46 protein-coding genes, 1 tRNA gene, 11 pseudogenes and 1 riboswitch are annotated in these 57,671 nt (G+C 49.3%); of the genes and pseudogenes, 17 read left to right on the top strand and 41 right to left on the bottom strand.

What is annotated here, in order from left to right:
* Positions 1–70: 70 nt before the first annotated feature.
* The 4 genes from CS022_RS14355 to CS022_RS14340 all read right to left on the bottom strand — a co-directional run bounded on the left by CS022_RS14355 (position 71) and on the right by CS022_RS14340 (position 3,089).
* Positions 71–565 carry a DUF2489 domain-containing protein gene (locus CS022_RS14355; protein WP_129122869.1) on the bottom strand — a complete coding sequence of 165 codons (495 nt, stop codon included), beginning with the start codon at positions 563–565 and terminating at the stop codon, positions 71–73.
* Between the two features lie 3 nt (positions 566–568).
* Positions 569–1,114: a Der GTPase-activating protein YihI gene (gene yihI, locus CS022_RS14350; RefSeq protein WP_129122868.1), complete on the bottom strand. Its 546-nt coding sequence runs from the start codon at positions 1,112–1,114 to the stop codon at positions 569–571.
* Positions 1,111–1,755: a class I SAM-dependent methyltransferase gene (locus tag CS022_RS14345; protein ID WP_129122867.1), complete on the bottom strand. Its 645-nt coding sequence runs from the start codon at positions 1,753–1,755 to the stop codon at positions 1,111–1,113. The genes yihI and CS022_RS14345 overlap by 4 nt, the downstream gene beginning before the upstream one ends.
* A gap of 716 nt (positions 1,756–2,471) precedes the next feature.
* Positions 2,472–3,089: a c-type cytochrome gene (locus tag CS022_RS14340; RefSeq protein ID WP_129122866.1), complete on the bottom strand. Its 618-nt coding sequence runs from the start codon at positions 3,087–3,089 to the stop codon at positions 2,472–2,474.
* A 149-nt stretch (positions 3,090–3,238) separates the two neighbouring features.
* Here CS022_RS14340 and yihA point away from each other — a divergent pair, with 149 nt between their 5' ends.
* Positions 3,239–3,913, top strand: a complete 675-nt coding sequence (yihA, locus tag CS022_RS14335) for a ribosome biogenesis GTP-binding protein YihA/YsxC (protein WP_129122865.1) — start codon at positions 3,239–3,241, stop codon at positions 3,911–3,913.
* A gap of 524 nt (positions 3,914–4,437) precedes the next feature.
* Here yihA and CS022_RS28415 read toward each other — a convergent pair.
* Entirely contained in the window at positions 4,438–4,485 is a 48-nt protein-coding gene (locus CS022_RS28415; protein ID WP_438616993.1) for a hypothetical protein, read from the bottom strand.
* A gap of 132 nt (positions 4,486–4,617) precedes the next feature.
* Positions 4,618–7,397 (bottom strand): annotated as a pseudogene (polA, locus tag CS022_RS14330) (DNA polymerase I).
* A gap of 427 nt (positions 7,398–7,824) precedes the next feature.
* On the opposite strand from polA, the gene elbB reads away from it, so the two are divergent.
* Complete coding sequence (gene elbB / locus CS022_RS14325; protein WP_129122864.1) at positions 7,825–8,475, top strand: isoprenoid biosynthesis glyoxalase ElbB; 651 nt, start codon at positions 7,825–7,827, stop codon at positions 8,473–8,475.
* A gap of 224 nt (positions 8,476–8,699) precedes the next feature.
* On the opposite strand, the gene CS022_RS14320 is transcribed toward elbB, so the two are convergent.
* From CS022_RS14320 to recQ, 4 genes are all read right to left on the bottom strand, one after another.
* Positions 8,700–9,131: a GNAT family N-acetyltransferase gene (locus CS022_RS14320; protein WP_129122863.1), complete on the bottom strand. Its 432-nt coding sequence runs from the start codon at positions 9,129–9,131 to the stop codon at positions 8,700–8,702.
* 142 nt (positions 9,132–9,273) lie between these two features.
* Positions 9,274–9,936 carry a 7-cyano-7-deazaguanine/7-aminomethyl-7-deazaguanine transporter gene (locus CS022_RS14315; protein ID WP_129122862.1) on the bottom strand — a complete coding sequence of 221 codons (663 nt, stop codon included), beginning with the start codon at positions 9,934–9,936 and terminating at the stop codon, positions 9,274–9,276.
* 106 nt (positions 9,937–10,042) lie between these two features.
* On the bottom strand, positions 10,043–10,363 hold the full coding sequence (locus tag CS022_RS14310) for a DUF3630 family protein (protein WP_129122861.1): 321 nt from the start codon (positions 10,361–10,363) through the stop codon (positions 10,043–10,045).
* Positions 10,356–12,197 (bottom strand): ATP-dependent DNA helicase RecQ, encoded by a 1,842-nt coding sequence (recQ, locus tag CS022_RS14305; protein ID WP_129122860.1) that lies wholly within the window; start codon positions 12,195–12,197, stop codon positions 10,356–10,358. Before recQ ends, CS022_RS14310 begins: the two co-directional genes overlap by 8 nt.
* A gap of 278 nt (positions 12,198–12,475) precedes the next feature.
* Here recQ and rarD point away from each other — a divergent pair, with 278 nt between their 5' ends.
* The gene (rarD, locus tag CS022_RS14300; protein WP_129122859.1) at positions 12,476–13,387 is read left to right on the top strand and encodes an EamA family transporter RarD; all 912 of its coding nucleotides are present in this window, start codon (positions 12,476–12,478) and stop codon (positions 13,385–13,387) included.
* 122 nt (positions 13,388–13,509) lie between these two features.
* Positions 13,510–15,275, top strand: a pseudogene (ggt, locus tag CS022_RS14295) (gamma-glutamyltransferase).
* A 79-nt stretch (positions 15,276–15,354) separates the two neighbouring features.
* On the opposite strand, the pseudogene uvrD reads toward ggt, so the two are convergent.
* Positions 15,355–17,531, bottom strand: a pseudogene (uvrD, locus tag CS022_RS14290) (DNA helicase II).
* 243 nt (positions 17,532–17,774) lie between these two features.
* Between uvrD and CS022_RS14285 the strand changes: the two are divergent.
* From CS022_RS14285 to CS022_RS14270, 4 genes are read left to right on the top strand one after another with little or no spacing between them, the layout of a single operon-like run.
* Positions 17,775–18,035, top strand: coding sequence for a BufA1 family periplasmic bufferin-type metallophore (locus CS022_RS14285; RefSeq protein WP_129122858.1), 261 nt, complete (start codon positions 17,775–17,777; stop codon positions 18,033–18,035).
* 31 nt (positions 18,036–18,066) lie between these two features.
* Positions 18,067–18,930, top strand: coding sequence for an MNIO family bufferin maturase (gene bufB, locus CS022_RS14280; protein ID WP_129122857.1), 864 nt, complete (start codon positions 18,067–18,069; stop codon positions 18,928–18,930).
* Complete coding sequence (locus CS022_RS14275) at positions 18,927–19,667, top strand: HvfC/BufC N-terminal domain-containing protein (protein WP_161569643.1); 741 nt, start codon at positions 18,927–18,929, stop codon at positions 19,665–19,667. The genes bufB and CS022_RS14275 overlap by 4 nt, the downstream gene beginning before the upstream one ends.
* Positions 19,668–19,695: 28 nt before the next feature.
* A complete protein-coding gene (locus CS022_RS14270) occupies positions 19,696–20,133 on the top strand; it encodes a DoxX family protein (protein WP_129122855.1) in 438 nt (145 codons plus the stop codon).
* Positions 20,134–20,162: 29 nt separating this feature from the next.
* Here CS022_RS14270 and yigB read toward each other — a convergent pair whose 3' ends face one another.
* From yigB to lptM, 6 genes are read right to left on the bottom strand one after another with little or no spacing between them, the layout of a single operon-like run.
* Entirely contained in the window at positions 20,163–20,888 is a 726-nt protein-coding gene (yigB, locus tag CS022_RS14265; RefSeq protein ID WP_129122854.1) for a 5-amino-6-(5-phospho-D-ribitylamino)uracil phosphatase YigB, read from the bottom strand.
* Positions 20,885–21,805, bottom strand: a complete 921-nt coding sequence (xerC, locus tag CS022_RS14260; RefSeq protein WP_129122853.1) for a tyrosine recombinase XerC — start codon at positions 21,803–21,805, stop codon at positions 20,885–20,887. Before xerC ends, yigB begins: the two co-directional genes overlap by 4 nt.
* Complete coding sequence (locus CS022_RS14255) at positions 21,802–22,473, bottom strand: DUF484 family protein (protein ID WP_129122852.1); 672 nt, start codon at positions 22,471–22,473, stop codon at positions 21,802–21,804. Before CS022_RS14255 ends, xerC begins: the two co-directional genes overlap by 4 nt.
* A complete protein-coding gene (gene dapF / locus CS022_RS14250; RefSeq protein WP_129122851.1) occupies positions 22,470–23,300 on the bottom strand; it encodes a diaminopimelate epimerase in 831 nt (276 codons plus the stop codon). Before dapF ends, CS022_RS14255 begins: the two co-directional genes overlap by 4 nt.
* An 8-nt stretch (positions 23,301–23,308) precedes the next feature.
* Positions 23,309–24,562, bottom strand: coding sequence for a diaminopimelate decarboxylase (gene lysA, locus CS022_RS14245; RefSeq protein ID WP_129122850.1), 1,254 nt, complete (start codon positions 24,560–24,562; stop codon positions 23,309–23,311).
* A 26-nt stretch (positions 24,563–24,588) separates the two neighbouring features.
* Positions 24,589–24,753 (bottom strand): LPS translocon maturation chaperone LptM, encoded by a 165-nt coding sequence (lptM, locus tag CS022_RS14240; RefSeq protein ID WP_129122849.1) that lies wholly within the window; start codon positions 24,751–24,753, stop codon positions 24,589–24,591.
* 76 nt (positions 24,754–24,829) lie between these two features.
* Between lptM and cyaY the strand changes: the two genes are divergently transcribed.
* On the top strand, positions 24,830–25,141 hold the full coding sequence (gene cyaY, locus CS022_RS14235; protein ID WP_129122848.1) for an iron donor protein CyaY: 312 nt from the start codon (positions 24,830–24,832) through the stop codon (positions 25,139–25,141).
* A gap of 5 nt (positions 25,142–25,146) precedes the next feature.
* On the opposite strand, the gene CS022_RS14230 is transcribed toward cyaY, so the two are convergent.
* On the bottom strand, positions 25,147–27,729 hold the full coding sequence (locus CS022_RS14230; RefSeq protein WP_129122847.1) for a class I adenylate cyclase: 2,583 nt from the start codon (positions 27,727–27,729) through the stop codon (positions 25,147–25,149).
* 373 nt (positions 27,730–28,102) lie between these two features.
* On the opposite strand from CS022_RS14230, the pseudogene hemC reads away from it, so the two are divergent.
* The 4 genes and pseudogenes from hemC to CS022_RS14210 all read left to right on the top strand — a co-directional run bounded on the left by hemC (position 28,103) and on the right by CS022_RS14210 (position 32,167).
* A pseudogene (gene hemC / locus CS022_RS14225) lies at positions 28,103–29,036 on the top strand (hydroxymethylbilane synthase).
* Positions 29,033–29,803: a uroporphyrinogen-III synthase gene (locus CS022_RS14220; RefSeq protein ID WP_129122846.1), complete on the top strand. Its 771-nt coding sequence runs from the start codon at positions 29,033–29,035 to the stop codon at positions 29,801–29,803. Before hemC ends, CS022_RS14220 begins: the two are co-directional and overlap by 4 nt.
* A complete protein-coding gene (locus CS022_RS14215; RefSeq protein ID WP_129122845.1) occupies positions 29,790–30,980 on the top strand; it encodes a uroporphyrinogen-III C-methyltransferase in 1,191 nt (396 codons plus the stop codon). The genes CS022_RS14220 and CS022_RS14215 overlap by 14 nt, the downstream gene beginning before the upstream one ends.
* On the top strand, positions 30,977–32,167 hold the full coding sequence (locus CS022_RS14210) for a heme biosynthesis HemY N-terminal domain-containing protein (RefSeq protein ID WP_129122844.1): 1,191 nt from the start codon (positions 30,977–30,979) through the stop codon (positions 32,165–32,167). The genes CS022_RS14215 and CS022_RS14210 overlap by 4 nt, the downstream gene beginning before the upstream one ends.
* Before the next feature lie 493 nt (positions 32,168–32,660).
* Here CS022_RS14210 and CS022_RS14205 read toward each other — a convergent pair.
* The 4 genes and pseudogenes from CS022_RS14205 to CS022_RS14190 form a co-directional block, all read right to left on the bottom strand.
* Positions 32,661–33,415 (bottom strand): annotated as a pseudogene (locus CS022_RS14205) (class I SAM-dependent methyltransferase).
* 101 nt (positions 33,416–33,516) lie between these two features.
* Complete coding sequence (locus tag CS022_RS14200) at positions 33,517–35,664, bottom strand: putative bifunctional diguanylate cyclase/phosphodiesterase (RefSeq protein WP_235869514.1); 2,148 nt, start codon at positions 35,662–35,664, stop codon at positions 33,517–33,519.
* Entirely contained in the window at positions 35,652–36,095 is a 444-nt protein-coding gene (locus tag CS022_RS14195; RefSeq protein ID WP_129122842.1) for a hypothetical protein, read from the bottom strand. The genes CS022_RS14200 and CS022_RS14195 overlap by 13 nt, the downstream gene beginning before the upstream one ends.
* 5 nt (positions 36,096–36,100) lie before the next feature.
* The gene (locus CS022_RS14190; RefSeq protein ID WP_129122841.1) at positions 36,101–36,655 is read right to left on the bottom strand and encodes a type 1 periplasmic-binding domain-containing protein; all 555 of its coding nucleotides are present in this window, start codon (positions 36,653–36,655) and stop codon (positions 36,101–36,103) included.
* A gap of 143 nt (positions 36,656–36,798) precedes the next feature.
* Here CS022_RS14190 and asnC point away from each other — a divergent pair, with 143 nt between their 5' ends.
* Positions 36,799–37,260 (top strand): transcriptional regulator AsnC, encoded by a 462-nt coding sequence (asnC, locus tag CS022_RS14185; protein ID WP_129122840.1) that lies wholly within the window; start codon positions 36,799–36,801, stop codon positions 37,258–37,260.
* A 47-nt stretch (positions 37,261–37,307) separates the two neighbouring features.
* Here the strand turns inward: asnC and hemB are convergent, their stop codons facing one another.
* The 9 genes from hemB to rmuC all read right to left on the bottom strand — a co-directional run bounded on the left by hemB (position 37,308) and on the right by rmuC (position 45,384).
* A complete protein-coding gene (gene hemB / locus CS022_RS14180) occupies positions 37,308–38,345 on the bottom strand; it encodes a porphobilinogen synthase (RefSeq protein WP_129122839.1) in 1,038 nt (345 codons plus the stop codon).
* 48 nt (positions 38,346–38,393) lie between these two features.
* Entirely contained in the window at positions 38,394–39,173 is a 780-nt protein-coding gene (gene tatD / locus CS022_RS14175; protein WP_129122838.1) for a 3'-5' ssDNA/RNA exonuclease TatD, read from the bottom strand.
* A 96-nt stretch (positions 39,174–39,269) separates the two neighbouring features.
* Positions 39,270–40,025, bottom strand: coding sequence for a twin-arginine translocase subunit TatC (gene tatC / locus CS022_RS14170; protein ID WP_129122837.1), 756 nt, complete (start codon positions 40,023–40,025; stop codon positions 39,270–39,272).
* Between the two features lie 42 nt (positions 40,026–40,067).
* Complete coding sequence (tatB, locus tag CS022_RS14165; protein ID WP_129122836.1) at positions 40,068–40,403, bottom strand: Sec-independent protein translocase protein TatB; 336 nt, start codon at positions 40,401–40,403, stop codon at positions 40,068–40,070.
* Between the two features lie 3 nt (positions 40,404–40,406).
* Entirely contained in the window at positions 40,407–40,646 is a 240-nt protein-coding gene (tatA, locus tag CS022_RS14160; protein WP_129122835.1) for a Sec-independent protein translocase subunit TatA, read from the bottom strand.
* Between the two features lie 99 nt (positions 40,647–40,745).
* Positions 40,746–42,380, bottom strand: coding sequence for a ubiquinone biosynthesis regulatory protein kinase UbiB (ubiB, locus tag CS022_RS14155; protein WP_129122834.1), 1,635 nt, complete (start codon positions 42,378–42,380; stop codon positions 40,746–40,748).
* Complete coding sequence (locus tag CS022_RS14150) at positions 42,377–42,991, bottom strand: ubiquinone biosynthesis accessory factor UbiJ (RefSeq protein ID WP_129122833.1); 615 nt, start codon at positions 42,989–42,991, stop codon at positions 42,377–42,379. Before CS022_RS14150 ends, ubiB begins: the two co-directional genes overlap by 4 nt.
* 9 nt (positions 42,992–43,000) lie before the next feature.
* The gene (ubiE, locus tag CS022_RS14145) at positions 43,001–43,780 is read right to left on the bottom strand and encodes a bifunctional demethylmenaquinone methyltransferase/2-methoxy-6-polyprenyl-1,4-benzoquinol methylase UbiE (RefSeq protein WP_129122832.1); all 780 of its coding nucleotides are present in this window, start codon (positions 43,778–43,780) and stop codon (positions 43,001–43,003) included.
* Between the two features lie 110 nt (positions 43,781–43,890).
* Positions 43,891–45,384: a DNA recombination protein RmuC gene (rmuC, locus tag CS022_RS14140; RefSeq protein WP_129122831.1), complete on the bottom strand. Its 1,494-nt coding sequence runs from the start codon at positions 45,382–45,384 to the stop codon at positions 43,891–43,893.
* Positions 45,385–45,516: 132 nt separating this feature from the next.
* Here rmuC and CS022_RS14135 point away from each other — a divergent pair.
* Positions 45,517–46,394: pseudogene (locus tag CS022_RS14135) on the top strand (DMT family transporter).
* A 7-nt stretch (positions 46,395–46,401) separates the two neighbouring features.
* Here CS022_RS14135 and tsrA read toward each other — a convergent pair.
* A complete protein-coding gene (gene tsrA, locus CS022_RS14130; protein WP_129122830.1) occupies positions 46,402–46,692 on the bottom strand; it encodes an H-NS-like global regulator TsrA in 291 nt (96 codons plus the stop codon).
* A gap of 212 nt (positions 46,693–46,904) precedes the next feature.
* Positions 46,905–48,058, bottom strand: a pseudogene (locus tag CS022_RS14125) (multidrug effflux MFS transporter).
* 143 nt (positions 48,059–48,201) lie between these two features.
* On the opposite strand from CS022_RS14125, the pseudogene CS022_RS14120 reads away from it, so the two are divergent.
* Positions 48,202–49,169 (top strand): annotated as a pseudogene (locus CS022_RS14120) (LysR family transcriptional regulator).
* A 94-nt stretch (positions 49,170–49,263) separates the two neighbouring features.
* Positions 49,264–51,044: pseudogene (locus CS022_RS14115) on the top strand (aminopeptidase P family protein).
* A 78-nt stretch (positions 51,045–51,122) separates the two neighbouring features.
* Here the strand turns inward: CS022_RS14115 and thiH are convergent.
* The 8 genes and pseudogenes from thiH to CS022_RS14075 form a co-directional block, all read right to left on the bottom strand.
* A pseudogene (thiH, locus tag CS022_RS14110) lies at positions 51,123–52,232 on the bottom strand (2-iminoacetate synthase ThiH).
* The gene (locus CS022_RS14105) at positions 52,229–53,008 is read right to left on the bottom strand and encodes a thiazole synthase (protein ID WP_129122829.1); all 780 of its coding nucleotides are present in this window, start codon (positions 53,006–53,008) and stop codon (positions 52,229–52,231) included. Before CS022_RS14105 ends, thiH begins: the two are co-directional and overlap by 4 nt.
* A gap of 1 nt (position 53,009) precedes the next feature.
* Positions 53,010–53,213, bottom strand: coding sequence for a sulfur carrier protein ThiS (gene thiS, locus CS022_RS14100; protein ID WP_235869513.1), 204 nt, complete (start codon positions 53,211–53,213; stop codon positions 53,010–53,012).
* Positions 53,210–53,980, bottom strand: a complete 771-nt coding sequence (locus CS022_RS14095; RefSeq protein WP_129122828.1) for a HesA/MoeB/ThiF family protein — start codon at positions 53,978–53,980, stop codon at positions 53,210–53,212. The genes thiS and CS022_RS14095 overlap by 4 nt, the downstream gene beginning before the upstream one ends.
* A pseudogene (thiE, locus tag CS022_RS14090) lies at positions 53,964–54,616 on the bottom strand (thiamine phosphate synthase). Before thiE ends, CS022_RS14095 begins: the two are co-directional and overlap by 17 nt.
* Before the next feature lie 10 nt (positions 54,617–54,626).
* Positions 54,627–56,540: a phosphomethylpyrimidine synthase ThiC gene (gene thiC / locus CS022_RS14085; RefSeq protein WP_129122827.1), complete on the bottom strand. Its 1,914-nt coding sequence runs from the start codon at positions 56,538–56,540 to the stop codon at positions 54,627–54,629.
* Positions 56,541–56,635: 95 nt separating this feature from the next.
* A riboswitch (TPP riboswitch) is annotated at positions 56,636–56,734 on the bottom strand.
* 49 nt (positions 56,735–56,783) lie between these two features.
* The gene (gene crcB, locus CS022_RS14080) at positions 56,784–57,170 is read right to left on the bottom strand and encodes a fluoride efflux transporter CrcB (RefSeq protein WP_129122826.1); all 387 of its coding nucleotides are present in this window, start codon (positions 57,168–57,170) and stop codon (positions 56,784–56,786) included.
* A 213-nt stretch (positions 57,171–57,383) separates the two neighbouring features.
* Positions 57,384–57,460: transfer RNA gene (locus CS022_RS14075), tRNA-Trp, on the bottom strand.
* Between the last annotated feature and the right edge of the window lie 211 nt (positions 57,461–57,671).

Genomic DNA, 57,671 nt, shown 5'->3' with positions numbered 1-57,671 from the left:
GTGATGCAATGGCAGGCTGGGATGCACTGCCATTAACAGACTCACCCGGTGATGCGGGTGACGAAAGGACTCAGCTCGCCAGTGGGCGAACGGGCATCATTTTGGCACCGGTAAACGCCAGAATTTCTTCCAGCTCGGTGTGAATAGCAACTTGTAGGCGGGACTCAGCTTTCATTCGTGTGAGGTCGAAACGCATGCGCTCACGCTTTTGCAGTGACTTTCTTGCGTCTCCACGAGGCATGTCTTTTACCACGTCGTACAACTCGTACAGAGCCGGATATTGAGTGGGAAACTCAATCCGTTTTTCGCCCTGCAGATGATCCATGATCATGTATAAACGAATAGCTGCTTCTGATAAATCACACTGCTCTTGCAGTGTCGCCATCGCAATTACGTCAACACTCTCAATGATCTTATCATTCCGTTTGGTGATTGCCTGTTCCATCAGGGCCTGCTGTTGCTGCTTCTGTAGTCTCACTTTCGACAGCAGCCAACCCGCATACACTGACAAACTGAGGATGATTCCCCCGCCTGCCAAGATCAACGTTAAACGTAATGTATCCAAGTGTTACTCCTGATCCATGTCCAGGTTTTCAAATGCCGCTAAGAGGTCATCGTCGCTACGCTTAGATGGTTTAGCGGGTTGTTTTTCATCTTCTAGCTCGTCATCGTCGAGCAGGCCTAACTGACTCATCAGCGCTTCAATACGATCGAGTTTTTCATCAACGTATGACTGAAGACCAGCCCCAAGGCTTTCACCATTTTCAATACGGTCGAGCAACACATTCAGTTGTGCATCATTTTCGAGCATCTCTAATTCTTGCTCAGCACTCAAGCGACGGGCTTTTTTCGCCTGCGCTGATTTAGGGTGTGGCTTTTGCTCGACAATCAATGGAATGGCTTTTTTGCTACCATGACGAGGGTCTTTTTGTGCCGCTGCTTTTCTGGCTGCGGCGGCTTTTGCGTCTGAATGACGAGAGCCAGCCTTCAAGCCTTTACGCTTTTTCAGCTTCTTCTGCAGACGCCCTTCATTATCAGACTGGCTAGGCGTACGATCATCGTATTGCGCTGGTCCTTCTGAACCAGCTTTCCGACTTCTTTTCTTGCGGGTCATGCGGTTTTCTTCCTCAGTAAAATGACATCGTTACCAACAAAGTCCACGTCAAGACCATCACGGTCTGCCAGAAAACGGAAAGTTTCGCGACTGAAAAAGCTCACGTGGGTTGGGTCGTTTTTATAATGCCAACGGCTGAATGCCTCAGCATCTTTCACCAGTTTAGTCATCAGTGCAAGCCAGCCACCCGGCTTTATTAAACTGATTAACTGCCCCCATTCCCTTTTAGGGTAGTGAAAATGTTCGATAGCCTCTGTACAGGTAACAAAATCATAGGTTTTGTTCAGTGCAGCTCCGTCAGGCACAAAAAAAGGATCGTACAGCGCAACACTGTGTCCTTTGTCTTCCAGCATCAATGACAGAGTCGGCCCCGGACCACAGCCAAAATCCAGCCCTGATTGCGCACTCGGCATACATTTATGCAATGGCTCAGCAATCCGGCTCAAAAATTGGCGATAACCTACATCATCTGGGCTGTTTTCATGTTGTTGATATATCGCTTTTTCTTCGTCGGCTGACAAAAAGGAAGCAGGGTCAACAAATACCAGAAAACAGTGGCCACAACGAAAATAACGTCTGCGCTTATCCTGGTGGAAATCGGCAAAGTTATCAGAGGCACACAATGGGCAGGTATGGGACATATGGGTCCAGTATCAAACGGAATGGCGGAAATGTATCAGAAACCCCAATAAGAAAAAAGCGACAGGCCTAAACCTGTCGCTGTAAATGTGTTCAATATGATGAACGTATTCTTGAGCCATTAATCCCTAATGGTTGTCCACTTCCCGGTGGTCGAACATCCGTATTTTTTGTCGCTTCCAGCTATGTTCGTTATTTTTTCATCATCCTGATGCGTTTTTAGCGTCCTAGTGTCTCATCCTGAGCGCGTCGCCATCCTAAGCGGTACTCCATTTCTCTCGCTCCGTGAGAGGTCATCCCTAAAACATGTCGTCCTCGACACGCTGTCTCCCTGACAGTCAGAAATGATTAACCATTTCGTGCATCCTTGCTACGTCCTGCTATTTTTTGAGCTGCTCTGCTCTGCCGTACTTGGCTGTCCTGTTCCTTGTCGTTATCCCTGTCGACGAAGATAATTTTACGTATTTTGATGTGTCAAAAAAGGTAGCCAATTCAATCATTGGTAACCAGATTATGAAAATAAAAACTAAAGCATTGATTTATAGAAATTTAAAATAAAGAAAGAGATGAACTTTAAGCCAAAAATACAGGCATGAATAGTCAATGTCTCACAAAGCTTGCTGACGGTTTGGAAGGTCCATTCACCGCGCAAAGGGAAAGCGGAAATACGGGCATTAAAAAAGGCAGCAAACGCCGCCTTTTTTCTGGTAGTTAGCGGTTAGTGAAGACCGCCGAGGTATTGTGAAACAGCAAGAATTTCCGCATCAGACAACTTTGCAGAGACAGCACGCATCATTCCGTTAAGGTCGTTGTTGCGTTGACCAGACCGGAACATCTCAAGCTGGCCTTTCAGATAATCAGCATGTTGACCTGAGATTTTAGGGAAGCCGGACGAAACCGTACCATTACCCCGAGGCCCATGGCATGCAATACACGCAGCAACGCCGCGATCTGGCAGTCCAGCATTATAAATTTGCTTGCCCAGTGCAATGGCTGCTTCTGGCGTTGTACCCGGTGTCGCATCCTGAGACGCGTAGTACGCAGCCAGATCCGCCATGTCTTTCTCAGACAATGGCATCACCATTCCCCCCATCACGGCGTTGTTACGCCCAGATTGGCCCTGAGAGGTCATCGCAAGTTTAAATTCTTTCAGTTGTTTAAGCAGGTAATTAGGATGTTGGCCTGCCAGTTTAGGGTTAGCCGGTACAGCACTGTTACCGTCAGCACCATGGCAAGCCGCGCATGTCGCTGATATTGCCTTCCCTTTTTCTGCATCACCGTCGGCCACGGCCGAAAAGCTCGCAAAAAGAGTGAGGAGTAGCACTATTTTCTTCATGACATTCCATTTATTGTTTTTAAGCTTCCAGTGCCGCGATAATTGCACCGCCGTGGTACAATGACCGGGCAAAAAACGAGCACATTTATTTTACACAAAATCACATAAAAGTAACTATTCGGCAACATTAAGTCGAGACGGAGTTAACAGTGAATCCCTCACTCAACTATCGAAATACACACTTCATCACAAGTGCCCCAGATATCAGACATTTACCGGACGATACAGGTATAGAAATTGCGTTTGCTGGGCGCTCCAATGCTGGAAAGTCTAGCTCACTAAATAGACTATGTGATCAAAAAAGCCTTGCCAAAACCAGTAAAACACCGGGTCGCACACAGTTAATCAACCTATTTCAGGTTGATGAGGGATGCCATATTGTCGATTTGCCCGGCTATGGCTTCGCGCAAGTCCCGTTGGAATTGAAACAAAAATGGCAAAAATCTCTGGGTGAATACCTGCAAAAGCGCGAGCAACTGAAAGGCTTAGTTGTTTTGATGGATATCCGCCATCCGATGAAAGATCTTGATCAACAGCTTATTTATTGGGCGGTTGAGAGCCAATTGCCAGTTATGGTGCTGCTGACAAAAGCGGATAAATTGAAAAGTGGAGCGAGAAAAGCGCAGCTTCTAAAGATTCAGGAAGCGTCTCTGGCTTTTTGCGGTGATGTCCAAGTCGAACTGTTTTCATCGTTGAAAGGTTTCGGCGTCGATAAACTTCGTCGTAAGCTCGATGACTGGTTTTTATCATTTAGTGAAGAAACAATTGATGAAGACCAAGAAGCGCTTCTGGACAGCGAAACTGACAGCAACCCTACCGAGTAGCACTCTCATTACCCACCCGTTTTCAGCGGGTGGTGTTTTCCATACAACTTCGCCGCTAATCTCCCCCGTCCCTTCTTGTTCAACATTCCGACAACACACTGATACTCTAATCCCGTTGACATGCCAGCCCTACTCAGTCAGTCCACAAAAAGATATTTATCATTGAATATTAAGTCTGATAATAGAGAAAATTTAAAACAAGATAAGAGGAATTTTATTACAGAAATAAAAAAGCCGATCGAAAAGAGTGATCGGCTGAAACTTCGTCAAAAACTGTTGGAAGTGATGCACCAACAGCATGAACACATCAAGAACAAGAAGTTAATTTCATTATAACTATACTTCCTCATAATTAAAGTAATTACTCTAAAAATGATATGAATCGCATGTAAGCCTGTGTTTACAGTAAAACAACATGATGTTTTACAGTGGGTTTGGAGCTTTTTAGCCGGGGAAGTATGAAAAGTGTACAAGTGACAGATAAAAAAACGCCCCGGTCTCAAATGAAGACCGAGGCAGCTGAATCAGCCAAATCCAATAACGTGAAACAAAAGGTCTGAAAGATAGAACATCTTACCTCTGTACCCTACGCCGATTAATGTATCGCACTTGGCTGATTAAATAAAGCACAAACTGAAAGTTTATTTCAAAAATAATCTAATCGCGATAGTACTTATTTTTTATCGAAATTTAAGTGACTGATCTCAATGGGCCTTATCCCAGCAGTCTCCAGAGCCTGACTCGGCAATCAGTGGCACCGCCAGATCAGCGGCTGACTCCATTAATCGGCAAATTTCATCGTCGACACGTTGTAAATCTTCGTTGTTTACTTCCAGAACCAGTTCATCGTGTACCTGCATGATCAAAGTGGCAGTCTCTTCAGGTTGCTGTTGCAGCCAGTTATCCACCAAAATCATTGCGCGCTTAATAATATCGGCGGCAGTGCCTTGCATTGGGGCATTGATCGCAGCACGTTCAGCGGCTTTTCGGCGCATACCGTTGCGAGATTTGATTTCCGGTAAGTGCAATCGACGGCCAAAAATGGTCTCAACATAGCCCTGCTCTGCTGCTGTCAGGCGCGTACTTTCCATATATTGTCTGACACCCGGGTAGCGCTCGAAATACAGGTCCATATACTGCTGGGCTTCTGCACGAGGAATACCAAGCTGTTTTGCCAACCCAAATGCACTCATACCGTAAATCAAACCAAAGTTGATGGCTTTGGCGCGACGGCGCATTTCTGCGGTCACGTCATCCAGGCTTACGCACATGACCTCTGCGGCGGTGGCAGTGTGAATATCCTTACCATCACGGAAGGCAGTAAGCAGCGCCTTATCGCCAGACAAGTGTGCCATGATACGAAGCTCAATCTGAGAATAGTCGACAGCCAAAATTGCACGACCTTCAGGAGCAACGAATGCCTGACGAATACGACGCCCTTCTTCATTTCGTACTGGAATATTCTGCAAGTTCGGATCGGTTGACGACAGACGGCCTGTCGCAGTAACCGCCTGATGATAAGAGGTGTGCACTCTACCGAGCGAGGGTTAACCATCTTGGGCAGTTTCTCAGTGTAAGTAGATTTCAGCTTCGCCAAACCACGGTATTCGAGAATAAGCTTCGGCAGCGGGTAATCCAGAGCCAGCTCTTGCAGGACCTCCTCATTGGTTGATGGCGTACCCGATGGTGTCTTTTTAATGACGGGTAATCCCATTTTCTCGAACAATATTGCCTGCAACTGTTTTGGTGAACTCAGATTGAACTCTTCACCGGCAATTTCATATACTTTCTTTTCTATCTCATCGAGTCTGATCGCCAGCTCTGATGACTGAGCAGACAGCATCATACTGTCAATAAGTACGCCGTTTCGCTCCATTCTGGAAAGAACGGGAACCAAAGGCATTTCATATTGCTCAAAAATGGTTTTCAGCGCGTCATCGGATTCGACTTTGTCTTTGAGGTAGTTGTGCAGGCGCAGGGTGATATCGGCATCTTCCGCAGCATATGGCGACGCCTGCTCAAGCTGAATTTGGTTAAACGTCAGCTGCTTTTTACCTTTACCTGCAATCTCTTCAAAGCTGATACAAGTGTGGTTCAGATAACGAAGCGCAAGGCTGTCCATATCATGACGGCCCGCCACACTGTTAAAGACATAAGATTCAAGCATGGTGTCGTAAGCAATGCCGCGCATCGCGATATTATAACGAGCCAGCACACTCGCATCGTACTTGAGGTTCTGGCCCACTTTGGCAGACGCAGGGTCTTCCAGCCACTCTTTCATTTGTTCAATGACCCAATCACGCTCTAACTGTTCTGGCGCGTCTAGGTAGTCGTGCGCAACAGGCACATAAGCCGCTTCGCCTTCAGCGACGGCAAATGAAACACCGACAAGGTTGGCTTCCATGTAATCAAGATTGTCGGTCTCAGTATCAAAAGCAACAACGTCCGTAGCGCGTAATTTATCCATCCAACGCTGAAAGTCGCTTTCAGTCAGAATAGTCTCGTAGTTGCTGCGATCGACGCTTGCGTGAGCAGGTTCCGCTTCATCAGACGCTTCATTACCAGACGCCTTGCTCGCACTGTCTCCGGTTGGCATCGCCACGCCATCTTTTGCTTCCGCCAACCAGCGGCGGAACTGCAGGTGGGTGTACATCTCAACCAGCTTGTCTGTATCAGGCTCACCATTCACCAGTTCATTGGGTTTAAACGGAAGTTCGACATCAAGCTTGATGGTTGCTAGTTCGTAAGAAAGCAACGCATTCTCTCTGTTCTCAGTAAGCTTCTTGGCCATGGTTTTCGAACCACGGAAACCAAGATCAGCAATTTTATCAAGGTTGTCATAAAGATCGTTAAGGCCACCTATACCCGCAATAAGGGCTGTCGCGGTCTTGTCTCCGACACCTGGTACACCGGGAATATTATCGACCTTGTCTCCCATCAAAGCGAGGTAGTCGATAATATGTTCGGGTCCAAAACCGTACTTATCGTGGACGGCTTGGGGGTCCATCACCACATTGGTCATGGTATTAATGAGTGTGACATTCTCATCCACCAGCTGCGCCATATCTTTATCACCGGTACTGATCAATACCGGGATACCGGCTGCAGATCCCTGCACAGCCAATGTACCAATCACATCATCGGCTTCCACGCCATCGATGACTAACATTGGGAAGCCCATGGCTTTGATGATGGTGTGCAATGGTTCTATCTGGCAACGCAGATCATCCGGCATTGGCGGGCGATGTGCTTTGTATTCGGCATACATGTCGTCACGGAACGTTTTACCCTTAGCATCAAATATCACTGCAACAGGTGAAGACGGAAATTGCTTTACCAGACTGCGCAACATATTAACAACACCATAAACAGCGCCCGTAGGCTCACCCTGAGCGTTGGTAAAGTTAGGTGCAGCATGGTAAGCGCGATATAGGTAAGAGGAGCCGTCAACAAGGATCAACGGATTTTCAGGAATAGTCGCCATAATATAGTCAGATAGCCGGGAAATTTAATGAGAAAGGTAGGATGCCACGACTCATGTTTTCTGTTAACCCTGCTTTTCACATATTGCGTCTTCATCTGTGGATAAGTTTGTTGGTATTTATTTTTTCACAATCAGATCAATCGTGTGTGAAACTTACTTACAGATTTTAAAATCATTAAAATTAGTTACTTATATCTATTCAATCGATCGTTCTCAGGATCGGTCGGGGATCATGCATTGTGGAAAAATAAATACCGTATGAAAGACTGGATCGAATTTTTCCATCACAGTTCTCATCTGTAACAACAGGATCAGAAAAGGTTTCTTCTTTTCGTCATTATCGTGATGATGATATTGACCCCCACAACAAAACACTGTTCAATATGGCGATTTGATTGTTATTGGCTTGCTACCTAGGAGAGAGAAAATGAAAAAAGTAGCTGTGATCCTGTCAGGGTGTGGTGTATTTGATGGCTCAGAGATCCATGAGTCTGTTTTATCTTTGCTGGCCCTTGAAGAAAACGGCGCAAGTTGGCATTGCTTTGCCCCTGACGTACAACAAATGCATGTGATTAATCACAAAGCAGGAGAAGAGTCGGAAGAGAAACGCAACGTGCTTGCTGAATCTGCACGCATCGCACGTGGTGACGTGTCACCTCTTTCAGAACTGAATGAAAGCGACTTTGACGCCTTATTGATCCCTGGCGGATTTGGTGTTGCCAAAAACCTGTGTGACTTTGCCGTTAATGGTGCAGAGATGGTACTGAACGATGACGTAAAAACAGTCTGCACTGCATTTGCTGAAGCAGAAAAACCTGCTGGCTATATTTGCATCTCACCCGTCATGATCCCTGCTGTTTATGGTGCTGGTGCGAAAGGCACCATAGGTAGTGACCCGGATACAGCAGCAGCCTTCAATGCCATGGGTGGCGAGCATATTGAATGCCCAGTGGACGATTTCGTGTTGGACCAAAAACGTAAATTGCTCTCAACACCTGCATATATGCTGGCATCCACTATTAGCGAAACCTCAAAAGGTATCAACGGGCTGGTTAAAAAACTGGTTGAGTTGGCTTAAATGTAAAGAGGCAAAAAAGAAAAAAGCGACGCCGTTGTGGGCGTCGCTTGCATGATAGTTGACCTAAGTATTGCCTGGTCATATGCAAATTTACTGGAAGCAATGTGAGCAATGTCGTGTATCCAACTCGCTGATGTGTCAGTGCGCTGGGTACAACTTAATAATAATCATTCTCATTAGCGTTTGGCAAATCTTTTTTCTTTTTTTTGTTTAAATGATAGTCTCTACGTGATCAGCTTCACAAAATGGAGCCGATATTGGTCCAAGGAGCCCTGCTTTTCCAGGTGTTCGACCTGATATTTGCGAGTTAACAACAAACTCACTGTCTCAGGAAAACAGTTGCGTGATTTAACTCGGATGGTCTGGTAGCCCCGAATCTTTACCCAATCTTCCTGAGCATTCATTAGGGCCTTGGCAATTCCCTTACGTCGACTCTTGGCGGTGACCCCGCCCAACCAACTATAAAAGCAATCGTCATCAAGCTGATAGCCAATATTGACTCCGACTAATTCGTTGCCATCGTCAGCAACCAGAACCAAACTGGGTTTATCACCAATACGACGTGTCATTGAGGCCAGAGTCTCGCCCTGTTCGAACTCATCAATCTTGACTAAAACATCCAGTGCCTCGGCCAGTGTGCCTTCTCGAATCTCCATAAATCACCCTTACTCTGAAGACAGACTCTTTGCTTGTTTCATTATAGCGCCGAGCGATACCGAGCAGCGTATTGCCTTCATTGAGTGACGTTGAGGATAAAAAAAACCGGCGCAGTGGCCGGTTGTTTGTTTACTTTATTTTTCAGGCTGTCTGAGAGTGAGAACTGGTCGATGAGGTCAGTTTGCCAATCAGGAAGTTGAGCAACACACCATACATGGGAATAAACAGACCAAGGCTGATAATCAGTTTAAAGCTGTAATCCACCAGCGCGATTTCCGTCCAGTGCTCCGCCATAAAGGCATCTGGGCTGTTGTAGAAAGCAATGAAGAAGAAAGCGAGTGTATCGCACGCGTTCCCTATCAGGGTCGAACAGGTCGGTGCTACCCACCATTGCTTAAGCGCACGTAATCTGTTGAATACATGAATATCGAGGATCTGCCCGAGCAGGTATGCCATAAAGCTGGCAATCGCGATCCGAGCAACAAACAGATTGAAGTTCGTTAGATCAGCCAATCCTTGATATTGCCCATCGAGGAACAGCACGGACAACACGTAGGAAATTAACAGAGAGGGGATCATCACCCAGAAAATGATTCTTCTTGCCATCTCGGCACCAAAGATCCTGACAGTCAGATCGGTTGCCAAAAAGATGAACGGAAAAGTGAACGCTCCCCAAGTGGTGTGATATCCAAACAGAGTAAACGGAAGCTGAACCAAGTAATTGCTAGACGCAATGATCAATAGGTGGAAAACAACAAGGTAAGACAGCGCCTTACGAAGCTGCGAAGGAGTAAAGGAGTTCATATTGTACCTTTTTGTCATTTGGGGGTGAGGGAACCCAAAACACATTATTTGCCCGACGCTTTGCCGTCAGGCGCGAAAGCGGGCGATTATACAGCAAAAAGCGGGGTTAAAAAGAGGCGATTTGGATACCCGCTCGCTCTGGTAGCCACTGAGACAGAAACAGCAATTCTTCCAGTCCATTCTCTCCCATGGTCTCAAGCCACAGACTCGCCGAGTAGTGCTCTGCCTTCGCCATCAACTGACAACCTTCAAAGTCAATTAGCCAGCTTAGCAAATCAGCGTCGAGTTGCTTTTCTTTCACTGTGGCGCCGATAAGAGTGAAAAATGACTCTGCTACCGTCTCTGCACTGTCAAAGTCCAGCGAGGAAGAAGTAAGAATAAGGCGTCCACTGTCTGGGTTAAACGGTAACAACATCATTTCATCCATAGTGTCTGTCCTCATCGGTGAGCGTGATATGGTCTTCAATCAAATCGAGGAATGCACAACCGTATTTTTCGAGCTTACGTTGCCCCACGCCATTGACCGCCAGCATTTCAGCTTGCGATGTCGGCACCATCTCAGCCATTTCAATCAGGCTGGCATCATTGAAAACCACATAAGGTGGAATGTCTTCGTCATCTGCAATGGCTTTGCGTAGCTTACGCAGTTTGGCGAAAAGCTTTTTATCGTAATTCCGTTTACCCAGTTTGTCGGCTTTGCTTCTCGGGTTGAGGCCGAGTCTGGGTACTGCAAGTTCGAGTGCCAACTCGCCACGCAGCAGCGGGCGAGCCTCTTCGGTCAGCTGAAGTACCGAGCTTCTGGCAATATTTTGGAACAAGTAACCGCGGTGGATAAGCTGACGGAAAATGCTGACCCAGTATTCATGGCTCTCCTCTTTGCCAAGACCGTAAGTGCTGAGCTTTTCATGACCATGATCTTTGATTCGCTGGTTTTGCATGCCTCGCAGCACTTCAACCACATAACCAACGCCGAAGCTCTGATTCACCCGATAAACACAGGACAATGCTTTCTGCGCTTGCTCAGTGCCGTCGAATAACGTCGGCGGATCGAGGCAAATATCGCAGTTACCGCAGGGCGACTCCCGGTATTCACCGAAATAATTCAGCAGCACCAGACGTCGGCAAGTCAGTGCCTCAGCAAAGGCTCCCATGGCATGCAGTTTGTGGCTTTCCACCTGCTTTTGTGGCCCTTCTGGTTTTTCTTCGAGGCAACGGTAAAGCCAGCCAATATCTGAAGGGTCGTATAGCATCACCGCTTCAGCGGGTAAACCGTCACGCCCTGCCCGACCAGTTTCCTGATAGTAGGACTCAATATTGCGCGGTATATCGAAGTGCACTACGAACCTGACGTTGGGCTTGTTGATCCCCATACCGAAAGCGACGGTGGCAACCACTACCTGCACATCATCTCGCTGAAAAGCTTCCTGCACACGACCACGTTCATCGGTCGTCATCCCAGCATGGTAGCCCGCAGCGCGGATATTCTGGTCGCACAGCTTTTCGGTGACCTGCTCGACTTTCTTGCGGCTATTGCAATAGACGATGCCACTGAGCCCTTTTTGCGAGGCGAGAAAGCGGACAAGTTGGGCTTGCGGTTTGTGTTTTTCCAACAAGGTATAACGAATATTGGGGCGATCGAAGCTACCCAGATAGGTGTGAGGCTCGGCCAGATTCAGGCGCTGGCAAATATCCTGACGGGTTGTCTCATCAGCGGTAGCCGTTAATGCGACCACAGGGGCCTGACCAAAATACTGTTTCAGCGAACCAAGCTGGGCATACTCAGGTCGAAAATCGTGTCCCCATTGAGAAATACAGTGCGCTTCGTCCACCGCAATCAGGTTGATGGTCTTGCTTTGCATCCGCTCAACAAAATCGCTCATCAACGCGCGCTCTGGCGATACGTAGAGCAGCTTCAGTTCACCTTGATGGACTCTCTGCCACGTCTCGGATTGCGCTTCCGGTGACATAGAGGAATTCAGACAGGCAGCCTGCACACCATTGGCCAGCAATTGATCGACTTGGTCTTTCATCAGTGAAATCAAGGGAGAGATAACAATGGCCAGCCCCTCACGCACCAGGGCAGGAATTTGGTAACAGAGACTTTTTCCGCCACCAGTAGGCATGATCACCAGACAATCTAACCCGGCGACCACCGCATCGATTACCTCTTTCTGGCCGTCGCGGAATTCATGGTAACCAAACACTTGCTGAAGGACCGTTTCGCTGTTTGGCTGCGACGCAGATTGTTCGATGCTGGACATATCACCTCTCTTCATTTTCAGGCGGCCATTCTAAACCTGCCTGCGCGATCAGAAAAGTGGCAGCATCCGAGTATTGACGATATTTTTGTCTGTTTTTGCACGATCTCTTCCTTAACTACCGCCAAAGGCTATCAACAGACTTGAATCACACATATACTGCGAAAGTCAGTACATTATTCGGACAATTCTCGCTGAAGCCATAAAAATCTCGCACAGAATCTGTCCAGTAGAGTCTGAATATCTGCATTCTCTTATCTATCTTCTGGTGGGAACGAACCGTGAACGAAAGCAGCAAAACACGACAGGGAGTCATACTGGCACTGGCCGCCTACATTATGTGGGGTATTGCGCCGATTTACTTCAAAATTGTCTCAGAAGTGCCCGCGGAGGAAGTGCTGATTCACCGCATTATCTGGTCGTTTCTATTATTAGCGTTACTGCTGTTTTTCACCAAAAAGCTGTCTAACGTGCGTCAGCTATTCAAACAACCCAAAAGCTTGATGTATCTGGTGGTGACGTCGGTTCTGATTTCTATCAACTGGTTACTGTTTACTTGGGCGGTCATGAGTGATCGTCTGTTGGATGCCAGCCTTGGCTACTACATCAACCCCTTATTTAATGTCGTGCTCGCTATGGTCTTTTTAGGCGAACGCTTCCGTCGCTTGCAATGGCTGGCTGTGGGCCTTGCGACTATTGGCGTCATGGTAGAGATTTTTGCCTTTGGCTCACTGCCATGGATAGCACTGGTACTTGCCAGCACATTTGGCTGTTACGGTTTACTTCGCAAGAAAGTGAACCTTGATGCGATGACAGGCCTGTTTGTCGAAACACTGATGATGGTACCTGTTGCTGCGATCTATTTATTGGCGTTTGCCGATTCTGCGACGTCAGACATGACAGCCAACCCGATGACTCTGAACCTTCTGCTGATCTCAGCAGGCTGGATCACCACCTTGCCGCTGCTGTGTTTCACCAGCGCCGCGACTAAGATCCGTCTGTCGACACTCGGTTTCTTCCAGTACATCGGACCGAGCATGATGTTTGTCATGGCAGTATCGTTTTTTGGCGAAGACTTCAGCGCAGACAAAGCGACAACGTTCGGCTTCATTTGGTGCGCACTGGCTATCTTCATCTATGACGCCATTCGTCAGCGCCAAAAGCCCGCTCCCAAGCCTCAGGAAGCTTGCTAATCCCTGTCTGATATTATTGTCATGCTGCTGAGAAAAGTATGAATATTATTGGATAAGACCTAGCGAGCAATGTCAGGCAAACTATACTTCGTGTCAGCCCACTACTGGTACGGAGTAACCAGATGACCCTTTTCTCTGCCGCTTCCAAAAACGTTTTCTTCCTTTCCCTTATCTTATCGGCTTTCCCTGTGTTTGCTGAACAACAGGTCACTGACAACATTGCACCCGAACTCGCCACAGGACAAACGCAGCAAGTCGAGGTCACAGGCAAAAAATGGATGGTAAGTGCCGCTAATCCGCATGCCAGCCAAGCGGGTGCTGATATTCTCAGAAACGGCGGCAGTGCCATTGATGCCATGGTAGCAATACAAACCGTTCTTGGACTGGTCGAACCGCAAAGCTCGGGGATCGGCGGCGGTGCGTTTTTGGTCTACTGGGACAACAAAGCAAAACGCCTGACAACCTTTGATGGCCGCGAAACCGCACCGTCACTGGCGACACCAAGACTGTTCCAGCTTGATGACGGCGAGAAGATGTCATTCTTTGATGCCGTTGTCGGCGGTCGCTCTGTCGGTGTCCCCGGTACACTTAAACTCTTGCATGATACCCATCGTCAATATGGCAACCTTGCATGGCCACGACTGCTGGCACCTGCTATTTCACTGGCTGATAAAGGGTTTACCATTTCACCCCGGCTTGCCTCCTTGATTGAAAAAGATGCGGAGCGACTGAGTCGCTTCCCAGCCACCGCCGCTCATTTCCTCGATGAGAGCGGCGCGCCCAAAGCCGTAAATACGGTACTGAAAAACCCGAATTATGCCGACACGCTGAGGCTGGTCGCCAAAGACATCAATCATTTCTATCAAGCGAGATTGCGCAGGATATCGTCGATACGGTTCGAAATGTCAGTGGCAACCCCGGCATCTTACGTATGCAAGACCTCGCCAATTATGAAGTCAAAGAAAGATCGCCTGTCTGTGCGCCTTATCATGGCTATGAGATTTGCGGCATGGGGCCCCCGTCGTCAGGAGGCCTGACAGTCGGCCAAATTCTGGGCATTCTGAGCCATTACCCGCTGTCTGAGCTTGGTCCGGACTCAGTCAGAAGCTGGCAGCTTATTGGTGATGCCTCACGACTGGCTTTCGCCGATCGCGGACGTTATATGGCAGACAGTGATTTTGTGCCCGTCCCAGTTGAAGGATTACTGGAAGCGGATTACCTCAAACAACGCGCAGCGCTGCTCAATAGCGATAAAGCGCTGACATCTGTTTCCGCAGGTACACCGTCATTCAGTCATGCACTTCACTTGGCTGATGATGACGCGATTGAATTGCCATCCACCAGCCACTTTTCGGTTGTCGATAGTGACGGCAATGTGGTGTCGATGACCACCACGATAGAAAACAGCTTTGGCTCTCGTCTGATGGTGAGAGGATTCCTGCTCAACAATGAACTGACCGACTTTTCCTTCTCATCACACAAAGACGGCACGCCAATTGCGAATCGCGTTGAACCGGGTAAACGCCCACGCTCATCCATGGCACCGACGATAGTGATGAAAAACGGCGTGCCTTACATGGCCGTTGGCTCGCCCGGTGGCAGCCGAATTATTGGTTACGTGACTAAAACCCTGATTGCGCATCTTGACTGGGGTATGGGCATCCAACAGGCCATTGAGCTGCCACACCTCGTGAATCGCTTCGGCACCTACGACATTGAAAAAGGCACCGCAGCAGAATCAATGAAAGCGCCGCTTGAAGCCGCTGGTTACAAAGTGACGACCCGCAACCTGACATCCGGTATTCATGCCATCAAAATCGATAAGAAGGGGTTAACTGGTGGAGCAGATCCGCGTCGTGAAGGGATGGTCATCAGTGACACGCAGTGAATACTGAAGACTCTCAGAAATAAAGAAAGCGGCTGTTATGCCGCTTTCTTTATTTCATTATTTATCTAAATAAGGCCTATTAAAGCGCATCCAACTTCGCGTACTGAGTTACCAACCACTTGATGCCTTCGCCGTTAAACGCCACCTGTACACGGCTTTGATTACCACTGCCCTCAAAGTTGATGATGGTGCCTTCACCAAATTTAGGGTGCGTAACGCGCTGGCCCAGACTAAAACCAGTCTGGTTGAAGTTTTCCTTGGTTTGGGTACTGGAAAAACGCCCGCTCGCAGCAGCAGGGCGTGTCACTTTTGCACGCATCCTGACTTCCTCAAGGCACTCCTCCGGCAGCTCTTTAATGAAGCGTGATGACTTGTGGAACATGTCTTTGCCATAAACCCTGCGCATTTCCGCAAAGGTAATGTAGAGCTTTTCCATTGCACGGGTCATACCGACGTAGCAAAGCCGCCGCTCTTCTTCCAAACGCCCCGCTTCTTCAGACGACATCTGACTTGGGAACATGCCCTCTTCCACGCCGACCATAAACACCAGTGGGAATTCCAGACCTTTGGCACTGTGCAGTGTCATCAGCTGTACGGCATCATCAAATTCATCCGCCTGACCTTCGCCCGCTTCCAGCGCTGCATGGGCAAGGAAGGCAGACAACGGGCTCATCTCTTCTTCCACCTCTTCAGGTACTTCAAACTGACGGGTTGCCGTCACCAGTTCCTCAAGGTTATCGATTCGTGCTTGGGCTTTTTCGCCCTTTTCCGCTTCATACATGGCTTTGAGACCGGAGTGCTGGATCACATGGTCAGTTTGCTGGAACAGCGCCATCTCTCGGGTATCATCTTCCAGTGCATTGACCAACTCGACAAAGCGGCGCAGCGAATTGGCCGCGCGGCCCGCGAGCGCCTGCTCTTCAAGAAGCTGAACACTGGTTTCCCACAGCGTGGCACCTCGGTCTCTGGCAGCCATACGAATAGTATCCAGTGTTCTGTCACCAAGACCGCGCGTCGGCGTATTCACCACCCTTTCAAACGCCGCATCGTCGAGGCGATTAGCCATCAGGCGCAGGTAAGCCAGCGAATCTTTGATTTCCTGACGTTCGAAGAATCGCATGCCGCCATAAATCCGGTAAGGCATGCCCGCCTGAATCAGGCTTCTTCCAAAACACGGGACTGGGCGTTATTTCGGTAAAGCATCGCCGTATCATTCAGCGCACCGCCGTCGTCCTGCCATGCTTTGATTTTGTTGACCACGAAACGGGCTTCATCCAGCTCATTGAAGGCGCTGTAGACGGAAATAAGCTCACCTTCCTGCCCGTCGGTCCACAGGTTTTTACCCATACGTTCAGCGTTGTTGGCAATCAGCTGGTTAGCCGCAGAGAGAATATTGCCTGTGGAACGATAGTTCTGCTCGAGGCGAATGGTCTGTGAACCCGGAGAATCATTTAAAAAACGCTGAATGTTCTCGATTTTTGCGCCGCGCCAGCCATAGATAGACTGGTCGTCATCACCCACAATCATCACGTTGGCCTGTGTGCCCGCCATCATTCTGAGCCAGGCGTACTGGATGTTGTTGGTATCCTGAAATTCATCGACCAGAATATGCTGGAAACGGGCCTGATAATGCTCACGGATATGCGCTTTATCGCGAAGCAGTTCATGGCAGCGAAGCAGCAACTCGGCAAAATCGACCAACCCTGCGCGGTCGCAAGCTTCCTGATAGGCCTGATAAACACGCAGCCAGGTTTTCTCCACCGGGTCGTGCCCAGCATCAATGTGCGCAGGTCGTAAACCTTCATCTTTTTTGCCATTGATATACCAGGTCGCCTGACGTGCGGGCCAGTGCTTCTCATCAAGGTTTTGCGCTTTGATCAGACGACGGAGCAAACGCTGCTGATCGTCTGAATCAAGAATTTGGAAGTCCTGCGGGAGATTTGCATCCAGATGATGCGCACGAAGAATGCGGTGACAAAGTCCATGGAAGGTACCGACCCAAAGGCCCGATGCCGTTCCCTGCATTAATTGCTCGATACGGCTGCGCATCTCAGCAGCGGCCTTATTGGTGAAGGTTACCGCCAACACAGAAAAAGGCGATGCCTGTTCAACACGCATCAACCAGGCGATCCGATGCACCAATACCCGGGTCTTACCACTGCCGGCACCCGCCAGCACCAGATGATTGCCCAAAGGTGCGGCAACCGCTTCTCGTTGTTTATCGTTAAGACCATCGATCAGGTAGGAGACATCCATCTTCAATTCACTGGTTATTTATACACTGGTTGAAGATTATACCAGCAGATAGAAGAATTTCTCCCCTCAATATCAAGAGAATTTTTTTCTTTATCTTTTATAGATTTATTCAGCGCGTTCTCACTTTTTACTATTTTTATTTCATAGGCACGAAATTATTTGTTTCGTTCACCTTTCTATTCCAGTGCAAACGCAACGAACGGACAAACCGTCCACAACAAAAGATGTTTACGAGGAATAAAAATGAAAAAGTCTAATCTTGCCCTTACTGCTGCAGTTACCGGTTTACTTGCTATCGGTGCCACCACATTGACCACAACAACAGCTGCTGCGGCACAAAAAGAAAAGTGCTACGGCGTTGCTAAAGCCGGTAAAAATGACTGCGCAACCAACAGCAGCTCTTGCGCGGGCACATCAACAAAAGACGGTCAAAAGGATGCGTTCATTGCCGTTCCTGCGGGTCTGTGTGAGCGTTTAGTTGGCGGCTCTCTGAAGTCTTCTTAAGACAGCCTGAACCGGGTCAGGAGCCAACACAATGACAAAAGACATCGCATCCATGGTAGGCGTCGGCCTTCGACGTCCTCACCATGATTTTTTCAGCCAGACGCCCACTGAGATGGGCTGGCTTGAAATACACAGTGAAAACTATTTTCGCCCCGACTCGGTCTCTCGTAACGCACTGGAAAAAATCAGACAAGATTATCCCATCAGCTGCCATGGTGTGGGGTTGTCTCTTGGGTCTGTCGACCCACTGAATAAGAAACACCTGCAACAACTCAAATCATTGGTCGATGCGGTCGAGCCCATTATGGTCTCTGAGCACTTAAGCTGGAGCAGTGTTGACGGACAATATTTCAATGATTTGCTGCCACTGCCCTACACCGAAGAAGCACTGGAAAACTTCTGCCGTAATGTCGCGCAAACACAAGACTCTCTCGGCCGGGAAATATTAATAGAAAACCCGTCCAGTTATTTGTCGTTTGACCACTCGACCATGCCGGAATGGGAGTTTCTAATTGAAGTACAGAAACGCACAGGGTGCGGCCTGTTACTCGATCTGAACAATATTCATGTCAGTGCCTTTAACCACGGCTTTGACAGTCAAGATTATCTGGATGCCATCAATCCGGACACAGTGAAAGAAATACACCTTGCTGGCTTTACAGTCTCTGAATCTGACGATGGCGAGGTGTGGATTGATACCCATAGCAAACCCGTGTCTGAGCCTGTCTGGCAACTTTACCAACGGTGGATACAGCAACACGGCATGCGTCATACGCTGATTGAATGGGACAGCAACTTACCCGAGCCGCCGGTGTTGCTGGCGGAAGCAGAAAAAGCTGCCATGCATGCCCATCATGCCCTTGCCGCAACGTTCCCCCAAGAGACCGCATTATGAGCTCACTGGCGATATTGCAGCGGGCATTCAGTCAGGCGCTACACTATCAAGACCACGACTTGCCTGCAATAAAAGGACGCAGAGACGCCGAAGAACTGCTTCAAATTTATCGTAACCAGTTTGTGGTCTCACTGACAGAAAGCCTCGGGCTCATTTACCCAACAGTCAACGCACTGGTTGGTGAAGAATGTTTTCAGGCTGTTGCTCGTCATCATGTGTTAACCACACCGATGGAAAACGCTCGGGTTGAGACCTACGGTGAAGGGTTTGATACCACTATCGAATCATTGAGTAACATCAGCGAACCCATACCTTATCTCGCAGATGTTGCGACGTTCGAGTGGCAGTTCCTCGATGTTAGCCAACGGTCGGTGCCTTCTGATGCTTTTCCGTTTGACGCCATCGGCCAGCTTTCACCTGAAGAAGTAGCCTCCGTCAGACTGTCGCTTGCAGATAATATTGACTGGCACAAGAGCCAATACTGTATCCGAAGCCTTTGGGAAGCCGTCAAAAATCAGGATTCTAATGCCTTTGACAGCCTCAACCTGACTCAGTCAGAACATACATTACTGAAAAAAACACACGCTGGTATCGAGCTGAAACCGCTCAGCGATGACGCGACTCGCTTCATCGAATTAAGCCAGCAGTTCTCATTGGGAGACCTTCCCCCTGAACTGGTGCCACAGCTAGTGCCATTAGTGGAAGCAGGGGTGTTCAGTCACTTCTCCCTCAATTAGCCCGCCTTACACAAGGAGATAACAAATCATGAGTGAACTCATTCGGCGAGCCGATTCATTAATTGAAAACCTTCTTACACCGTTAGTACCTGTTTTACTGCTGTTGAGCAGACTCTGGATAGCGTGGGTATTTTTCCGTTCGGGAATGATCAAAGTGTCCAGTTGGGACAGCACACTCTATTTGTTTGAAAATGAATACGTAGTGCCTTTGTTGCCGTGGGAAATAGCAGCATATCTCGGGACGGGGGCGGAATTAGTACTTCCTGTTTTATTGGCTCTCGGCATACTGGCAAGACCTGCTGCGATCGCATTGTTTGCCTTTAACATTGTTGCAGTGGTGTCTTACCCGACGCTTTGGGCAGGCGGTTTCTTCGACCACCAGATGTGGGGAGTGATGTTGCTGGCAAACATCATCCTGGGTCCCGGGTTACTGGCCATGGATAACATTTTCAAAAAGCAGCAATAGCCGTTCGCTGAAATAACACTTCTCAGCCGTCAGAGCCTTGGCAACAGGGCTCTGATACTTTCCAAGTTGGTGATTTCAACATCTGGTAACAAGGTCGCATGACGTTGATGACGGAAACTCTTGCCAGATTCATTCAACCAGCATGTCTGAAAGCCCGCTTTCCTCGCACCACGCACATCTGCTTTTAGATGATCGCCAACGTGGAAGATGGTTGAGGGGCAAACACCGAGCTCAATCTGAGCACGAGAAAATAAATCAGCTGCAGGTTTAGGTTTGCCATCTTCTCCGGCACGAAACACGGCATTGAACAGGGACGTCATACCAATCATGTCAGTATCAACATTGCCGTTTGTCATCGCGACCAAAGGATAGTGCTGCCCGAGATCTTTGAGCAATTTGACTGACGCTTGAGGAACATCAATATCGCTGCGATGTTTGAGGAAAAACTGCACCGCATCCTCAGCAAGCATTGCTGCACTTTGCTCTGACAAACCGCAGCGCGTCGCAGCCAGTCGGATAACCGCCAGCCGAATATCGGTGATAAAACCAAACAGCGCGGGCTTTGCCGTCAAAACATCCTGACGCATCTTCAGCCATGCCTTATCGTCAAACGCTTCCATTGCCGGACAATGGTCGAGAAGCCAGGTTTTTAACGCGCGCTCTGCACGGAGTATCACCACCCGGTTGTCGTAAAGGGTATCGTCCAAATCAAACGTCAGGGCCTCGATAGGTTGCAGGCGGCGATAGAATTTCATTTTCGCTCCGATTTTCTCCGTCTGGCGCGAGGGTGCGCCGCATCATAGACTTTGGCCAGATGCTGGAAATCAAGGTGGGTATACACTTGGGTCGTAGAAAGGTCAGCGTGTCCCAATAACTCTTGTACCGCGCGCAGATCGCCGGACGACTCCAGCATATGAGTTGCAAAGCTGTGGCGAAGTTTGTGGGGATTAATGTGGCTGTTGACGGCCTGCTTCTGGCCCCATTCAGCCATACGTTTCTGTACCGCACGGGCGGAAATACGGTTGCCAAGTTTTGATAAAAAGAGGGCATTTTCCGGCCCTTTCAGAAGCTGACTGCGTATTCTCATCCAGTTGAACAGCCACTCTTTTGCCTGTCCGGCAAAAGGCACGACCCGTTCTTTATCACCCTTACCGATAACGCGCAAATCGCCTTTGCGCATGGCGACGTCTTTCACATCAAGATTGATAAGTTCAGACAGACGCAACCCTGCACCGTACATCAACTCCATCATCGCCCTGTCGCGAATCGCCAATGGGTCGTCCTCATCAACCGACATCAGTTGGTTGATTTCGTCGACATCAAGGTTTTTTGGCAGTGTACGGCCTTGTTTGGGCGCAGAGACACCTTTGGCAGGATTGGCATTGAGGGTGCCCCTCAGTACCAGAAAATCGAGAAAGCTGCGCAATGCCGACAAACGTAGACTAATACTGCCCGGTTTCAGACCATCACGCTTTGCCTGACTGGTGATTTGACGGACCCAACTGGCATCGAGTTGATCCCAACGGGTCACCTCATGGCTAACCATGAAGTCCACAATCACATCCAGTTGCTGTCGGTAATTCTTCTCAGTAAAACTGCTGAGCCCCCGCTCCCTGATCATATAATCAAAAAACAGTTCAAGAGGCTCAGTTAATGAAGCGGGATGGCTCATGCCTCACCCTGCCAGCGTGAGAGAATGACAGCAAGATGTTCGGCGAGTTGTTCAACAAACAGGGTGTCCATACTTGGCTGGAAATGACCACCGTCGTGGCTGGCAAAAGTCAGAAAACCGAAGTCTTTCGCTTGACTGACGGGCACAATCGCATATGAACCAAGCTCAGGCGCGTCTTTGACAAAAACGTCACCTTCACTGCGACGCAATCTGCCAAGGTAATGCCTCTGACCTGAAAAACGGGCAGCACGAATTGTATCAACACGCGATTTATCCAAATCAGCAGCATCACTGTCGCTATACAACCTCAAACTCACGGTCAGCTTAAGGCTCTCTGCCAGCTCATCGAGCGCGTGCCTGATCTCAGACGAAGACTCAACAGCGAACAAACGTTGATGTGCCAGTGAAAAAGCGCGAAAAAGTTGCTCATTACCGGCAGCTATCCCCATCAACTGGGTGATTTCTTCCTCAAGATCGTTCACGCGACTTCTCAGGCGAGACATCTGGGCCTCCACCAAAGACACCGCTCCGCGTTCTTCATGGTTCACTTTCAGCTGCAACAAAAGCTCAGGAAAGCGTCTGAAGAACTCTGGGTTGTCCTCAAGGTAGCGAATTACATCTTCTTTCGTTACGGTCTCCGGCGTGTCAATCCGGGAGATATCTGTCATACCGTTATTTGTCCATCGTAAACATGTGAAGCTGGCCCTGTCATAAACAGAGGGTGACCAGGCCCGCGCCACTCAATGAAGAGCTTGCCACCGGGCAACGAAACTTCGACTTTATCGTCAAGCAATCCTTGAACAATACCTACCGCGACTGCACCGCAAGCACCTGTACCACACGCTTGGGTTTCACCTACACCGCGCTCATAAACGCGAAGGCGAATCGCATTTCGCGACACCACCTGCATAAAGCCAGCATTAACACGCTCAGGAAAACGTTCGTGTGATTCGACCAAAGGCCCCAACAATTCTAAATCCGCTTTATCTACGTCATCCACCACAGTGACGCAGTGCGGGTTACCCATGCTTACAGCACCGACAAACAAGGTTTGGTCAGCCACACGCAAAATGTAGGTTTTCTCTTCCGCATTGGCTTTAAACGGAATTTTTGACGGCACAAACTCAGGCTCGCCCATGTCGACACGGACCATGTTGTCACGGTCGATATTGAGGATCATTCTGCCGGAGCTAGTGCTGACGTTAATCTGGTTCTTGTTGGTCAGCCCTTTCATCCGCACAAAACGAGCAAAACAACGAGCACCATTACCGCAGTTAGACACTTCACTGCTGTCAGAGTTAAAAATCCGGTAATGGAAGTCACTCTCAGGGTCGTAAGGCGGCTCAACAATCAATAGCTGGTCAAAACCAATTCCAGTATTACGATCCGCCAGACGGCGGATCAATTCAGGGGAAAAGAAAGCATTTTGCGTCACGCAATCGACGACAACGAAATCGTTCCCCAAACCATGCATTTTTGAAAACTGTATCTGCATCAATTGCCTCAATCAGGGATGACCTGCTCGTGTTGCCAAAGCTCTGACAGAGTCTCACGCTGGCGAACAACATGCGCAGCCTCACCGTCGACAAGTATCTCGGCCGCACGGCATCGACTGTTGTAATTCGAAGACATAACAAAACCGTAGGCGCCTGAAGAACGAACTGCAAGCAAATCACCCGCTTCCAGCGCTAAACTTCTGTTTTTGCCGAGGTAGTCACCTGTTTCGCACACAGGGCCTACTAAATCATAGGTTTTAGCCTCACCGTCGCGTGGCGTCACAGGGATAATTTCCTGCCATGCCTGATACAGTGAAGGACGGAGTAAGTCGTTCATCGCTGCATCAATGATCGCAAAGTTTTTGTCTTCATTGTGCTTGAGGTATTCAACGCGAGTCAGCAGCACGCCAGCGTTTGCAGCGATAGCACGGCCCGGTTCAAAAATCAGCTCAATATCTTTGTGTGCGGTCAGTCGCTTAAGCAGCGCGCTCGCGTATTCAGAAGGCGCAGGCGGTTTCTCATCGTTATACGTCACACCCAAACCACCACCTACGTCTAAATGACTGATCTCAACGCCGTCTTCTCGTAATGTATCAATCAGACCAAGAAGACGATCAGTAGACTCGATAAACGGTGCAAGGTCAGTCAGCTGAGAGCCGATATGACAGTCAATGCCTTTCACGTTGAGGTTAGGCAGTGTCGATGCGTAGCGATACACTTCTGGTGCGCGGTCAAACGCGATACCAAATTTGTTTTCTTTCAGGCCGGTAGAAATATACGGGTGTGTCTGTGCATCAACATCTGGGTTGATACGTAGGCTGACAGGCGCTTTTTTATCCACTTCACCCGCGACCTGATTCAGGCGGTCAAGCTCAGCTTCAGATTCAACGTTGAAGCACTTAATGTCGAGTTCAAGTGCACGGCGCATTTCAGCTGCCGTTTTACCTACACCAGAGAAAACGACTTTTGCCGGATCGCCACCGGCGGCGAGCACACGCTCCAACTCACCCAGTGATACGATGTCAAAACCTGAGCCCAAACGTGCCAGCACATTAAGTACGCCAATGTTGCTGTTGGCCTTCACGGCATAACAAACAAGATGGGGATGTTCACCAGCAGCTTCATCAAAAGCATGCCAGTGTCTTTCCAGTGTTGCACGTGAGTATACGTATAATGGCGTACCATGCTGTTCTGCAAGGTTATCGAGAGATACTGACTCAGCCCAAAGTTGTCCGTCTTGCTGGTAGTTAAAATAATCCAAGCTAATTTCTTCCCTGTTCTTTCGTCTTACTGTGTCTTGGTGCTGTCGGGTGCGGTATCCTGCTGGCTATTGTCTGCCGGACTGCCCTGAGTTGCCGGAGCATCTTCAGGAAAGTAAAGCGGACCGCGCTGTCCACAACCGGACAGGGTCACAATTGCCATGAGCAAAGAAGCATTCAGAATAGTTCGCATTAGGTTTGCCAGTGATCCAAGGGTTAATGCCCTCTATAATCGCATCAACACACTGAAAAGCAATAGGATGAAAACAATGAATACGAGCCAATACCACGAGCTGGTCGATAAAGAATGGTTATCTATCGAGGAAGGCATCGACGAGAGTGGTGCTGACATTGATTATGAAACAACAGGTAACGTGATGACACTGGACTTTGAAGACCGTAGCCAGATCATTATTAACCGCCAGGAACCGATGTCGGAAATCTGGCTGGCATCGAGATCAGGAGGGTTTCATTTCGCGTATCGCGATGGGCAATGGGTCTGCACCCGCACCAATGTTGGCTTTATGGACATGGTCAAGCAAGAATGCTCAAAACACGCGGGCGAAGACGTTAACTGGTAAGTGATTTACTTCATTGAAGCGGCCTGAGGCGGCAGATCGGAATAACCGGTATCTTCTTGCCTCGGCCAGCTGCGATCGCTCTTAAATGGAATAACCTGCACTCTGCCGCTGCCAAGACGAACAATGTCATAAAACTGTGGCAGGTTGAAATTCACTGTCTGGCTACTGAAGCTCATCTTATCGCCAACAGAAGAGGTGTAGAAACGGTTAACACCCTGAATCACTTCTTCTTTGTCACCGTGGCACTGACGATACATCTCTACCCGGTTGTTCTCATCAAGCACGTAAATGTTGTAGCCTTTATCGCAATCCTCGAAGAAGAACTGAATGAGGCCCTCACTGGCAAAGGCATCAACGGCTTCAGGCGGCTGAATTTCGGTTTCATGCTCCATCAACATCAATGGCGAACCCGTCACCTTGTTAGATGAGATGCTGCGATAAAACTCCACAGAGTTTTCAAGCTTCTGCACAGATACACCGCGGCGCTCAAAGAACAGACCAAAGGTTTTGTCAGCGACTCGCAACGCTTTAAAGCGACGGCGTTTTTCCTGCACCACTGGTTGCAGACGCATTTCGATACACTCAGCCACCAGCTGATAAACCAGATTTCGGATCAAGCCACGCATTTTACTGCTGTAACAGAACACATCGACAGATTCTGGCGCCAATGCGTCTTGGTGCATTTTACCCAGTAGCGTTTTAAGCACATCAAGGATTGCGTTAGGACCTCTGAAGTTGAGCGTTCTCACTTCATTCCAAGAGTTGCGGTAAACAAGGTCGATACTGCCCACTAAGCACTTTTGCTCAGCACCATAGCTGAAAATATCAGTGTTTTTGAAATCAAACCTCACAGCAGGTTGGCGAAGGTCCATCGTCGGGTCTTCTTCCAAATTCACAAACAGCGCGAGCTTACGGATTTCACACGGGCTGGATAACGCTTTCAGTGAAGGCTGTGGTCTGCGAATTGGGAAGGTATTTCGGATGTCGCTAACCAACTGATACAGCTTATCAATATCAACGTCACAGTCTCGAATAACACCATGCAGTGACGTCGATTCCGTCAGCAGGCCGTTAAAAAACGCCCATGACACCAGCTTGGACAAATAGCGGTTATGCTCAAGCGGCGCTCGACCAATGATGTCGTGCGGGACCAAAGAATGCTTGTAGAGATACCAACCCGGCGGATTATTGCGCCCTTCCGGCACTTGAATGAACGACAGGTCCTGCTCGTGCAAATCCGGAGACAGTTGTGGGTTGAGTAAAGTTACCTTGCCCGGCAACTCCTCGAAAGCCGCATACAGTTTTCTCGCCAGAATACTGATTTCTTCTGGGCTAATTGAAGAGGTAATGTCGTTGCGTCGCGCAAAGCGTATCAGGTTACGATAGCTCAGCATCAATGCGTCTAAAAGCTCATTGTGTGCGTCTTTGACTTCTTCAACTTTCCAGTTGCGTCGATTATCCAGCGTTGCCAGTTTGTCATTATCCCATCCCCATTCACGGGTAAGAAGACATAACACTTCACGACGCCAAGGCACAGAACTCGGACCCGGGTCGCGGGTTAATTTCTCATGGGTCTTTAGGTAAAAGCAGCGACGCACCAAATCCAGACGGCGGTTATCACCAATACGCTCAAGATAACGTGTCACCTTTTCAAGCATCAGGTAATACGCATCAGACTGGTACACATCAAGCATACCTGCGAAGAAACGGCGCTTGCCGTCAACACTCAGCAGCTGGGTGCCCGGGTATTCCCATGAATAGGCTTCAAGCAAGATAGCTTTGAGTACTGACTTATACGGCGAATCGATGCTCTTGTAGAGCTGCCAGAGACTGGAGCCGAAGTATTCTTCTGCTGGAATCGAAGGTAATCCACCAAAGTCGACCCATTCAGTACGTTCAATATTGCTTTCGCTTATCAGCTGTTCAACATAGTCTTCATAGCAGCCTTCCATTTCTGGCGGCACCATATACCAAAGCAGACGCTGGCCTGCCAAATGAACAGCTGAGCGGTAGAATTCGTCAAGTAATAGATAATGCTGCGTTGAACCGCAGTTATCCGACGTCATTTCCTGACAAAGGTTTTTTCGAAAACGGTTTTCGCACATCAGGAAGAAGTTGACTTCAACACCCTGTGTCATGGCCCAATCAGACACCAGAGAACATTTGCTATCGAGGACAGCGCGGTCGTCGTCTGTTAGCCATGGCTGAACGCAGACCCAAATATCCAAATCGCTGGTAAAGCTCTGCCCCATAGACGCAGTGCTGCCCATTGAAAAGAGGCCTTTGATGGGTAGTGCACCGGAAGGAACAACAGGTGTGTCAGAAACGGGGTGTCCAGAGGTCAGCATGCAGTCGCTAACAAATTGTTTGTGCTGCTCTGAAAGCACAAAAGCACTGATCCCACTCGCCACATCCCGGTCTACAAAGCCCGGAATAGCTGGGTGGTTATGATGCAGTAATACAGGCAGAATGTTGAAGACATTTTCCGCCTGTGTGTGCATTGCGCTTCGAGCGCGTTCCAATCGAAGTTGATTGAACGTATCTAACCGCGCTGTTTGCTGATCAACATAGTTTTGCAAAGGAAACATCCAAGCTCACCGACATCCTGTCAACCTGAAAAAGCAATAACCGTGAAGTACCGCTCATCAGGAGTAAAAACGTGATCAATCTAACACTTTTAAAGCTGAGCGTAAAGCCACCAATTTGGTTGTTTTTGCCACCCCACTGTTCACTATATGACCATTTTTGTGATCAAGACAACATGATTTCTCATAAATGATTCACATTTGATGAAGATCACATAATTCAGCCTGTTTAGATGGGGTTTTATATAGATCACGATCACAAAACTATAGCCCATCTAGTTCATTAATGCACTAAACGACGGACAAATCGCAAAAACTTATCAAGGGCCAAACTCCAATGGTACGATTAGGAGATACACAAAATATGGAAAAAATTATGAATTCGACCCCCATTCGTATCGCAACCCGCCAGAGCCCGCTGGCTTTGTGGCAGGCCGAATTTGTCAAAAGTGCACTTGAACGTAATCATCCCGGTCTTGTCGTTGAGCTGGTTCCTATGGTGACTAAAGGTGACATTATCCTTGATACACCGCTGGCTAAAGTGGGTGGCAAAGGTTTGTTCGTCAAAGAGCTTGAGCAAGCCATGTTGGACGGAAGAGCTGATATCGCAGTGCATTCGATGAAAGATGTCCCCGTTGAGTTCCCTGAAGGTCTCGGACTTGTTGTTATTTGCGAGCGCGATGACCCGCGGGATGCATTTGTTTCTAATACGTATGAATCTATTGATGCACTACCAGAAGGTGCGATCGTAGGTACATCAAGCTTACGCCGCCAGTGCCAGTTGCGTGCTCAGCGCCCAGACCTTGTGGTTAACGATCTTCGCGGTAATGTCGGCACACGTTTGGGTAAGTTGGACAACGGCGATTATGATGCCATCATTCTTGCTGCAGCTGCTTGAAACGCTTGGTTTGGAATCACGGATCCGTGCGGAAATTGAACCGGAAGACATTCTTCCTGCTGTTGGACAAGGTGCTGTTGGCATTGAGTGCCGCCTTGATGACCTGCGCGTCCGCACACTGCTTGAGCCTTTGGCTGATGCCAATACAACCGTGCGTGTTTTATGTGAGCGGGCAATGAATAATCGCCTTCAGGGGGGATGTCAGGTACCTATCGGCAGTTATTCGGAAATTCACGGAGATCAAATCCACCTCCGTGCGCTGGTTGGTGAGCCCGATGGCAGTGAAATCATCCGTGGTGAGGTAACTGGACCACTCGAAAAAGCCGAAGAGCTGGGAACTGGCCTCGCGGAGCAGCTATTAAATGATGGTGCCCGCCCAATATTAGACAGGTTATATCACTCCGAATCATGACCGTACTTGTAGTACGCCCAGCGCCAGAGTGTGATGCGCTGGTTAAACAACTCATAGAGGCAGGGGTCAAAGCCCTGCCCGCTCCGCTGCTGAGCTTCCAACCGGGTGATGACCTTCCCGCATTGAACCAAGCCCTACAATCCCTCAAAAAAAACAGCATAGTGATTGCGGTCAGCCCGAGGGCCGTTTCTTATTCCTGCCAATACCTCGATACCAATGGCGAGACATGGCCAAATACGCTGACTTATCTTGCAGTTGGTCAGAAAACTGCCGACAGCTGGATGGCGCATTGTGGAATAAAAGCTGTTAAGCCAGATAAAGAAGACAGTGAAGGCTTACTTTCTCTCAACCTTTTGAAAAAGCCTGCTGGCAAAGAGGTGATTATCCTGCGTGGCGACAATGGCCGCGAACTGCTGTCTCAAACCCTGATACAACGCGGGGCCAATGTTTGCTATTTATCCGCCTATCGGCGAAACTGGTCGGACGAGCAATTATTGGCCTCCGTGGAACACTGGCGACGCGAAAGTGTCGATACATTGGTGGTTTCCAGTGGTGAGCAACTTGAATTGCTCTTTCAGGGTGTCTCAGATAAACATCGGCATTGGTTAATGCTCTGCCATATACTGGTGCCCAGCCAAAGAATATGTAATCTGGCCATTGAAATTGGATTTTCAAAAGTGAGCTGTGCGGATGGTGCGTCAAATACGCACTTTTTTAACGCATTGGTCAATACGAACAACCCGGGAAAATCGGATGACAGACAATAAAAATACTAAGGACAGCGGGACAAATAAGCCCGAAACAACTAACACGTCCAATAAAAAACAGAACGTGAAACCGACAGAGTCAACACAAAAAAATAACGACTCGTCGACCATTAAGGGAACGCAAGCTGAACCGGAAAAAGCAAAAGAGGGCAAAGGCGGTAAAGCACTGGGTGTTATCGCGATTGTTTTGGTTCTTGCCATGGGCGGTGGTCTCTATTATCACGGCCACATGCAATCAGATAAAATGAACGCTAACGTCAGTGCGCTGGCCAAGCAGATCGACAGTCTGAAAAGCGAGCTGAGCACAAATACTGAGAATGCCCGTCAGGCACTAGCCTCTGCCACTCAGAAGCAAAACCACCAGCAAACCATTATTGAGCAACAGGCTCAAACCATTGAAAGCCTGCAAACTGCGCTGGCCGATATGAAAGGCCGCCGTCCCAATGACTGGTTACTTGCTGAAGCGGACTATCTGGTTAAACAAGCAGGCAGAAAGCTATGGCTTGAGCATGATGTGATGTCAGCGACCTCACTGATGCAAACAGCAGACCGCCGCATTGCAGAACTTAATGATCCTTCTTTAACCCCTGTGCGAAAAGCACTGGCAAACGATATCACGGCACTTAAAGCCATCAAGCGTATCGACCGCGATGGAATAGTGCTGCGTCTTGCGGGCTTACAACAGCAAATTTCCGGACTGCCATTAGCCAACGCCGTATTACCAAAAGCGGAAGAAGCTGCTGCCCCCGTCGTCTCAAATTCAGTGAATGACTGGCAGGATAACCTCAAAGCCTCACTCAACGAGTTTGTCGGTCAGTTTGTCACTTATCGCAAGAGGGATGGCAGTGTTATCCCGCTGCTGACGCCAACGCAAACATTCCGCCTTCAGGAAAATGTAAAAACGAAGCTGGATCAGGCGATTACTGCAGTCTATCGAGAGCAAGGCAGACTGTATAACGAGTCTTTGACAATGGCGGAAGACTGGATAAAACGCTTCTACAACCTAGATGCGGCCTCAACACAAAGTGTTCTTGCTGAGCTCGAGCAACTGAATCTACAAACCGTCGAAGTGAACTATCCGGAAAAATTGTCCAGCCAAACGCTTATTAGCGATCTGGTTGCAGACCGTCTTCAGCGCAACCTCGCGCATGTCGACGGGGAGGATGATGGATTATGATCAAAATCATCCTGCTGATTGCTGCCCTGATTGCAGGTCTGATCATCGGGCCAGAGCTGGCGGGTAACCAGGGATACGTATTAATCTCTGCCGCCAATCAAACACTTGAGATGAGTTTGACAACCTTACTCATCCTAATTGTTGCGCTGCTCGGTGTATTTTTCCTTCTCGAATATGCACTGCGCACTTTATTCTCCAGCATGAGCACTACCCGCAGCTGGTTTAGTGGTCGCAAGCGCCGCAAAGCGCGCGAGCTGACGCACAACGGGCTGTTAAAACTTGTTGAAGGTAACTGGAAACAAGCTGAAAAACTGGTGGTTAAAGCAGCGCCACACAGCGAAAGCCCTCTTCTGAACTACCTTGCGGCAGCAGAAGCTGCACAGGGCCGCGGTAACACTGAAGAGCGCGACAAATATTTACAACAAGCCGCTGAGTGCGATGAAAACGCGCTGGCCATGATATTGACGCGAGCGAAAATGCAGTTCCGTGAAGGTCAATACGAAGAGGCCCTGGCAAACCTTGAAGGCTTGAGACAAGCGCATCCGAGAAACCCAATGATGTTGGGACTTCTCAAGGATACGTATATCAAACTGGATGAATGGCGTCCGCTGCTTCAATTACTGCCAGTACTGAAGAAAGCAGCTGTCATTGACGAAAACGAGAAGCAGACGTTAACGATGCAGGCAGAATGCGGCCTGATGACACAAATCTCTGCCAACAAAGGTAGTGAGGGCCTGCTTACACACTGGCATAGCCTTTCACGTCAATTCCGACAGCAGCCAGAGGCTCTTGTTTGTCTGGTCAGGCTGCTTGTTGAGCGCAAAGCTGACGATGCCGCTTTCTCCATGTTGAAGGAAGTGCTAAAGAAGAACCCAGATGAGCGTTTAATCGCATCGGTGCCAGAGCTGACATTGGCTGACTATCATCCAGCGATTGTCACGTTAACGGATTTACTGCGCTATAACGAAGCGAATCCAATCACGCACAGCGCATTAGGCGAACTTTATGCCCGCGACAACAAGTGGCAGGAAGCGAAGCAGCACCTGGAAAAAGCGCTAGACGTTCGTCAGAGTGTTTCCGACTATGCGCTTTTGGTTGAGGTTCTCGAGAAACTCAACCAGTCTGGCGAAGCCAATACGGTATCAAGGCAAGCTCTCAGGCTTGCATTACCCAACAAGGCATCATAGCCCCTTTCGTTCTGCACAAAAAAACACCTCAAACGCCCTACAAAGGGCTTTTTCGTATCCGGTTGTTACCAAGTTTTGCCAAACCTGACAGCAGAATTGTTGCGCTTTCATCGCTGTAGTTCAATGTCGCCAGTGATAAGGCAATGAAGAGAAAAGACAGCATGGACATGATAATTGGTATTTTGATCACCAGCCTTCTGGTGGCCGTTGTGACTGGACTGATGACCTTTGTGATGGCCAAAGGCTTCGATTGAGTTCGAATATAGCGCCTCTTTTCGAGGCGCTATTTTTTCAGCGAAATAGGTTTACATAATACCTTTTTGGTATTGGCTACACGAGCACACTTGCTACAGACGACATTGGGTTCAGCAACCAACTTTCTCAGTTTTTTCAGATCTTTCACAATCGTGGCGTTTCGCCATTCACACAAAGTTTTTGACACGGTAATACACTCTCCCTGTCGATGTAATGAGAAGCCTACGCCACGGTCTCGTCAGCGCATGGCGGCTTTAACGTAGAGATCAAAACGGTTTTTCTTGGTCTCAATCTTGGTGGAGGGAGGTTTGCCTGCCAGTGGCTCAGCATAATCAGGACGTTTAACGACCACCCGCTTAGTGGCTAATTGATAGGCGGGCTCAAAAAGCCCATCAGCATCGAGATCACTGCCAACCAGAGACTGGAAAACCCGCATCTCTTTCTTCACCAATGCTGATTTTTTCTTGTGGGGATACATAGGGTCAAGATAGACAACATCCGGCCTATCAAAATCGGGATCTTCGGCAAGTAATGACAAGGTATCGTGCTGGTTCCGTGGATAAGAGACATTCTTTCTCTCATCCAAGCACCGATTTCAGAGTCGGCATAGGCTCGGGACAGCCCGTCATCGAGAAGTGCCGCGACCACAGGGTGTCGCTCAATCATATGAACCTTACATCCCAAAGAGGCGAGCACAAACGCATCTCTGCCAAGGCCTGCTGTCGCATCGAGGACCGTCGGTGTCACACCTTTATTTAACCCCACCGCTTTTGCTATCGATTGCCCTTTTCCGCCGCCAAACTTGCGCCTGTGGCCAACGGCACCACCCACTAAATCGACAAACACAGCACCCAGTTTGGGGTCGTCCGTTTTTCGCAGTTCAAGCCTGTCAGCCGTCATGACCAGAGCAAACTGGCTCCCCTCATCATGAACAAGGTTCCAACGTGCAGCGAGCATATCGAGCTGACTGTTACTGCTAGCGGTTTCATCCATCAAGGCAATGTGCACCTGATATCTCCAGTGGGTTAAAAACCCGCTGAGTATATCAGGCAATGAAGGGAAACAAAGCGCCGAATACGGTGATGACGCTGTTATCAGGCAGTGACCTCAGCCTCATCGCAGGCCACCGCGAGTAAAGATGACATCGGCTGCGGTCTGCCAAGGTGATAGCCCTGTGCGTAATCGACACCAAGCTGCTCAAGTCGATGAAGAATCTCTTCATTTTCGACGAATTCTGCGACAGTCTTTTTACCCATCTGATGGGCCAAATCCTGAATGGCTCTTACAATCATATAGTCAGTGTCATCTTTGTGGATTCCGCACACAAACTGGCCATCAATCTTAACCAGATCAATCGGCAGCTCACGAAGATAACCGAACGAAGAAAGCCCTGAACCAAAATCATCAAGCGCAATACTGCACCCGAGATTTTTCAGCGCTGTCAGCACTTTTATCGCATCCGACATGTTGCTGATTGCCGCCGTCTCAGTGACTTCAAGACAAAGACACTCACTCGGGACATTACTGTTTTTTATTGATGTCACGAGAAACTCAACAAAGGCATCGTTTGCCATTGAGTTCCCCGAGAGGTTAATCGAGATCATCCCAATCTGCTCAACGCAAGCCGGATTGTCCTCAAACCATTGCAGGGTTTTACGCACAACAGTGGTATCAATCAGATGGGCGATGTTGTATCGCTCAGCTGCTGGAATGAACTGCCCATTCGGCACCATCTGTCCATCCGCCCCCCGAAGCCTGACAAGGACTTCGAAATACAGACGATCGTGATCAACACCAGCGACTGGCATAATCGGCTGGGCATAAATTTCAAAGCGGTCTTCAGCAACAGCGGCGTGGATTTGGTTAACAAATGCCATCTCTCGCTCTCTGCGCAGCACTTCCTCGTCATCTTGACGATAAACATGCAAACGGGCACGCCCTTTGTCTTTGGCGGCGTAGCAAGCGGTATCGGCCTGAGCATGCGCTTGTTGTGGCGAGGACACACTGCGATCGAGTACACGTATGCCGATAGAGCAAGCCAATGACATTCTCACCCGATTCCAATGCAACTCTGCCTGATTCAGCTCGTTAAGAATTTTCTCGCCAATTTCCAGCGCGCACTCTTCGTCACACTCTGAGTTAATGATGGCAAATTCATCCCCACCGAGACGGGCAATCACTGCGCCCTCTGGCAGCAAATTAAGCAACTTACCAGCGGTGAACTTCAGGGCACTGTCGCCAGCTTCGTGACCCAGTGTGTCATTGATCACTCTGAACTGATCAAGGTCAATGTAAAACAGGGTATGGGTTGCCCCCTCCTCACTGACGCTTCGCAGCTTTTCGGTGAGGATACGTTCAAAGTGGTTGCGGTTATATAAATCTGTCAGCGGATCTCTCAGTGCCTGATGACGCAGCATAGACTCCATTCGGCGGTGCTCGGTAATGTCTTCACCCACCAGCATCAACTGCGATTTTATTTGTGTCGTCCGAATCGATTCGCGGATCCAGATTTCCTCGTTGTACATGTTGACGTAGCAAATCTCACGGCGCCAGATTTTATCATCAGACTGACTACGAAGGCTGACCAACTCATAAGGTGAACTGGCCTCATCTCGATAGAAGTCAGTCACTTTATGGCCAAGAAGCTCCCGTTTGGAATACCCCAGCCACTCAGTCACACATTCATTAATTGATTGGATACGCGATTGTCTGTCAACCGTCATCAGCATCACTGGCTGCTGATCATAGAGCATTCTGTATTCCGCTTCACTTCTCTGAAGCTTCTGCTCTGTTTGTTTACGCTGGGTAATATCGCGAGCTTCAAACAGTACCTGCGGTAGTTCATCTTCTTGGGTTTCTATCCGCTTTAACGCCACATCGAGAATCACTTGCGCGCCAAGCTGGTTAATCACCCTGAGCTCAAAACGTCGAGTACCACGTTCGGGGATATTGTTGACCTCATCACGCAACTCATCGCCATTGACCCATTCCTTCCAACTCCAGATTGGCGAGACCCGAAACCGATTCATCATTGGGTACAAACGCTGGAACGCTTCATTGGCAGACACAACAGTGCCACTGGCGCAAAGCAAAGCAATATATTGGTTACTTTGGTCAAAAACACCTTTAAACAACGACTGGCTTTCCGCCAGAGCCTTGGCATTGTCTCTGTAACGTTGAATGAGATGAATAAGCCCTGCGATGACAAGACAAAGGAACAGAACAAGAACTATGCTGAGCACAGCCAATTTGGGATCTGTTTTAAAAATAGAGAGAGCTCGCCATAAATCTGGATATCACCTTCGCCATCATGCTCGAGTGAAAACTTCACCATGGCTTCATAAGACAGGTAAGGCGTACCTTTTTGTTCCTCAACAGGAGGCATCGGCGCATCGATATTTGCCAGCACTTGTAATAACTTCTCAGCCTGTGCGCGCCCCTGTTTCACGCCATCAATCATCACCCCGCCTGCGATGCCGTGCTCCATCATGAAACTGCCACCGCCATAAACGGGCACCGGACTTATCGATGTCATTTCTTCTAACAGCTTTTCATGCTCGATAAAGTTGCCATTGTTGTCTTTGAAGAATGACAAGAAAAAGATCAATTCATCTGGCTTAATCTGCTCGAGTTTAGCGAAAAACGAGGTGGTATTTCTTGCAAACCAAGGCACAACCTCTAAAGCTGCTCACCCTCTTTCTCCTGCTGTTCACGGAACATACGCCAGTAAGACAAGCTGGTTGCAGTGCTATCAAAGACAAGATGTACACGTTTAGCATCAGGATGGAGTGAAGACATGAGCTTTAGGTTATCAGGCAGGCTGATCAACTCACCCACGCCTGTCAAACGCGGAATGTTGGAAAAACGTTCGCGTGAGTACTGATTCAGGCCTGAAAAAATCACTGGTGTCTGACCGATAGCATCAGCCAATTCATTGACTAGCTCTAAGGCGGCATCGTCGACAGTTAAAATCGCGCGATACTTATGTTCAGCAAGACGATAGCGATACAGTGTTTTGAGTTGGTCACGGTAAGCAGATGAATAGTTACGTTTGACATCCAGATATGTCTCCTGAATGGGGATATCGAGTCCTTCAAGCGTTTCTTCCAGACCTTTATTGACCTGATTACTCCATTCAAACCCATGGTGGTAGGAATGAATCACCAATACAGGTGCCTCAGCGCTTGCCAACGGCGCGACAACGATCCCGATAAACAATAACAACCACTTCATTAAACCACTTAGCCTTTACTGTGAATAACACTCAATTATTTGATTTTTTCAGCAAAAGGTTATCATATCAGCAGTAGCCAGACTGATAACCTTGCCAGTTCAAAAGTGTTAATCGGACTGTACAGTGAGTAAAAAGGGAATGTATGAACGAATTAATAAAGCTAGATGATCTGGACAGACAGATTCTGGAAACACTGATGAATGATGCGCGAGTGACCTATGCCGAGCTAGCGAAACGTTTCTCCGTAAGCCCGGCTACCGTGCACGTGCGGGTAGAGAAAATGAAGTCGGCAGGCATTATCACCGGCACTGAAGTGTTGGTAGACACCAAGGCGCTAGGCTACGACGTTTGCTGCTTTATTGGTATTAACCTTTACGCTGCGCGGGATTACCACTCAGCGTTGGAAAAACTGGAGCAACTGGAAGAGGTGGTAGAGGCTTACTACACCACAGGTGCCTACAATATTTTCGTGAAACTGATGTGCCGCTCTATTGAAGAGCTGCAATACGTGCTGATTGACAAGCTGCAAGCGATTAAAGAAGTGCAGTCCACTGAAACCCTGATCTCGCTGCAAAACCCCATCAAACGCAACGTCAGGCCATAAAAAAAAGCCTGCTCAATGGCAGGCGTTTGATTACGTTAGAGCGACGTCTAGTCGTCTGAGGAGTCTTCAATCGCGTTATCTTCGGCCAACCACTTGGCAACATCTTTGGCAAAGTACGTCAGAATGCCATCAGCCCCTGCGCGCTTAAAGCACAGCAAAGATTCCATCACAGTTTCACGCTCTTTCAACCAACCATTGGCAAAGGCAACCTTGTGCATCGCGTATTCGCCAGAGACCTGATAAGCGAAGGTCGGAACTTTAAGCTCGGTTTTCACCCGATGAACCACATCAAGGTAAGGCATACCTGGTTTGACCATCACCATATCCGCGCCTTCGTGAACGTCCATTGCCACTTCGTGTAATGCCTCATCACTGTTAGCTGGATCCATCTGATAGTTCTTCTTATCGCCGCCTTTAAGATTACCTGCAGAGCCGACAGCATCGCGAAACGGACCGTAGTAGCACGATGCATACTTGGCAGAATACGCCATGATTTGCGTGTTAACATGGCCCGCTTTTTCTAGCGCATCACGAATTGCACCGATACGGCCATCCATCATGTCGGAAGGCGCAATGATATCTGCGCCCGCTTCAGCGTGAGAAAGCGCCTGCTTGACCAGCACCTTGGTGGTGTCGTCGTTGAGCACATAGCCGTCTTCATCCGTCAGGCCATCCTGACCGGAGATGGTATAAGGGTCTAGCGCCACATCAGTGATCACACCCATCTGAGGCACATGTTCTTTTAGAAGACGAACAGCGCGCTGAATAAGCCCCTCAGGGTTAAACGCTTCTGATGCACACGCTGTTTTAACATCCTGAGCAACCACAGGGAAAAGCGCGATGGCTGGAACACCGAGTGCTGCCAATGCTTCCGCTTCATAGAGCATCAAATCAATCGACAGTCTCTCAATACCCGGCATGGACTCGACGCTTTCGCGACGGTTTTTGCCCATCAGAATAAATACCGGATAAATCAAATCAGACGCCGTTACCTTATTTTCAGCAATTAAACGACGACTGAAATCGTGTTTACGGGTCCTTCGCATGCGTCGGGCAGGGAATGCCCCTTGTATCGAAACGCTCACGGTATTCTCCTCAACATTAAGTGCAATTAACCCCAAGAATGATAGAGATTATATATTGAAAAATCGACGGCTGTTTTGGGTGGTGACTGTGATCAAATCCTCATAGTCATCGCCCCGGCACACCGCTACTCTCGCCGCAATATGTGGCAGGTGACATGGCTCATTACGCCTAGACTTCGGTTTGGGTTTGAGGTCCCTTGGAATCAGGTAAGGCGCATCTGTCTCTATCATTAGCCTATCAGCAGGAATGTACGCCACCAGCTTTTGTAAATCCGCCCCTCGTCGTTCATCACAGACCCAGCCTGTAATGCCTATCGACATGCCCATATCGAGACAATCCGTCAGCGCGTCTTTGTCCCCAGTGAAGCAATGTAACACCGCCCCAGCAAGCTTGTCCTGATACTTACGAAAGATATCTGAAAAGCGCGCATGCGCATCCCGACAATGCAAAAATACCGGCATGTCGAGCTCTACCGCTAGCGAAAGCTGCGCCTCAAAGACCGCTTCCTGCTGCGGACGAGGTGAAAAATCGCGATTGAAATCAAGGCCACACTCGCCAATTGCCACTACCTGCGGCGAAGCAGCAAGCTCCCGAATTTGTGGCAACGACAAATCATCTATCGTTTTCGCATCATGAGGGTGAACGCCCGCGGTCGAAAAGCAATAACCCGGATAGAGCGCCGCAAGCGCCTGAGCTTCGGTACTCGATTCGATATCTGTACCAGTTAAAATCATGGCACTGACGCCAGCCTCTTTACCACGTTGAACCACATCGTCTCTGTCTGCAGAAAACTGGCTGCTGGTCAGGTTTACGCCAATATCAATCACGTTGATGTTCCTTTACTTGTGCTTCTTGGCGAGCCGACAGGAGAAAGTCGGCCCGCATAAAACAAAAAAGCCAGTCAGTCACTGGCTTTATATTGATTAGCTTTGGCTGGTTTCTTCGCCGTCAGTTTCACCACGAGGACGGTAAAAGCGGGAGAAGAACAGCCCAACTTCAAACAGCAAACACATAGGGATCGCCAGCAGTGTCTGCGAGATGATGTCTGGAGGTGTCAGCAGCATACCTGCCACGAAAGCCGCAACAACAATGTACGGGCGCTTTTTCGACAAATCTGCCGGGTTCACGACGCCAGTCCAGACAAGCAGAATAATCGCGACCGGAATTTCAAACGCAAAACCAAACGCCATAAATAGCGCCAGAATGAAATCCAGATAACTGGCAATGTCTGGCGATACCTCAACGCCTTCGGGCGCAATGGCGGTAAAAAAGCCAAACACCAGCGGAAAGACCACGAAATAGGCAAACGCCACACCCGCATAGAACAGAAGCGAACTGGAAAACAGCAACGGCATCACAAGTCGACGTTCATGCTTGTACAACCCTGGTGCGACAAAAGCCCAGATTTGATAAAGGATCATCGGCACAGCAATGAACACCGATACGACCAGCGTCAGCTTGATGGGCGTAAAGAACGGTGTCGCCACGTCAGTGGCAATCATAGTTGCGCCCTGAGGTAACTTATCAATCAAAGGTGAGGCTACATACGAGTAGATATCGTTCGCAAAGTAAACCAAAGCTAAAAACACCACCAGCACGGACAGCAGGCAGCGAAGAAGCCGGTCACGTAGTTCCATTAAGTGACCGACAAGTGATTGGGTATCTTCAACAGATGACATAGGTACTCAACAACATAAAAAGTAAAACCGCGTCAGCGACAGTTATGGCTCCTTCGTAGACTGCGAAGCATCATTCTTGGAGGTACTGTCGTAGGGCCGTTGTACCTCGTCAGCCGCTTGTTTAAGCTCATCAACCGACTTCTGAAGTTCAGGTGAGATATTTTGCATGCTCATGCTCTCCGCCTTCTTCAGATTGTCCTGTAATTCTTTGATCTTCAGCTCTTGCTCAAGTTCATCCTTTACAGAACCCGCCATACGGCGCACCGATCCCACCCAACGGGCAACATTGCGTATTGCAATCGGCAGACGCTCAGGGCCAAGAACAACCAGCCCGACAACCGAGATAAGTATCAGTTCCCAAAAGCCGATATCAAACACAGATTAGACCTGCTCTTTGTTTTTTGTTTCGCTGTTTGGCGCAGAAGGATCTTTTTCTTCCAGCTTGTTCTGAACAAAGTCTGCGTCTTTGTCTTTTTTGCTTTCATCGTCATTCATGGCTTTTTTGAAGCCTTTGATTGCAGAGCCCAGATCACCGCCAATGTTGCGCAGTTTCTTGGTTCCGAATAACAGCACTACGATTGCCGCAATGATCAAAAGTTGCCAAATACTAATACCGCCCATGCTCTGTTTACCTCAGAATAAATTACATAAAAATACTGTTAAGACCCTGACCGGACGATTAAAACAATCGTTCAAGGATCGCTCACTTTAATTTAAAGCTTATTTGTTCGCAGCCCGCCACGCAAATAACCAGGCTCCTAAAGCTGAGACTCCTGCTAACTCCGGCAAGGTTTCTACATGGTTGGTGTAGAGAATTGCTGCCGTTAACAGCAAGCTGGCCCCCACACCAAGTAAAAACCTGACCCGGTTTTGTTGTCTGCGGCCGTCGATAAATGCCTGATACATATCATCCATTCGCTGACTGACCATCTTGCCCTGTCGCAAGCTATCATAAACCAGCTCAGGTAACTCAGGTAAGGTCTCAGCCCAGAAAGGCGCCTTTTCCTTGATCGCGTTCAATACGGCCTGCGGCCCCACTTGACGGGACATCCAGTCTTCAAGAAACGGCTTTGCGGTTTCCCATAAATCCAACTGCGGATAAAGTTGCCGACCCAGCCCCTCAACATATAAAAGCGTTTTCTCAAGAAGCACCAGCTGCGGCTGCACCTCCATATTAAACTGCCTTGCTGTTGAGAAAAGATTAACTAAGACATGTCCAAAAGAGATTTCTCCGAGAGGTTTCTCGAAAATTGGCTCACAAACCGTGCGGATCGCGAATTCAAACTCATCGACATTGGTATCTGAAGGTACCCAACCCGAGTCGACATGCAGCTCAGCGACCTTGCGATAATCTCGATTGAAAAAGGCCAGCAGGTTCTCTGCCAAATACCGTTTATCTTCTCGGTTAAGCGTACCGACAATCCCACAGTCAAGGCCAATCCACGTCGGGTCATCCGGGTTGTCGTAAGAGACAAACAAGTTTCCGGGGTGCATATCAGCATGGAAGAAACTGTCTCGGAACACCTGAGTAAAGAAAATTTCTACGCCGCGCTCAGCAAGGAGCTTCAGGTTGGTACCGTTCTTAGTAAGTCCATCAATGTCGGACACACCGATACCATATATCCGTTCAGACACCATCAGGTTCTTATGGCCAAAGTCACTGAATACTTCGGGCACATAAAGAATCGGATTGTTGTCGAAATTACGCCGCATCTGAATCGCATTGGCAGCCTCACGCAGCAAATCCAGTTCATTGATCAGAGTCTTTTCATACTCTCTGACCACTTCAACCGGACGCAAACGACGAGCTTCAGGCAAAAATCGTGAGATTACGCGGGCCATGCGGTACATCAATTTTATGTCTGACTGAATAACAGGAAGGATGTCAGGGCGAATGACTTTCAGCACCACCTCACGGCCGTTTTCCCGAAGCCGCGCCGTGTGAACCTGTGCAATCGATGCTGATGCCAGCGGCGTCATATTGAAATCATCGAACCACTTTTCAACCGGGCCGCCAAGCGCTTTTTCAATTTCCTGTTTGGCGAGCTCACTATCAAAGGGCTGCACCTGATCCTGCAAAAGCGCCAGTTGGTCGGCAATATCATCCGGAAAAAGGTCACGACGGGTCGACAGCATCTGGCCGAACTTAATCCAAACGGGACCCAGATCCTGAAGCGCAAGGCGGAGTCGGCTGCCATCTTCCTTATTCGCATGCTTGTTTTTGAGCCAAAACAAGCCTCGACGCATCACGTGCGGCCATCGGGTCAATTTATTCTTCGGCAGCATTTCATCAAGGCCGTAATGCAAATGCACCCTGACGATTTTGTAGAGGCGGCGGATTTCAGAAAACCTCATGGTGTCTCCATCGCATCAAACAGTGATTGCAAGCGCGCTTCCAATCTGGATGCCTGCGATCTCACGTCATCCACCTGATCAGAAAAATGCGTAATTTCCAATGCTCCCGGCGCAAGGCGCCACTCTTCGATTAAAATGTCCGCCACATAAGCCTGCTTAGTCCGGAATCGGTTGCGGAAGGCATCGACACCTTTTTTCATCCCGCTGACCATACTGTGGGCGACTACATCACCCGTGTATTTAGATAGCCACTCGGCAAGGTCGACATCCAGACCGCTGAGTAAACCCGAAAACTGCTGAGCAACATCAATATCGCCATCAAGCTCAAGCTTGTCTTCTTTGATGAGTCTGGTGAGGTTGGATTTGTCGTTGAGCTCAGGGAGCGTGGTGATGGCAAGCGCAAGGTCGCAATCTGGCGTACCTTCAAACTCCGCCAGCACATCCAATTGGTGACTGAATACAAACACCAACTGTTTGCCAATGTCGGTAAGGCGGACGCGAAGCACTTTACCTTTAAGACGTTGCAGGCGACGCTGACTGTCAGCGTCCTGCGCAATGAGAGTATTGAGACTGGTTTCGACTACCGCCGTTACCAGAGGGTCGAGGGGCATAATCGCTTCCTAAAACTTGTATCCACGGTGAAGGGCAACAATGCCACCAGTGAGGTTAAAGTACTTGGTCTGCTCGAACCCCGCGTCTTCCATCATTCCTTTCAGGGTTTCCTGATCAGGGTGCATACGGATGGACTCAGCCAGATATTGATAGCTTTCCGCATCGCCCGCCACCAGCTGGCCCATTTTTGGCAACAGGTGGAAAGAATAGGCATCGTAAGCTTTTGACAGAGGTTCAAACACGGGCTTGGAGAATTCCAGCACCAACAGGCGGCCACCCGGCTTCAAGACGCGGTACATAGAGCGCAGCGCTTTGTCTTTATCAGTCACATTACGAAGACCAAAGCCGATAGTGATGCAGTCAAAATAGTCGTCTGGAAAAGGTAGCTCTTCAGCGTTGGCCTGAACATAATTCACGTTACCGACAATCCCCATATCGCGGAGTTTGTCGCGGCCGACATTGAGCATCGAATTATTGATATCAGCAAGGATAACTTGACCATTGTCGCCCACAATGCGTGAAAACTTGGCCGTTAAATCACCGGTACCACCAGCAAGGTCAAGTACCTTATGGCCGGGACGGACACCGCTGCAATCGATGGTAAAACGCTTCCATATACGGTGAACACCCATCGACATGACATCGTTCATGATGTCGTACTTTGCTGCTACCGAGTGGAATACGCTGGCAACCATGCCCTGTTTTTCATCTCTGGCCACATCTTTGAAACCAAAGTGGGTGGTTTCTGCGTCTGCGTTGTGGTTCACGCCCTGTGTCGAATCAGTCATTTTTAACCCCTAAGTCTTTGCTGCTAAGTGTACTTGATACCTAAGGGTTGCTCAAAGCAGTTCCTAAAACAGAGGGCGAGAGATTTACTCTTTGATGCTACTTATTACATTTAGCGACGCGTCTCCCCGATGTGGGTCACGACTAAGTGCCGACGGCTGATATCTCTTTTGACCTCGACCCCCAGCGCTTTAAAGCTCTCGGCCTGACGGAGAATGTTGCCACGACCGCTGGCCAGTTTGTTCATCGCGCCCTGATAAGCGTCTGAGGCCTTATCGATAGCCGATCCAACGTTTTCCATATCATCGACAAAAAGCCTGACTTTGTCATAAAGCTTGGCCGCTTTATCCGCAATGTCTTTCGCATTACGATTCTGATGTTCATAGCGCCACAAGTTGTTGATGGTACGAAGTGCCACCAGCAGCGTTGTCGGGCTCACCAGCATAATATTGTTATCGAGCGCTTCACGGATCAGCGCAGGCTCGGCTTCAATGGCAATCTGAAACGCAGGTTCGACCGGAATAAACATCAACACATAGTCGAGAGAGGTAATGCCGTGGAGCTGATGGTAATCTTTTCGTCCAAGCCCACGGATGTGGGCACGAATAGCGGCCACATGGTCACGCAGCGCAAGATCCTGCTCGGCGGATTGTTCAGCATGGAAATACCGCTCGTAAGCGACTAACGCCATTTTGGCATCAATCACCACGTCTTTTTCCTGCGGTAAACGAACAATCACATCTGGCTGATAACGCTTTCCTTGCTCGTTTTCGAGACTGACCTGCGTCTGGTATTCATAACCTTCCCGGAGGCCTGACTCTTCCAGCACCCGGGTCAGGATCACCTCTCCCCAGTTACCCTGCTGCTTATTATCCCCTTTCAGCGCTTGTGTCAGGTTAACCGCTTCACGGGTCATATCCTCATTGAGCTTTTGTAGGTTACGAATTTCATGCACCAAGGTGTGGCGCTCTTTAGCTTGCTCGCCAAAGCTGTCACCCACTTGCTTGCGAAAGCCTTCAAGCTGGCTTTTCAATGGGCCTAACAAGGCTTCAAGGCTTTGGCGATTTTGTTCATCCACGGTACGGGTTTTGTTGTCAAAGACCTGATTGGCAAGGCTCTCAAACTGCACGCGCAAACGTTCTTCCGCCCCTTCCAGTAAACGGATTTTCGCATCGGCTGCATCCAATTGTTCTTCGGTACGGGTTTGTTGTTCACGCAGCGCAACTTCAAGGGCGACTTTATCTTCCCGCAGGCTATCGAGTTGCTCACTCAATTGCTGCTTTTCACCCTTTATCACCTCAAGCTGACGCAGCTTTTCAACGGCTGCGGCCAGACGACCATATTGGGTTTTCAGCTCACTATTCAAACGGTCTTTGTCCACATCCAGCTGGTCGAGTTCTTGTTGCAGCTCAGCATTGGTCAGTTCGAGTTGAGAGATCGCAGACTGATGAAGCTGGCTGTCAGCCTCGCGCTGCTGAACGGCAAGCTCCCGATGCTGACGAATCGACAACCGATGAAACAGGCCAACAATCGTCAGCGTGACGAGACTGCTGCCGCCTGCCGCTAATATGAGAGCCATTTCCGGCGTGATGCCCTGTACGATCATGCTGCAACCTTATGTTGTAACGTTTTGTCTTATCTTGAGAAGGCTAATAAGACACTGGATAAATGTCCAGCTTTTAGCGGCGATTACTGATGCTATAGACTGACTGTCTCTTCCTCAACTCAGTACGCATTCATGAATGACCGCCTCGCAATGGGCTACGGACTGGCTGCGGTGTTGCTTTGGTCAACCGTTGCCACTGCCTTCAAGATCACCCTGACTTACATGACCCCAGAACAAATGCTGGCAGCGGCAAGCGTAGTGTCAGCTATCGCACTGGCTGGCGTGGCCGCTTTTCAAGGAAAGTTAGGTAACCTTTTCAGCACGTTTACAGCGCGCCCTGGCTATTACCTGTTACTCGGGGTCATCAACCCATTGGTCTACTACTTGGTGCTATTTAAAGCCTATGACCTGCTCCCCGCCTCACAGGCTCAACCTCTTAATTACAGCTGGGCAATTACGCTGACATTAATGGCCGCGATGTTTCTTGGCCAAAAAATACGAAAACAGGATTGGCTTGCCGCCATATTGGGTTATGCGGGCGTGGTGGTGATTGCAACTAAAGGCGATTTACTGGCGCTGAAATTCGACAGTCCGCTTGGTGTCGGGCTGGCATTACTTTCGACCTTTCTTTGGGCGGGGTATTGGATTTTAAATACGAAAAATCAGGCCGATCCAGTGCTGGGTTTATTATTGGGCTTTTTACTTTCTTTGCCATTTTCTATCGGGATAAGTTTTTATTCCGCGTCTTGGCACGGTATTCCGTGGCAAGGATGGCTGGCTGTCAGCTATGTGGGGTTATTTGAAATGGGAATAACGTTTGTGCTCTGGTTGAGCGCAATGAAACAGGCCACTAATACTGCACGTATTAGTAACCTGATTTTTATTTCACCTTTTATTTCACTGATTTTACTTAACCAAATAATTGGCGAACACATTCACCCTAGCACTATTTCAGGCTGGTGATGATTGTTGCAGGTCTTGTCATTCAACAGTGTAAAAAAAGAAATTAAATGTAAATTATTTCTGTTCCTGAACCAGAAACTCGCGTAACTCATCTACGCTGATACCGTCGCTTGAGAGAGAATCAGCTAATTCCTGCACTCTCTCAGAGCGGCGCTCTTCAATGACTTTGGTAAACTGGTGAACCAGCTCTCTAAGGCCACTGATTGGCACCTGACGCGCAGCACTTTTTACTCGCTCTTCACTCATGCCACTTAATTCGGTTAATAGTTTTCCGAACATCATTTTTTCTGGCGATTCCTCGAGAAGTTCAAGATGACGCGCCAGTTCAATCGTCGACATCGACATAATTTATTTGCTGCCTGTAATTATCAAACACAGAATAGGAATAGATTGCCGGATAAATATACTCCCATTTGCTGCTTAGCAGCAAAAGAAAAAAGCCCAAAGTCGAAAAACATTGGGCTTTTTTAGTATTTATTGAGTAAAACTGTTGTCTTACATTTTGTTTCAAACAGTTATTGCAGTACCTAGATAGCGCTGCATCAAATGCCAGAAGGTTATTTTGAATAAACCGTGTGCAGGCGTTTACCCGTTGACGACCACAACAATAAAAGCGCTGGCGCGAGCAGCAACATGTGCAATGTCATCAAGTCAGGCGCCTGCAGCCCAAGGCGCTGCGTCAAGCTGACCAGCGCACCCGCTCCCGTCATCTGAAATACACCCAGCAACGCCGCCGCCGTACCTGCACGCTGGCCAAACGGCTCTAGCGCTTTACCCGCGGCAGCACCTAAAATCCACGCAAAGCCAAATGACGACATGAATATTGGCACCATATAGCTCCAAGCGCTGACGACACCGGAAAGCACATACATCAATGCACCAGCAACCACTAACAACATCAGGCCAAGATTCAGCGCCTGTCGGCTGCCAAATTTTTCCATGAATTTTGGTGCGGTCATCGCAGCGAAAATATTCAGTACCGCATTCGCTGCAAACCACTTGGTGAAGGTTTCCATCGTCAGCCCCTGATGCGTGATCAGCCAGCTCGGCGCAGACGTAACGTAAGCAATGATCACCGCCATCGACAACAGACATAGGCTGGCATGGTACAAAAAGACAGGCTCTTTCAGCACAATCCAATAGCGTGAAGGGCTGAGCAAGGGACCACTGCTGTCGGTATCATCAGGCCGAGTCTCGCGGAAAAAGACCGAAATCAGCACAAGACCTATCATGCATACACCATCATAAAGCTGAAGTTAGCGCGCCAGCCAAAATGATGCGTCAGCCAGCTGCCAAGTAGCGGGGCCAGCGCGGGGACAAAACAAATAGCGCCATTAAGATAGCTGATCATCTGGCCGCTTCGCTTGGCACCAAAGGTGTCACGTACAGCAGCAAATGCACATACCGAGGTCGCACAGGCCCCCATACCTTGCAAAACACGAGCAAATAGCAGCCAGTCGAGCGTTTGTGCAACATACGCAAGACCCGAGCTCAAGGTGTAAATGGCAATACCACCAATCGCGACTTTACGCCTGCCCAACCTGTCAGCTAAAGGCCCGGCAAGAAGTTGACCCAAACCCAGACTGACCATAAAAAGGGTAACCGTGTCCTTTACAAGAACAGGACTCACATTGAGGTCGGCAGCCATTAAGGGAATTGCAGGCAGGTAGATATCAATGGCCATCGGGCTAAACAGCACCAGAATCACCATCAGGCAACCAGCCGCGCATGAGTGTTTTGTTGTTCTAATCGCATTCGCGTCTCCTGTGTAATCACGCGGAGTCTACTGCTGTCGTGATATGAATAAAAATGGTTTATATTCACATCACACATTCTCTTCAGGAATATCAGTGGATGAATCTCAACCAGCTACAGCGCATCGATCTGAACCTTCTCGTTTGCCTGCATATTTTGCTTGAGGAATGCAATGTCACCCGGGCCGCGCAGCGTCTTCACCTTAGTCAATCTGCCGTCAGTAAATGTCTGGCCAAACTGCGAACCCAATTTGATGACCCGCTGTTCACGAGAAGCTCGTGGGGCCTGCATCCAACCATTAAGCACAAAGCCTGAAGCCGGAGTTAGCCGTGTTACTGGGGCGGCTTGAAAACCTGACGGCACCTGATCATTTCGACCCATCATCCAGCGATCGACGCTTTCATTTTTCGCTGGTTGAAAGCGCCTACCCGCTGCTGATGCCGCGTTTTCTGGGGGAGATTCTTGAAGCTGCCCCCTCTATTACACTCGACACACAAGCCTGGCACCGCCATACCTTTGATGCCATGACACGGGGTGAGGTTGATTTTGGTATCACTGGAAAAGATATTAACCCCGATGACGCCATGCTGACCTTGATGCCTCCACCAGGGATAATCACTGAGCCGCTCTACGAAGACTACCAGGCCGTGATTGTCAGACCGGGACACCCTGCACTCTCTGAAAGCTGGGATAGCGATGCTTACATGCGTCAGCGTCATATTCAGGTGCGCTGCCTTGGCAATGACCGCTGGCTTCTCGATATTAAGCTCGCCGAACGCGGTCTCGAACGGGATATTGCGATGTACGTTCCAGACTTTAACAGTGCCGCCAGCCTCTGTACCCATACCGATTTGGTGTTCACCGCTCCGCATCATTTCGCGACTGCGATCGCCAAACAGCTCAATTTAGTGGTCATTGACCTGCCAGAGCCCCTTCCACCGATGGAATATACGCTGTTTTGGCACCAAAACAGACAAAATGATGCTGGCCATAGCTGGCTTAGGCAGCTGATCATTTCGCGCTGTCGGCAAATGACAGAAATTGCAGCCACCGCAGAAAACAGATAGCTTATACCCATTGGGTTTGTGGCTGACAATGCAAACACAACGCATCGGCTATCAGACCAACAGGTTAACGAAAGTACAATAGATAGGAAGAAACATGGACGCCAACTACGCAAGCCGCACCGAACAACTGCGCCGCTGGCTGGAAGACCAGGCACTGGACGCTCTGGTGATCCCGCGCGAGGACGAATTCCTCGGTGAATACGTACCAGCCCACAATGAACGCCTACTCTGGTCGACCGGGTTTACCGGCTCTGCAGGTGCCGCCGTTGTGGCAAAAGAAAAAGCCGCTGTGTTCGTTGACGGTCGCTACACCGTTCAGGTGCGCAAGCAAGTACCGGGTGATATTTTTGAATACCGTCATCTGCATGAAGAGCCGGCACTACAATGGCTGCTCGACACCCTGCCGCAAGGCAGCAAAGTCGCTGTTGACCCAAGACTTCACAGCGCAAGCTGGCTGAAAGCTGCAGAGCAAAAAGTTGCCGGCATCTGACACTGGTCAGCATCGATGCCAACCCAATTGATACCCTGTGGGCCGACCGCCCGACACCGTTATTGACCGATGCTCTCCTGATGGGGCTTGAGCTTGTTGGTGTCAGCAGTGAAGACAAGCGTCAACGTGTGGCACAGGAGCTGAAAAAATCTGGCGCAGATTTAGCGCTTCTTACCCAACTAGACAGCATCTGTTGGTTACTGAACATTCGCGGTGGCGACATTTCCCGCCTGCCTGTTTTATTATCGCAAGCGATTGTCGACACAGAGGGTGCTGTGACCCTGTTTATTGACAGCGACCGCCTGCCTGAAGCATTTTCCGCTCATGTTGGCGCGGGCGTCAGCGTCGCTTCACCCGATGCAATGGCAGACGTTCTGAGAGCCCAGTCGGGCAAAAAAGTGCTGGTTGACCCTGCAACAAGCAACGCATGGGCAAGCCTTACTTTGTCAGCAGCTGGCGCAGACATTATCCATGGCAGCGATCCATGTCTGCTGCTGAAAGCAGCGAAAAATACCACCGAAGCATCAGGCATCAAGGCCTGTCACATTCGCGATGGTGTGGCAGTCAGCCGCTTCCTTGCGTGGATTGACCGTGAAGTCGCAGCAGGCAGAATGCCAAATGAAGCTGAACTTGCCGACAAACTGCTGGCCTTCCGTCAGCTTGACGAAACACTGGCGGACCTGAGCTTCGATACGATTTCAGCCGCTGGCGGCAATGCGGCCATGTGTCACTATAATCACCTCAACCAACCTGTACCGGGTGAGCTTGAGCAAGACAATGTGTATCTGGTTGATTCAGGCGGCCAATACCCGGATGGGACCACTGACATTACCCGTACCGTTGCGATTGGTCAGTGTAATGCAGAAGTGAAGAAGACCTTCACACTGGTTCTGAAAGGTCACATTGGGTTGGCGACCAGCCGCTTCCCGACAGGCACCACTGGCAGCCAGCTGGATGCACTGGCACGCCAACACCTGTGGGCACACGGTTATGACTTTGACCATGGCACAGGCCACGGTGTTGGCCACTTCCTAAGTGTTCACGAAGGTCCGCAGCGTATCAGCAAAGTCTATAACCCTGTCGCCCTGCTGCCAGGCATGGTGGTGTCTAACGAGCCGGGTTACTACCGCGATGACAGTTTTGGTATTCGTATCGAGAACCTTGAAATTGTGGTTGAAGTCGAAACCTCTGGCGATCGTGCGATGTTGGGCTTCGAATCCCTGACACGCGCGCCAATTGACCGTCGTCTGGTCGACCTTTCTCTGCTGACTGAAGCCGAAGTCGCATGGTGGAACACCTATCACCAGAAAGTGTGGCAGGACATCAGCCCTGCGCTGGAAGGTGACGATCTGGCGTGGATTGAGCAGGCATGTGCGCCGCTCTAAGCAAGATTGATTTCGAGTATACGTAAAAAAAAGAGCCGGTTAAGCCGGCTCTTTTTTTATCTGATAGCAAACCATTTGCTAGCCTGAGAAGCCATGGTGCCAGTCCTTCCAGACCACATCGAAGCCTGCTCTTTGCACGGCCAGTGCAACATCCCCCGCACTGCGTTCATCCGACGTCGCAAACTGCTCTAGCGCTTCCTCACCATTGGCATAGCTCCAGGCTGAGTGCGGGACGCAGCAGACATGTGCGTCACACCAAGCGGTAATACCTGGTCGCGGAAGAACGGTGACTCCCGTGTCGAGAGAGACAATTCAACATCAGCACTGAAAAGGCGAAATGCGCAGATCAGCTGAACCAGCTGCTTATCTGTCATCACTGACTTCGGCTCCAGTGCGCCTTCACACGGACGCAAGCGCGGAAACGCCAACGAATAGCGCTGCGCCAGTATGTTCTCTCAAGGTAATCAAGGTGCGCCGCAGCAAAAAAGCAGTCAGTGCGCCAGTCCTCAAGACCGATGAGCGAGCCGAGACCAATCTTATCGATCCCCGCCTGCGCCAATCTGTCGGGCGTATTCAGGCGGTATTCAAAGTCAGATTTATTGCCCCTCAAATGGTGCTGCGCATAGGTGCTCGGGTGATAGGTTTCCTGATAAACCATCACCGCATCGAGCCCAGCGTTTTCAGCTCCGCATAGTCTTGTGTATCCAGCGGCTGAACTTCCATCGCCAAATAACTGAAGGACTTTTTGATCTGCGGCACAGCCTCACGGAAGTAGCGCATACCTACCTTGGTTTCGTGCTCTCCGGTGACCAGCAGAATACTGTCAAACCCCATTTGCTTGATTGCTTCGCACTCTGCCGAAATTTCCTCTGTGGTCAACGTTTTGCGCTTGATGCGGTTCTCCATTGAAAAACCGCAATACGTGCAGACGTTGGCACACAGGTTCGAGAGATACAAAGGAACAAAGAAGCTGATGGTATGACCAAAGCGCTGACGGGTAAGCGCCACCGACTGCTGCGCCATTCTTTCCAGATAAGGCTCAGCAGCAGGTGAAATCAGCGCTTTGAAGTCTTCAAGGGTCCGCTTAGGTGACGCCAGTGCCCGCTCAACATCTGCCGCCGTTTTGCCGTACACCGACAAACGGGCGTCATCCCAGTCAATACCTTGCCAGACATCTGAAAACGTCATCCTGCGACCTCTGGGCTATCAAGAAATGCCGTCAACGGACTGGAAGCCACAGCATGCTGCACCCTCCCTGCCAAGCCCGCCTCATAAGCCGCACGGCCACATTCCACCGCACCTTTAAAAGCAACCGCCATCGCCACAGGGTCGGTCGCTGCAGCAATGGCCGTGTTAACCAATACCGCATCGGCACCTTTTTCCAGCGCAAACGCGGCGTGAGAGGGCGCACCTATTCCCGCATCAACAACCACAGGCACATTGGCCTGCTCGATGATGATGTCGAGAAAGTCCGCACTCACCAGACCTTTATTACTGCCAATTGGTGCCCCCAACGGCATCACAGCAGCACAACCGACCTCTTCAAGTCTTTTACACAACACGGGATCAGCATGGCAATAAGGCAATACCACAAAGCCTTCTTTCACCAGCGCGTCTGCCGCCTTGAGTGTCTCAATGGGGTCAGGCATCAAATAGCGGGGATCAGGGTGAATTTCCAGCTTCAACCAGTTTGTTCCCAAGGCCTCACGAGCAAGGCGCGCAGCAAATATCGCCTCATCTGCCGTTTTTGCGCCTGACGTGTTTGGCAATAAGTTGACCCCAGCATTGAGCAGCGGCGACAAAATGTCATCTTCAGGGTTGGCAATATCTACACGCTTAAGCGCCATGGTCACCAACTCAGAACCGGAGGCAGCAATGGCCTCTGCCATTACCGATGAGGATGCAAACTTCCCGGTGCCAGTAAACAAACGGGAGTGAAAGGTTTTGTCAGCAATCCTTAACATATCAACCTCCTGCTATGGCCTGAAAAACGGTCAGCTTCAAACCGTCAGTCAATGGCGTCTGAGGCCACTGGCTTCTTGGGACAACTTGGCCATCAATCGCGATAGCCACTGACTCTGAAGGTAAAGTAAGTTCTTCAACCAGCGAGGACAAATCCACCGCTGATTCAACGTGATGTGCTTTATCGTTTAGCCAGATTTGCATCATGATGCCTCCTTGGCCTGAAATGATGAACAGCTCGGACACGCAGGGTCGCGCTGAATATCGAGCTTTGTCATCGTCATGGTTTTGCCACAGAATTGATGGAAGGTTGCAGGGCAACAGTCATTCCCAGACAGCAGTTTGAGGGCAGCCAACGCCTGAAAATTGCCAATCGTTCCGACAACAGGGCCGACAACCCCGCCGCTCTGGCAGTTGTTATCCGGTCTGTCGTGTTCCACATGGAACAAGCAACGATAGCAAGGGGATGGCTGCCTGAAATCAAACACCATATGCTGCCCCTGCCAACCAATCGCGGCACCTGAAATAAGCGGTGTTTTCTCAGACAAACACGCCCGATTGACAGCCTGTCTGGTCGACATGTTGTCTGAACAATCAAGCACCACATCGGCCATCGCCACTTCCATCGTCAGTCGATCCTGCGAAAGCATACTGCTCACAACCCTCACACTAATATCCCCATTCAGCGCTTTAAGCTGTGCACTGAGCATTTTGGCTTTATTCGCATTAAGATCTGCTTCCCGATAGGCTACCTGACGGTGCAGGTTGGAGGTGTCCAGCGTATCACCGTCGGCGATCACCAAATGACCAATGCCAGCGCCCGCAAGGTACAAAGATGCTGCAGTACCAAGACCACCACACCCCACAATCAGAACATTTGCTTCTAGCAACGCTGACTGCCCTGTCTCCCCGATTTCAGGCAGCATGACCTGTCGGCTGTAGCGAGTGAACTGGCTGTCACTGAGCGCAGCCATGACGGACCTCCTCAGACAAAATTGTCTCAAATGCCCGTAAGGTTTCGGGTAAATCCGTCGCTTGGGTAACGGCCCTGACAACCGCCACGGCACTCACGCCTGTTTGCCATACATCCTTAGCACGAGCCAGATCGATGCCGCCAATTGCCACTGTAGGATATTGGCCATTTACCGTTCCGAGGTGATGACGCAGCGTATCTACTCCCTGAGGAGGTGTAGGCATTTCTTTGGTTGGTGTTGGGAAAATATGCCCGATCGCCAGATAACTTGGCTTCAGAGACATCGCAAACGCCAGTTCATCCGCTGTTCGGGTGGAAACACCAAGGCAAATACCCGCTTTAGCAATCGCATCCAGATCAGCGGTTTTCAGATCGTCCTGCCCAAGGTGAATGCCATACGCCCCCGCATCCAACGCCTTTTGCCAATAATCATTGATAAAGACCTGAGCGTTATGCCGTCTCCCCGCCGCAACAGCTTGCTCTATCAGGTATTCAACATCGGATGCTCAGGGTCTTTCACCCTGAGCTGAACCGTAAGTACACCGAGTTCAAGCAGTCGCTTGAGCAAGTCGATATCATCAACCACCGGATATAACGGGCCGATACCTTCCGGCATAGTTGGAAAGGAGTAATCCATACCAGCCTCCTTACACTTTCTGATGATAAAGCTCGCTGCCCTGCGCGAGGAACTCTTCGGATTTCTGTTTCATCCCTTCTTTTGCGTCTGCATCGACAACTTCAACGGCAATTGCATCATTACCGAGGTTTTTCGCGTACTCGCGAACCTCGTGGCTGATCTTCATTGAACAGAATTTTGGTCCACACATTGAGCAAAAGTGCGCAACTTTGCCAGATTCCTGAGGTAAGGTTTCATCGTGATAGGCGCGGGCAGTATCTGGGTCAAGCGCGAGATTAAACTGATCTTCCCAACGGAACTCGAAGCGCGCTTTCGACAACGCGTTATCCCGGATTTGTGCCCCCGGATGGCCTTTTGCCAAATCTCCCGCATGCGCGGCGAGTTTGTAGGTGATCAGCCCGACTTTCACATCGTCTTTATTCGGCAGACCAAGGTGCTCTTTCGGAGTCACATAACACAGCATGGCACAGCCAAACCAGCCAATCATCGCCGCACCAATACCTGATGTAATATGGTCATAACCCGGTGCGATATCGGTAGTAAGAGGGCCCAGCGTGTAGAAAGGTGCTTCGTGACAATGCTTAAGCTGCTCTTCCATGTTCTCTTTAATCATATGCATAGGAACATGGCCCGGCCCTTCGATCATCACCTGCACATCGTATTCCCAGGCAATCTTGGTCAGCTCACCCAAGGTGCGTAGCTCAGAGAACTGAGCCTCATCGTTGGCATCTGCCACAGAGCCCGGACGCAGGCCGTCTCCTAGCGACAAGGCCACATCATAGCGGGCACAGATTTCACAGATTTCGCGGAAGTTTGTGTAAAGGAAGCTTTCTACGTGATGCGCCAAACACCACTTAGCAATGATAGAGCCGCCACGGGATACAATGCCAGTGACGCGTTTCGCCGTCATTGGGACATAACGCAGTAATACGCCAGCATGGATAGTGAAGTAATCGACGCCCTGCTCCGCCTGTTCGATAAGCGTGTCACGCATCACTTCCCAATTCAGGTTTTCAGCAATGCCGTTCACTTTTTCAAGCGCTTGATACATAGGTACGGTGCCAATCGGAACCGGGCTGTTTCGTAAGATCCACTCGCGGGTTTCATGGATATTTCTCCCGGTAGAGAGGTCCATAACGGTGTCTGCACCCCAACGGGTCGACCACACCAGCTTCTCTGTTTCTTCTTCTATAGAAGAGGTCACCGCTGAGTTACCGATGTTGGCATTAACCTTCACCAGAAAATTACGGCCGATGATCATTGGCTCAGATTCAGGGTGGTTAATGTTTGAAGGAATGATTGCGCGGCCTTCAGCCACTTCACGGCGAACAAACTCCGGTGTAATGTCTTTTGGCAAATTAGCACCAAAGGTTTCGCCCGGATGCTGTTGGTTCAGTTGCTCATCACGGTAACGCTGACGCCCCATGTTCTCGCGGATAGCGATATATTCCATTTCCGGGGTGATAATGTCCTGTCTGGCATAGTGGAGCTGTGTTACGCATTTACCCTCTTTCGCTTGGCGAATTTCAGGTAAAGCGTCAAATCGGATGCTATCTAACGTATCGTCGTCAAGACGCTCTTTGGCAAAGCTGGATGTTACCCCGGACAGTAACTCGGTATCAGAACGTTCTTCTATCCAGCGCTCACGTAGCTTCGGCAGCCCCTGATAGATGTTGATGTCGTAATCTGGGTCAGTATAAACACCTGAGGTATCATAAACATGGACAGGTTCATTGGGTTCAAAGATCGGCTCATCTTTCGTTCCGCCAACAAGAGAAGGAGACAGAGAAATCTCACGCATTGGTACACGAATGTCAGGTCGAGAGCCTGTGATGTAAGCTTTTTTTGAATTAGGAAGCGGTTGCACCGATAAATTATCAATGAACGACTTGGCGTCTAGACGGGCTTGTTTTCTGTTCGACATAGCATTACTCCAGTATTTTTTGGATATAAATGCTTGCCGGATTTGCTGATCAAGAGGGTGCCTAAGAATCTAAAACAGATCTATAACATCGACACATAGTATTTTCTCTTGTTCCCTTCGCAGGTATTAGCCTGATCAGGTTCAACGGATCCCGCAGTTGCGGTCTCAGCCAAATGGCACTCCGACAAGTAAGAACTGGAGTATATGTAGCAACAAAGTCTGATGCAACGGACAATAATGAGATTAGAGACGCATCAGCAACTGAAAACCTGCCCATGCTGCAAAAATACAGACAACAACGTTCAACAAAATATTCAGACCCATTTTGATGAACTCGCCCTGCTGCATCAGCAACACATTATCCATCGAAAAGGTCGAAAAAGTGGTTAATGCCCCCAAAAAACCGATGCCAATGACCTGACGCCAAGGAGATGCAGCATCTAATATCCCTTGCTCAAAGGCAGCAATTAAAAGCCCCATTGCGAGCGAGCCAAGAATATTCACTGTCAGTGTACCGTAGGGAAAACCTCTGCCTAGCAACGTCGCACAAAGCTCAGAAAGAAGGTAACGGGAACAGGCCCCTAATGCGCCACCGAGAGCAATAAAACCGAGAATATATGGTTGAGTCATAGCTGACATCCGAAGTAGTAAACTCGCCTAACATGATACCTATTAAAGCGTTAATAGTGGCAAGTAAGTAGCAGAAAGATGGCTATTGTGAAATAAGAGGATCTATTTAGACAAGACTGAAGAGAGCTGACGAAACTTACCGTAAAACTGACTGGCAAAAAATTCGCTGTCAAAATGCAAAAAGCCCCAGCATTTCTGCTGAGGCCTAAAATGTGGCAGGGGTGGAGGGATTCGAACCCCCAACACGCGGATTTGGAATCCGCTGCTCTGCCAATTGGAGCTACACCCCTTTAACGACGCTTATTGTATCGCGTTACATTAAAATCGCCAGTACTAGATACACCTAAAAAGCACGAACGGTTAGTTATTAGACAAAACTGCGAATAACAGCAATATCTAGTCGTTTATCTACAAATATTACTTGCCAGTAAAACGCAAAAAACCCCAGCATGTTTGCTGAGGTTTCTCGAAGAAGTGGCGGAGCGGACGGGACTCGAACCC

The sequence above is a fragment of the Veronia nyctiphanis genome (genome assembly GCF_004116385.1).
Taxonomy (GTDB): domain Bacteria; phylum Pseudomonadota; class Gammaproteobacteria; order Enterobacterales; family Vibrionaceae; genus Veronia; species Veronia nyctiphanis.
The sequence above is the reverse complement of the archived record's forward strand: the minus strand, read 5'-3'. Positions and strand labels throughout refer to the sequence as shown.

Bases quoted from the DNA above. Each gene is read 5' to 3' on its own strand.
- yihI (WP_129122868.1), bottom strand. From the start codon at position 1,114: ATGACCCGCAAGAAAAGAAGTCGGAAAGCTGGTTCAGAAGGACCAGCG.
- CS022_RS14345 (WP_129122867.1), bottom strand. From the start codon at position 1,755: ATGTCCCATACCTGCCCATTGTGTGCCTCTGATAACTTTGCCGATTTC.
- CS022_RS14340 (WP_129122866.1), bottom strand. From the start codon at position 3,089: ATGAAGAAAATAGTGCTACTCCTCACTCTTTTTGCGAGCTTTTCGGCC.
- elbB (WP_129122864.1), top strand. From the start codon at position 7,825: ATGAAAAAAGTAGCTGTGATCCTGTCAGGGTGTGGTGTATTTGATGGC.
- CS022_RS14320 (WP_129122863.1), bottom strand. From the start codon at position 9,131: ATGGAGATTCGAGAAGGCACACTGGCCGAGGCACTGGATGTTTTAGTC.
- CS022_RS14315 (WP_129122862.1), bottom strand. From the start codon at position 9,936: ATGAACTCCTTTACTCCTTCGCAGCTTCGTAAGGCGCTGTCTTACCTT.
- CS022_RS14310 (WP_129122861.1), bottom strand. From the start codon at position 10,363: ATGGATGAAATGATGTTGTTACCGTTTAACCCAGACAGTGGACGCCTT.
- recQ (WP_129122860.1), bottom strand. From the start codon at position 12,197: ATGTCCAGCATCGAACAATCTGCGTCGCAGCCAAACAGCGAAACGGTC.
- CS022_RS14285 (WP_129122858.1), top strand. From the start codon at position 17,775: ATGAAAAAGTCTAATCTTGCCCTTACTGCTGCAGTTACCGGTTTACTT.
- bufB (WP_129122857.1), top strand. From the start codon at position 18,067: ATGACAAAAGACATCGCATCCATGGTAGGCGTCGGCCTTCGACGTCCT.
- CS022_RS14275 (WP_161569643.1), top strand. From the start codon at position 18,927: ATGAGCTCACTGGCGATATTGCAGCGGGCATTCAGTCAGGCGCTACAC.
- CS022_RS14270 (WP_129122855.1), top strand. From the start codon at position 19,696: ATGAGTGAACTCATTCGGCGAGCCGATTCATTAATTGAAAACCTTCTT.
- yigB (WP_129122854.1), bottom strand. From the start codon at position 20,888: ATGAAATTCTATCGCCGCCTGCAACCTATCGAGGCCCTGACGTTTGAT.
- xerC (WP_129122853.1), bottom strand. From the start codon at position 21,805: ATGAGCCATCCCGCTTCATTAACTGAGCCTCTTGAACTGTTTTTTGAT.
- CS022_RS14255 (WP_129122852.1), bottom strand. From the start codon at position 22,473: ATGACAGATATCTCCCGGATTGACACGCCGGAGACCGTAACGAAAGAA.
- dapF (WP_129122851.1), bottom strand. From the start codon at position 23,300: ATGCAGATACAGTTTTCAAAAATGCATGGTTTGGGGAACGATTTCGTT.
- lptM (WP_129122849.1), bottom strand. From the start codon at position 24,753: ATGCGAACTATTCTGAATGCTTCTTTGCTCATGGCAATTGTGACCCTG.
- cyaY (WP_129122848.1), top strand. From the start codon at position 24,830: ATGAATACGAGCCAATACCACGAGCTGGTCGATAAAGAATGGTTATCT.
- CS022_RS14230 (WP_129122847.1), bottom strand. From the start codon at position 27,729: ATGTTTCCTTTGCAAAACTATGTTGATCAGCAAACAGCGCGGTTAGAT.
- CS022_RS14220 (WP_129122846.1), top strand. From the start codon at position 29,033: ATGACCGTACTTGTAGTACGCCCAGCGCCAGAGTGTGATGCGCTGGTT.
- CS022_RS14215 (WP_129122845.1), top strand. From the start codon at position 29,790: ATGACAGACAATAAAAATACTAAGGACAGCGGGACAAATAAGCCCGAA.
- CS022_RS14210 (WP_129122844.1), top strand. From the start codon at position 30,977: ATGATCAAAATCATCCTGCTGATTGCTGCCCTGATTGCAGGTCTGATC.
- CS022_RS14190 (WP_129122841.1), bottom strand. From the start codon at position 36,655: ATGAAGTGGTTGTTATTGTTTATCGGGATCGTTGTCGCGCCGTTGGCA.
- asnC (WP_129122840.1), top strand. From the start codon at position 36,799: ATGAACGAATTAATAAAGCTAGATGATCTGGACAGACAGATTCTGGAA.
- tatC (WP_129122837.1), bottom strand. From the start codon at position 40,025: ATGTCATCTGTTGAAGATACCCAATCACTTGTCGGTCACTTAATGGAA.
- tatA (WP_129122835.1), bottom strand. From the start codon at position 40,646: ATGGGCGGTATTAGTATTTGGCAACTTTTGATCATTGCGGCAATCGTA.
- ubiB (WP_129122834.1), bottom strand. From the start codon at position 42,380: ATGAGGTTTTCTGAAATCCGCCGCCTCTACAAAATCGTCAGGGTGCAT.
- CS022_RS14150 (WP_129122833.1), bottom strand. From the start codon at position 42,991: ATGCCCCTCGACCCTCTGGTAACGGCGGTAGTCGAAACCAGTCTCAAT.
- ubiE (WP_129122832.1), bottom strand. From the start codon at position 43,780: ATGACTGATTCGACACAGGGCGTGAACCACAACGCAGACGCAGAAACC.
- rmuC (WP_129122831.1), bottom strand. From the start codon at position 45,384: ATGATCGTACAGGGCATCACGCCGGAAATGGCTCTCATATTAGCGGCA.
- tsrA (WP_129122830.1), bottom strand. From the start codon at position 46,692: ATGTCGATGTCGACGATTGAACTGGCGCGTCATCTTGAACTTCTCGAG.
- CS022_RS14105 (WP_129122829.1), bottom strand. From the start codon at position 53,008: ATGTTAAGGATTGCTGACAAAACCTTTCACTCCCGTTTGTTTACTGGC.
- thiS (WP_235869513.1), bottom strand. From the start codon at position 53,213: ATGATGCAAATCTGGCTAAACGATAAAGCACATCACGTTGAATCAGCG.
- CS022_RS14095 (WP_129122828.1), bottom strand. From the start codon at position 53,980: ATGGCTGCGCTCAGTGACAGCCAGTTCACTCGCTACAGCCGACAGGTC.
- thiC (WP_129122827.1), bottom strand. From the start codon at position 56,540: ATGTCGAACAGAAAACAAGCCCGTCTAGACGCCAAGTCGTTCATTGAT.
- crcB (WP_129122826.1), bottom strand. From the start codon at position 57,170: ATGACTCAACCATATATTCTCGGTTTTATTGCTCTCGGTGGCGCATTA.